Consider the following 55,191-nt stretch of genomic DNA (forward strand, 5'->3'; position numbering starts at 1 on the left):
AGGCCGTCCATAACGGTGAGCTCAACGAGGAGATCGACATTCCGCTGACGGCGGCCGCGCTGGTCGGGATGGTGCTGGTCGCGGCGCTGGACTGGCAGGCGTTCCAGCGGGAGCGGTCGATCGACGACGTGCATTCGGCGCTGTCGCGGCTGCTGCACGGCCGGGTGAGCGGCCGCTAGCGGCCCCGTCCGGAGCCCCGCACAAGCGGCCCGGAGGAGCGAACAAAAAGCGCCGGTCCGGCGAAGCTCGATCCCCCCGAGCTTCGCCGGACCGGCGTTCTTTCGTGTCCCCCCGTGTTCCCCCGGCGGTCCCCCGACCCCCGTGGTACACCCCCGTTCCGTCAGGGGAGCCGCGCCGCTCCGCCGCCCCGTGTCGGCGGTATCGGCGCTGCGCCCCTTCCGTGGTCTCCACTCTTCCGTCTGCGCAGGTGAGAGCCCATCCGCGAATCTACTCATCTCCTGTACTAGGTACGGATACTCAGCACTGCGTGCTCGACCCCAGTCCGGCCGGGCGGCCGTTGTCAGAGGCGGCCGATAAAGTCCCTGGCATGGCACGGATTGTGGTGATCGGCGCCGGCATGGGCGCGATGGCGACCGCTGCCCGGCTGGCCGTCGCGGGCCACCGGGTGGCGGTGTACGAGCGCGCGGCGACGTACGGCGGCGCGGTGGACCGGTTCGAGCGGGACGGCTTCTCCTTCGACACGGGGCCGGGTCTGCTGCACCTGCCCGCTGTCTACCGCGACCTGTTCGCCAAGACCGGCAAGCAGTCGCTGGAGCAGTGCGTCGAGCTGATGCCCGTGGACCCGGCGAGCCGGCACATCTTCGCGGACGGTACGGCCGTGTCCCTGCCCAATGCCTCGCGGGCCGGTGTCGCGGCGGCACTGGACGCGGCACTCGGCGACGGCGCCGGTGAGCGCTGGGGCGACTTCATGAACCGGGCCCGCGACGCCTGGGACCGGACCAGACGGCCGCTCCTCGAGGAACCGCTGCGCCAGGACTGGCAGGTGCTGGGCCGCGATCCGTACCCGTCGGTGCGCCACCGCAGGATGCTCCGGCGCGACCGGCAGGCGACCACGCTCGCGGAGATCGGCGAGTGGGAACTGGCCGAGCCCCGGCTGGCCGCCCTGCTGGACAGTTACGCCCTGTCGTACGGGCTCGATCCGCGCAGCGCGCCCGCCTCGGCCGCCGTACTGCCGTACATGGAGCAGACCTTCGGCAGCTGGTACGTGCGAGGCGGGATGCGGGAGCTGGCGCGTGCGCTGTACGAACGGTGCCTGGCGCGCAAGGTGGAGTTCACCTTCGGCGCCGAGGTGACCGGGGTTCTGGAGAAGGACGGCCGCGCGGTGGGCGTGGAACTCGCGGGCGGTGCGGTCGCCGACGCGGACTCGGTGGTCTTCGCGGCCGACCCCCGGACCCTCGAACGGATGGCGGCGGGACGTGAGGTGTGGTCCGGCGACGACGTCCGGCCGGTGCCGGAGCCGACGGCACCCGGGCGGCTCACGGTCCTGCTCGCGCTGCGCGGAGGCCGCCCCGCCGACGCAGTCCACCGGACAGTGGTCCACTCCGCCGACGCCGGCGCCGAGGCCTCAGCGGCCTTCGGCGGCACACACGCCGAGCGCCCCACCGTCACGGTGCTGCGTCCCGGCGACCCGCTGACCTGCCCCGATGACGGGCACGAAGCGGTGACGCTGACGGCCACCGTCGCTCCGCAAGGGCCTGTCGACTGGACGGACGAAGCGCTGGCCGGGCGGTACGCGGACGACGTGATGGAGGCGGCGCTGCGGGCCGTGCCCGACCTCCGGGAGCGCGTGCTGTGGCGCGAGATACGGACCCCGGCGGACACGGCTGCCGTTACCGGCACTGTGGGGGGCTGCGTACCGCCGCCGGCGCTGGCGGGAGCCGGGGGACGCTGCCTGTACCCGTCGAACAGCACCCGCCTCGCCGGTCTTCACCTGGCCGGAGGCTGGGCGCATCCCGGCGGCGGACTGGCGCACGCCGGGATGTCGGGGGCCCTTGTCACGGGGCTCATCGTCGAGGGGGACGGCTTCCGCGGCTCGCAGTAGGGGCCGCTCAGCGGGGCCCGCAGCGGCAGGGACTGTCAGTAGCGGTACTGCTCGTTGTAGCCGGTGGTGTTGTAGCCCGTGGTGTCGTAGCCGTTGGCGTCGTAGCGGTTCGCGTCGTAGCCGTTCTGGTACGGGTCCTGGACCGGCTGCTCGCCGCCGAACTGCTGCTCGCCGTCGCGCTGCTGCGGGACCCACACCCCACCGGGCGGCGTCTCATTGCCGTACTGCTGGGTGCCGTACGGCTGAGTGCCGATGTACGGGTCGGAGTACGCCGCGTACTGCTGCTGCTCGGGCGCGTAGCCGTACTGGCCCGCGTACACGTCCTGACTCGGCTGGTCGTAGCCGGTGTACGTCGTGTCGTACTCGTTGTAGCCGCCGAACGCGTTGGCCTGGGGCTGCGGTTCGGCGGCGTACGCCGCAGCGTCGTAGACGCCGTACTGGCCGGTCTCGTCGGGCAGCGGCTGAGGTGCGTACACCGGCTCCGGCGGGGCGGCCGGCTCGTACTCGACATCGGACACGTACTCCAGGTCCGAGACCTCCAGCGTCGGCTCCTGCTCGACGGCCCGCGCACCGCCCCTGCGGCGACGGCTCTCCCCCGGCTTACCGCCTATGGCCCAGCCCGTCGAGAACCCGCGGCGGAAGGACAGCGTGACGTACGTCTGGCCGATCGCGAAGGCGATGGCGCCCGCCCCGATCACGAGCACGGACGACAGCAGCACACCGAGGACCACGCCCACGAAACCGGCGAAGGCCAGCAGCCGCCAGCGGAGCCTCGCCTTGTACTGCAGCAGCACTTCGCCGAGCAGCCACAGCGCCACGACTCCGAACGCGATGTAGAGGACCGCCCAGCCCATGTACGCCCCTCTCGTACGCCGCCGCGGCCCCAGGAGGCAACAGCAGGCACAGCCGTCAGGACTGCGCGTGCTCGTGCAGTCCGAGATTCTCGTAGATCTCGAGCGTCGCCGTGGAGTTGTTCAGCGTGATGAAGTGCAGTCCGGGTACACCCTCGGACAGCAGCCTCGAGCAGAACTCCGTCGCGAACTCGATGCCAATGGAGCGTACAGCCGCCGGATCGTCCTTGACCGCGAGGATCCGCTCTTTCAGAGCTGGCGGGAACGATGCGTTGCTGAGCTGCCCGAACCTTTCGATCTGCTTCACGCTGGTCACCGGCATGACCTCGGGGATGATCGGGGTCTCGCAGCTCGCCGCCGAGACCCGGTCCCTCATCCGCAGATAATCCTCTGGGTCGAAGAACATTTGTGTGATGGCGTAATCGGCGCCCGCCCGGCACTTGTCGACGAAGTGCCTTATGTCGTCGTCCCAGTTGTCCGAGCGCGGGTGCATCTCGGGGAAGGCGGCGACGCCCACGCAGAAGTCACCCGACTCCTTGATGAGCCGGACCAGGTCCGCCGCGTACGTCACGCCCTGCGGATGCGGGATCCACTCGCCCATGGGGTCGCCGGGCGGGTCGCCGCGGACCGCGAGGATGTTCCGGATCCCGCCGTCGGCGTACTGGCCGATCATGTTGCGCAATTCGGCGATTGAGTGGTCGACGGCGGTGAGGTGCGCGACCGGCGTGAGGGTCGAGTCGTCGGCGATCTGCTGGGTGGCCTTGACGGTGCCCGCACGCGTGGAGCCGCCGGCGCCGTAGGTCACCGAGACGAAGCTGGGTGCCACCGCCTCGACCCGGCGCAGCGCGTTCCACAGGTTCCGCTCGCCCTTCTCGGTCTTGGGCGCCCAGAACTCGAAGGAATACGAAGTTTTGCCGGTCGCGAGCAGGTCACGCACGGTTCGCGCGTGATCAGTCCTGGTGGAAGCAGTGCCAAGGGCCATATCGGCAGGTTAGCCAGAGCAATGCGGAGCCCCAACAAATCCGGTGTAATTTATCCGTTTTGCCGGTTTTCCGTCCACCCCTCGGACAATCTTGGACACTCACGTGTCGCGGCCCCTGACGCGCTTCGCGAGATCGGCCGTCGCGGCCGCCGGATCGTCGGCCTCGGTGATCGCCCGTACCACCACGACCCTGCGGGCACCCGCGTCCAGCACCTCGTCGAGGTTGCCCGCGTCGATCCCGCCGATCGCGAACCACGGCCGGTCCTGGCGCAGGGCGGCGGTGTACCGGACGAGACCGAGGCCCGGGGCGTACCGGCCGGGCTTGGTGGGGGTGGGCCAGCAGGGGCCCGTGCAGAAATAGTCCACGCCGGGCTCGGCGGCTGCCGCGTCCACCTCGGACTCGGAGTGCGTCGAGCGGCCGGTCAGCACGTCGTCCCCGAGGATCGCGCGCGCGGCCGGGACGGGCAGGTCGCCCTGTCCCAGGTGCAGCACATCGGCGCGGATGGCGTGGGCGACATCGGCCCGGTCGTTCACGGCGAGCAGCTTGCCGTGCCTGCGGCAGGCGTCGGCGAAGACCTGGAGGTGCTCCAGCTCCTCGGCGGCCTCCATGCCCTTGTCGCGCAGCTGCACGATGTCCACGCCGGAGGACAGGACGGCGTCCAGGAACTCCGGGAGGTCGCCCTGGCGCTTGCGGGCGTCCGTGCACAGATACAGCCGGGCGTCGGCGAGCAGTGCGCGCTTCGTGGACGTGGGCATGGTGGCGCTCCCCCGTTGCTGGGCGGTGCACGGGCCGCCGGGGGCCCGTACACCGCATGCGGTTAAGTCGTCAGTGATCAGACGGCGAGCGCCTGTGCGCGCCGCTTCACCTCCGTGCCGCGATTCTCACTCAACGCCTGCGCGGGGGTGCCGGGCAGGGTCGGGTCGGGAGTGAAGAGCCACTCGAGCATCTCTTCGTCGGTGAAGCCGTCGTCCCTCAGGAGGGTCAGGGTCCCGGCGAGACCCTTGACCACTTTGTCGCCGTCGATGAAGGCGGCAGGCACCTGAAGCACCCGGTTCTCGCCACGGCGTACGGCGATGAGCTGGCCTTCCTTGACCAGCTGCCGGACGCGCGTCACCTCGACACCGAGCTTTTCAGCGATGTCGGGGAGGTTGAACCAGGCAGGGACGAGAGCATCGATGTTTGCGTCAATCTCGGTCACGGGACAAGCCTGCCACCTGGGACTGACAGTCGGTAGTCGGGACCCCGTCGTGTGCCGCTAAAGCGTCGCCGACTTGAGCGGAACGGACGGGTCCGCGGCCCGCTCCGGGTCCAGCGGGGCGCCCGATTCGATCAGTCTGCGGCCCTGTGCGAGGTCACGCGGACGGGCGACGGCGAGCAGCGCGACCAGCGCCCCTTCACGCAGCCAGCACACGGTCCAGGCCGCGCCGGCCGGGTCCCCGCGCCACACCAGCGTGTCGGCGGCGGCGTGATGGCCCGCGTACTGCACGAAGCGGCCGAACTGCTCGGACCAGAAGTACGGGACGGGGTCGTAGTCCTGCGGTGTCTCGCCGACGATGTTCGCCGCGACCGTACGGGGGCCCTGGAGCGCGTTGTCCCAGTGGTGCACGAGCAGGCGTTCGCCGTAGCGGTGCGAGGGGAAGGAGGCGCAGTCCCCGACGGCGTACACATCGGGGAGCGAGGTGCGCAGGCGGCTGTCGGCGGTGACGGAACCGTCGGGTCCGAGCTCGATGCCGGAGCCTGCGAGCCAGTCCGTCGCGGGCCTGGCGCCGATGCCGACGACCACCGCGCCGGCCGCGAGCCGCCGCCCGTCGGCGAGGACGACCGTGCCGGGCTCGATCTTCGCGACGCGCGCCCCGGTCAGCAGCCCGGCGCCGCTCTCGGCGTACCAGTCGGCCATCGGGACGGCGACCTCGGCCGGCATGGTGCCCGCCAGCGGCCGGTCGGCGGCCTCCACGACGGTCACGGCGCAGCCCGCCTCGCGGGCGGCCGTGGCGAACTCCGCGCCGATCCAGCCGGCCCCGACGACCACGATGTCGTGCTTCTCGTCGAGTACGGGCCGCAGCCGCGCGGCGTCGTCGAGCGTGCGCAGCAGATGGACGCCGGGGACGCCTTCGCTGCCGGGCAGGGTGATGGGCTGCGCTCCGGTCGCGACGACCAGTACGTCGTACGGAACGGGGCCCGAGGGCGTGTCGATCTCGTGCGCCAGGGGGCGTACGCCCATGACTTCGCGCCCCAGCTGGAGCTCGATCCCGAGCGCTTCGAAGTCCACGTCGAAGGCCGACCCCTCGGCCTTGCCGAGCAGCACCGCCTTGGAAAGTGGCGGTCTGTCGTACGGCTGGTGCGGTTCGGCGCCGATCAGTGTGACGGGGCCGGTCCAGCCCTGCTCGCGCAGTGCCACAGCGGTCTGTACGCCGGCCATTCCCGCGCCGACGATGACGACGCGCTGCTCTGTCTGCCTCTGCTCGCTCACCCGATCACTGTAGGGCGGCTTGTCGGGCCGCCCCGAGGGCCGCGAGGGGAGATCTCTGACACACCGTCACAGAGGCAGTGGTGTCACAGAGGCAGCTGTTCGACAACGCTCGTCCCGCTGCCCTCCTGGGACTCCCACTCCCAGGTCTCTTCCAGTCGCACCCGCCCGTCGGAGAGGACTGTGACGGTGGACCGGCAGTGCCCGGAGGAGGTCGTGCCGTCCTGCTTCAGCTGTACGTACCGGAAGTCCAGCGCGTCGCCCTCGCGCGTACCGACGAGGTGGCCGCGTACGACGTCGCCGCCCGCGTAATCGGCCCAGATCCGGCCGTTCTCCTCGTGGTACGAGAAGCGGGTCCGGGTGCCGACCTGCCCCGGCGCCTGGTCGGCGACCGGCGAGAGGACGAGTCCGTCGAGCGAGGGGACCGAGCGGGCCACAGGAGTTGCTCCCTTACTGCGCGTTGGGGACGGGCGTTAGGGTGGCCACCGTACTGCTGGCTTCCGAGGGCTACCCCGGGACCCCCAGCAGGCGAAGACAACCGCGGGAGCCCGGGCGGACCGGGCTGAGAGGGAGGCTGGGCGGCCTCCGACCGTACGAACCTGATCCGGGTCATGCCGGCGAAGGGAGGGGCTGGACGCCTATGCATTCACGTAATTCTTCGGATTCTCCGGAGGCGGTGCCGCACGCGCGGTCGGACGCACGGTCGGACGTACTGGTCGTCGGAGGCGGGATCATCGGTCTCGTGACGGCCTGGCGGGCGGCGCAGCGCGGGCTGCGCATCGCTGTCGCCGATCCGGATCCGGGCGGCGGGGCCGCTCAGGTCGCGGCCGGGATGCTCGCCGCCGTCACCGAACTGCACTACGGCGAGGAAACACTCCTCGGCCTGAACCTTGCCTCCGCCGGACGCTATCCGGCGTTCGCCGCCGAGCTGGAGGCGGCCAGTGGGCAGGACATCGGATACCGCGCGTGCGGCACGCTCGCGGTCGCTCTGGACTCCGACGACCGCGCCCACCTGCGCGAACTCCACGCCCTGCAGCGCCGCTCGGGGCTGGAATCCGAGTGGCTCACGGGGCGCGAGTGCCGACGCCTGGAGCCGATGCTCGCGCCGGGCGTGCGCGGGGGTCTGCGGGTCGACGGTGACCACCAGGTCGATCCGAGGCGGCTGGCCTCGGCGCTGGTGACGGCGTGCGAGCGAGCCGGCGTGGTTTTCCACCGCACCTGGGTGGAGCGGCTCTGTGTCGTACGGAACCGGGCCACCGGCGCCGTACTGGCGGACGGGACGGAGGTCTCCGTCGGCCAGGTGGTGCTGGCGGCGGGCAGTCTCAGCGGCAGGCTCGCGGGCGTACCGGACGACGTCCTGCCGCCCGTACGTCCCGTGAAGGGACAGGTGCTGCGGCTGTCCGTACCGCGGGCGTACGCGCCCTTCCTGAGCCGCACAGTGCGGGCCGTCGTGCGCGGCAGCCACGTCTACCTCGTGCCGCGCGAGAACGGCGAGCTGGTCGTCGGCGCGACGAGCGAGGAGCTCGGCTGGGACACGACCGTCACGGCGGGCGGGGTGTACGAGCTGCTGCGCGACGCGCACGAGCTGGTGCCGGGACTCACCGAGCTGCCCCTGGTGGAGACCCGTGCGGGGCTGCGGCCGGGTTCGCCGGACAATGCGCCGCTGCTGGGGCCGACCGCGCTGGAGGGGCTGCATCTGGCGACCGGGCACTACCGCAACGGGGTGCTGCTGACGCCGGTCACGGGGGATGCGATGGCGGCCGTGCTGGCCACGGGGGAGCTTCCCGAAGAGGCCCGTGCGTTCAGTCCGCGCCGTTTCGCGCCCGGAGGCGTGGCCGCAGCCGCGCCTGGATCCGTGCCCGTACCCGCATCCGTAGCGACACCGCAGGAGCAGCCCGTATGACCATCTCCGTGAACGGCGAGAGCCGCGAGGTCGGCGCCGGTACGACGCTGGACGCTCTTGTCGCGACCCTCACCCGTGCCTCTTCCGGCGTGGCCGCCGCAGTCAACGAGACCGTCGTACCGCGCGGACAGTGGGCCGCCACCACGCTCGGCGACGGCGACCGTATCGAAGTCCTCACCGCAGTCCAGGGAGGCTGAATCATGGCCGACGATCTGCTCACCATCGGCGACACCACGTTCTCGTCCCGGCTGATCATGGGCACGGGCGGGGCGCCGAGTCTCGACGTGCTGGAGCGCTCACTGGTCGTTTCGGGGACGGAGCTGACGACCGTCGCGATGCGGCGGCTCGATCCGACGGTCCAGGGATCGGTGCTGTCCCTCCTCGACAAACTGGGCATCCGTGTCCTGCCGAACACGGCAGGGTGCTTCACGGCCGGAGAGGCGGTGCTTACGGCGCGGCTGGCGCGGGAGGCGCTCGGCACCGACTGGATCAAGCTGGAGGTCATCGCCGACGAGAGGACGCTGCTGCCCGATCCGATCGAGCTGCTCGATGCGGCGGAGGCTCTGGTGGACGACGGCTTCACGGTCCTTCCGTACACGAACGACGATCCGGTGCTCGCGCGGAAGCTGGAGGACGTCGGGTGCGCGGCGATCATGCCGCTGGGTTCGCCGATCGGGTCGGGGCTCGGCATCCGCAACCCGCACAATTTCCAGCTGATCATGGAGCGGGCGAAGGTCCCTGTGATCCTCGACGCGGGGGCCGGGACCGCGTCCGACGCAGCGCTGGCGATGGAGCTGGGGTGCGCGGCGGTGATGCTCGCGTCGGCGGTCACGCGGGCGCAGGAGCCGGTGCTGATGGCGGAGGCGATGCGGCACGGCGTGGAGGCGGGGCGACTGGCGTACCGGGCGGGGCGGATTCCGCGCCGCCATTACGCGGAGGCGTCGTCGCCGGGGGCGGGGCGCGCGGCCCTGGATCCGGAGCGCCCGGCGTTCTGACCGCGCGAGGAGCCCGCGTTCCGACCGAGGGGCCCCGACGTTCCGACCGCGCGGGTGACCGGGGTTCCGACCGCGCGGGGGGCCCGACGTTCCGACCGCGCGGCTGACCGGCGTTCCGACCGCGGGGGGAATCGAAGGCCCCCCGCGCGTGCCGTGCGTCACAGGTCGGCTTCAGTACCGCTGCGGGCGCGGGACGGGCGCCAGCGGTGTCCGTGGCGGCTCGTAGACTCCCCTGCGTGGATACGACCCTTCAGGACCCTCTCGTCGGGCACGTGCTCGACGGCCGCTACCGCGTCGATGCGCGCATCGCCGTCGGCGGCATGGCCACGGTCTACCGGGCCGTCGACACCCGGCTCGACCGGGTTCTCGCCCTCAAGGTGATGCACCCGACCCTCGCCGCCGACGCCTCCTTCGTGGACCGGTTCATCCGGGAGGCCAAGTCGGTCGCGAGGCTCGCGCACCCGAATGTGGTCGGGGTGTTCGACCAGGGCACGGACGGTGCCTATGTGTACCTCGCGATGGAGTACGTCGCCGGGTGCACCCTGCGCGACGTACTGCGCGAGCGCGGCGCTCTGCAGCCCCGTGCCGCACTCGACATCCTGGAGCCGGTACTGGCCGCGCTCGGGGCAGCTCACCGCGCCGGGTTCGTCCACCGGGACATGAAGCCGGAAAACGTCCTGATAGGGGACGACGGACGGGTCAAGGTCGCCGACTTCGGGCTCGTACGTGCCGTGGACACCGTCACCAGTACCACCGGCTCCGTCCTCGGCACCGTCTCGTATCTCGCGCCCGAGCAGATCGAGCACGGCACCGCCGACACCCGGGCGGACGTCTACGCCTGCGGTGTCGTGTTGTACGAAATGCTCACCGGCAGCAAGCCGCACGCCGGCAGCACCCCCGCCCAGGTGCTCTACCAGCACCTCCACGAGGACGTGCCCGCCCCCTCCGCCGCCGTCCCCGGGCTGGCGGCCGAGCTGGACGAGCTGGTCGCCGCCGCCGCCGCGCGCAACCCGGAGATCCGTCCGTACGACGCCGTGGCGCTCCTCTCGCAGGCCCGGGAGGCGCGCTCCGCGCTCAGCGACGAACAGCTCGACATCGTGCCGCCACAGGCCCGGCCGGAGGCCGAGGGGCAGGGCGGGGCCGAGGACCGTACGAGCGTCATTCCCCGCGCCCTCAGGACGCCTGTGCCAGTGCCCGCCGACGGCAACGGCGGCGAGCCTCTCAACCGCACCAGCAGGCTCCAGATGCCCGCGCCGGACGCGCCGCCCCAGGCCGCGCCGCGCGGGCGCACTGTGGCGCCCAGGCGCGGGGTGCTCGCGATCGTCACCGCGCTGCTGCTGGTCCTCGGCGTCGGTGCGGGAGTCTGGTACATCAACTCGGGGCAGTTCACCCGCGTGCCCTCCCTCCTCGGCCAGACGGAGAAGGAGGCCGGGAAGCGGCTGTCCGCGGCCGGGCTCGACGTCAAGAAGGTCGAGCGGAAGTTCAGCGAGGCGTACGAGCGGGGCACTGTCATGGACAGCGACCCGAAGTCCCGGGCGCGCATCCGCGACAACGGTTCCGTGACGCTGGTTGTGTCACGCGGCCCGGAGATCGTGGAGGTCCCCGACGTCGGGCGCCTGCCGCTCGACAAGGCCGCGCGGGAGATCGAGAAGGCCGGTCTGGCCCCCGGCATCATCACCCAGGCATTCAGCGAGGACGTCCCGCAGGGCTCCGTCATCAGTACGGACCCGGGCGCCGGCACCAAGCGGCAGCCGGACTCCGCGATCGCCATGGTCGTCAGCAAGGGCTCGCCCATCGAGGTGCCCGACGTGACCGGCGAGAGCGTGGAGGACGCCGCCTCGGAGCTCGAAGACCTCGGATTCGACGTAAAGGTCGCGTCCGGGCGGGTCTCTTCCCAGGAGGAGGCCGGGTCCGTCGCGAAGCAGTCCGCCGCCGAGGGCGACCGGCTCGCCGAGGGCGACACCATCACGCTGACGGTGTCCAAGGGGCCGCGCATGATTCCCGTGCCCGATGTGGTCGGTGAGAACGTCGACGACGCGAGGAGCACGCTGGAGGACGCGGGCTTCGAGGTCGACGTGGACCGCCCGTTCCTGTCCTTCAGCGACGAGATCGCGAGTCAGTCGGTCGAGGGCGGCGAAAGCGCTCCCGAGGGCAGCACGGTCACCATCAAGACAAAGGGTCTGTAAGCCCGCCCAACAGGACGCCCCGGGGCCGGTCGGTGGCACCGTCCGGCCCTGGCATCCTGTTGGGACGATGAGCAACGCACCTTTCCCCTCCCGAAACCCCGTCGGCGGCCATGTGCCCGTGGCTGGCGGCCTCGCCACGACCGGTCTCGCGTACGCCCGTGAGATCGGCGCCGAAACCGTGCAGGTCTTCGCCGCCAACCCGCGCGGCTGGGCGACGCCCACCGGAAATCCGGCCCAGGACGAGCTGTTCCGCGCGGCCTGCGCCGCCGAGCGGATCCCTGCGTATGTCCACGCGCCCTACCTGATCAACTTCGGCTCGCACACCGAGGCGACCGTGGAGAAGTCCGTCGAGTCGCTGCGGCACTCACTGCGCCGCGGCCGCGAGATCGGCGCGCTGGGCGTGGTGGTGCACACCGGCTCGGCGACCGGAGGCCGCCCGCGCTCCGAAGCGCTCGCGCAGGTACGCACCCACCTGCTGCCGCTCCTGGACGAGCTGACCCACGACGACGACCCGTTCCTGCTGCTGGAATCGACAGCCGGCCAGGGCGCCTCCCTCTGCTCGCGCACCTGGGACTTCGGCCCGTACTTCGAAGCGCTCGACGCGCACCCCAAGCTGGGCGTCTGCCTCGACACCTGCCACATCTACGCGGCGGGGCACGACCTCGCGGGGCCCGGCGGGATGAAGCAGACCCTCGACCTGCTGGTGGACACGGTCGGCGAGGGCAGGCTCAAGCTGATCCACGCCAATGACTCCAAGGACGTGGTCGGCGCCCACAAGGACCGCCACGAGAACATCGGCTCCGGCCACATCGGCGAGGAGCCGTTCCGCGAGCTGTTCTCGCATCCGGCGACCGAGGGCGTACCGCTGACGATCGAGACGCCAGGCGGCAAAGAAGGGCATGCGGCCGACGTGGCGCGGCTCAAGGAGCTGCGCGACTTCTGACCCAGCCCAAAAGCCATTGAGGAATACCCCTGGGGGGTATACGGTTTCTGCTATCGGCAGGAACCGCTACCTGACATGGGGAGCCACGCGATGGACCACGAAACACACACGCACACCACGCACCACGCGGACCACGAGCACCTCCCGCATGAGGAACATGGGGGCCACGAAGGGCACGGAGCAGCCCATCACGGCAGCCACGGCAAGGTCAGCTGGCGCATGGCCGCCCAGGCCACGCTCCACTGCCTCACCGGCTGCGCCATCGGCGAGGTCCTGGGCATGGTGATCGGCACCGCGCTCGGCTGGGGCAACATGGAGACGATGATCCTGGCGATCATCCTGGCCTTCTTCTTCGGTTACGCCCTGACCCTGCGCGGCATCCTCAAGGCCGGCGTCGGCTTCAGGACAGCGATCCGGGTTGCCCTCGCCGCCGACACGCTCTCCATCGCCGTGATGGAGCTGATCGACAACGGCGTGCTCGCCCTGTGGCCGGGAGCGATGGACGCGCACCTGTCCGACGCGATGTTCTGGGGCGTACTCACCTTCGCCCTCGCGGCCGCCTTCGTGATCACCACGCCGGTGAACAAGTGGATGATCGGCCGGGGCAAGGGCCACGCGGTGGTCCACCAGTACCACCACTGATCCGGCACCGATCCGGCAGGCAGACGCAGGCAGGCAGGCGCTAGAGCTCCGGGCCGTCCCCCGGCTCCTCCTGATAGGAGTAGCGCTGCTCACGCCAGGGGTCGCCGACGTTGTGATAGCCGCGCTCCTCCCAGAAGCCGCGGCGGTCTGCCGTCATGTACTCGACGCCGCGGACCCACTTGGGCCCCTTCCAGGCGTACAGATGCGGCACTACCAGGCGCACCGGGAAACCGTGCTCGGCGGTGAGCAGCTCGCCGCCCTTGTGCGTGGCGAAAACCGTACGTTCCGAGGTGAAGTCCGCGAGCCGCAGATTCGCGCTGAAGCCGTACTCGGCCCAGACCATGACGTGAGTGACGTTGGGCGCGGGCGGCGCGAGTTCGACGAGCGTACGGGCGAGCACCCCACCCCATTCGGCCCCAAGCATGCTGAACTTTGTCACGCAGTGCAGATCGGCCACGACCGTGGAGAACGGCAGGGCCGAAAACTCCTCGTGATTCCAGCAGCGCTTTTCACCGTCGGCCGTCGCGCCGAAAATCCTGAACTCCCAGCGGTCCGGCTTGAACTTGGGCACAGGACCATAGTGGGTAACCGGCCAGCCGCGCTGGAGACGCTGCCCCGGCGGAAGCTCGGGCTGCTCTGATTCGCGACGTTCCCGGCTTTCCGGCTGACCCATGCCTCCATGGTGACAGACGGCGAAGGGTGGTCATGACCAGGTCTGACCCTATTCGGGGCAACTCCTAATAAGCCTGCACTTACTGGACGCCTCTCACCCGCGGTGCAAAGATGCGCGAAACCTGCCCAGTTCCACGCCTGGAAGGAGCCTCTGCGATGCAGGGCGACCCCGAGGTCCTCGAATTTCTCAACGAGCAGCTGACCGCCGAGCTGACTGCCATCAACCAGTACTTCCTGCACGCCAAAATGCAGGACAACTTCGGCTGGACGAAGCTCGCGAAATACACCCGGGCCGAGTCCTTCGACGAGATGCGGCACGCGGAGACACTGACCGACCGGATCCTCTTCCTGGAAGGCCTGCCGAACTACCAGCGGCTCTTCCACGTACGAGTCGGCCAGACCGTCACCGAGATGTTCAAGGCCGACCGGGAGGTCGAGGTCGAGGCGATCGACCGCCTCAAGCGCGGCATCGATGTCATGCGGAACAAGGGCGACATCACGTCGGCGAACATCTTCGAGGACATCCTCAAGGACGAGGAGCACCACATCGACTATCTCGACACCCAGCTGGACCTGGTCGAGAAGCTCGGTGAGTCGCTCTACATCGCCCAGCTGATCGAGCAGCCGAGCAGCTGATCAGGCGGTCAGGCGGGCAGCCGGTCAGGCGGTCAGGCGGTCAGGCAGCTTCCGACAGGGTGGCCCCGACCATCGGTGACTCGGCCGGAGCGTTCTCGGCCAGCGCCGACTCGCCCTGTTCGATCAGCGCGCGGCGCGGGCACGTACCGCGCCCGAGGAGCCCCTGGATCGTACGTACGCACGAGCCGCAGTCCGTCCCCGCCTTGCTGACAGACGCTATCTGGCGGGGCGTGCAGGCACCGGCGTCCGCATGCTCCTTGATCTGCTTGTCGGTCACGCCGAAGCAGGAGCAGACGAACATGCGGTACACCTCCTGACAGGGGCGAGGGTGGATTCTCGGTAAGGTCAACCTAACCTTACCCGCCACTTCCCGCTCGCAAAAGCCCCGGGTACGACCGTGGGGCGCGGATCACATTCGATCCGCGCCCCACAGTCATTTCCTGCCGTACTGGTGATCTTTACTGGTCGCGGTACATCTCGGCGACCAGGAACGCCAGGTCCAGCGACTGGCTCCGGTTGAGCCGCGGGTCGCAGGCCGTCTCGTAGCGCTGGTGCAGGTCGTCGACGAAGATCTCGTCGCCGCCGCCAACGCACTCCGTGACGTCGTCACCGGTCAGCTCGACGTGGATGCCGCCCGGGTGCGTTCCCAAGCCCTTGTGCACCTCGAAGAAGCCCTTGACCTCGTCCAGTACGTCGTCGAAGCGACGCGTCTTGTGGCCGGAGGCTGCCTCGAAGGTGTTGCCGTGCATCGGGTCGGTCACCCACACCACGGTGGAACCGGACGCGGAGACCTTCTCGACGAGCTCGGGAAGCTTGTCGCGGACCTTGTCGGCGCCCATGCGGACGACGAACGTCAGCCGGCCGGGCTCACGGTCCGGGTCGAGCTTGTCGATGTACTGCAGGGCCTCGTCGACCGTGGTCGTGGGGCCGAGCTTCACACCGATCGGGTTGCGGATCTTCGAGGCGAACTCGATGTGCGCACCGTCGAGCTGGCGGGTGCGCTCACCGACCCAGAGCATGTGGCCCGACACGTCGTACAGATGGCCCGTACGCGAGTCGACCCGGGTCAGGGCGGTCTCGTAGTCCATGAGCAGCGCCTCGTGGGAGGCGTAGAACTCGACCGTGCGGAACTCCGCGGGGTCGGTCCCCGCTGCCTTCATGAAGTTCAGCGCGTTGTCGATCTCGCGGGCGAGCTGCTCGTAACGCTGCCCGGACGGGGACGACTTCACGAAGTCCTGGTTCCAGGCGTGCACCTGGCGCAGGTCGGCGTAACCGCCGGTGGTGAAGGCGCGGACCAGGTTCAGCGTCGATGCGGACGCGTTGTACATCCGCTTCAGGCGCTCGGGGTCCGGGATCCGGGACGCCTCGTTGAACTCGAAGCCGTTGACGGAGTCGCCGCGGTAGGTCGGCAGGGTCACGCCGTCGCGGGTCTCGGTCGGCTTGGAGCGCGGCTTGGAGTACTGACCGGCGATCCGGCCCACCTTGACGACGGGCACGGAGGCGGCGTACGTCAGTACCGCGCCCATCTGGAGGAGCGTCTTGAGCTTGTTACGGATGTGGTCGGCGGATACGCCGTCGAAGGCCTCGGCACAGTCGCCGCCCTGCAGCAGGAACGCCTCGCCCTTGGCGACGGCTCCCAGTCGGGCGCGCAGCTGGTCGCACTCGCCCGCGAAGACGAGCGGCGGATACGACTCGAGGTCCGCGATCACATCGCGCAGAGCCTCGGCATCGGGGTACTCAGGCTGCTGCGCCGCGGGAAGGTCTCGCCAGGTGTTGCCACCGTTAAGGGTGGTCTTAGCGTTCACGGTCACCCCACCAACATTACGGGGTCAGGCCGGTAGTCCATCCCCTGGCTCAACAAGTGAGACAGCCCTGTTCCGCGCACCCGCGCTCGGCGCCGCCAGCGCCAGCCCGCGATGGGCCCGGCGCAGCATGGTGCGGGCCATGAAGGGATGCACCCGCTCGACCGCTCCCCAGTAGAGCCGCCCGCGCAGGCTGCCGGTCTTCACGACCGTGCTGAGGACGATGTGGCCGGCCTCCTCGTCGACGAGGATCGAGGCCCGGGCGAGCAGGCCCGCCGTGTCCACCCTGAGCAGCAACTCGCCGCCGTCCTGCGCGATTACGGGAAAGGAATCGCGCAGGATCCCCGTCCAGGCGCGCGGATCGCGCGGCATGCCCGGCAACAGGTCCATCTGCCAGGCGTCCTGGAAATCGGGCTGCTCCAGTGCGGTACGGATCAGCCGGGCGGTGGCCGGGATCTCGACCGCGACCGGCTTGTCCCAGTCGAGCCGGTGGAGCAGAGCGACCCAGGGCGACCAGCGGACGGGGCGTGCGACCGTGCCGGTTGCCGCCCGCTCGATGTTGTCGAAGAGCTCCTCGATCACGGTGCCGTGCACGGCTCGTACCGCCGTCAGCCAGGCGATTCTGGCGGCGCCGCGCTGGTCCTGTTCCAGCACGTGGCGCACGACGCACCGGTCCTCCCCCACGGGCTCGACGGTCAGTTCGTGGAAGCCGTTGTCCGGCGGTGAGAACGCGAAGCGGATACGGCGCCCCGGTTCGTACGCCACGACCGTGTAGCGCACCGGGCCATGGCCTCCGTCGGCGCCGACGCCGAGCGGCCGGTCGAGGCGTATCGGGGCCCAGGCGGGGGCCGGAAAGACCGGGTCGTCGTCGCTGGAGAGCCGGTCGACGAGGGCCCCGACCGCCTCGGCGGGTGCCTGGACATGACGTTCGTGGACGTTGCGGACCTTGGTCATCATGTGCCTCCATACGCTGGCGTATGGCCTACCGTACGTTACCGTATGGTCATGGTGCAACGGCAGGAGAAAGCACAGGAGAAGAAGCGGCGGCTGACCGCGCAGGACTGGGCCGATGCGGCCCTGGCCGCCATGCGCGAGGGCGGTCTCGCGGCGGTCGCGGTCGAACCGCTGGCCACCCGGCTCTCCACCACCAAGGGCAGCTTCTACTGGCACTTCCCGGGCCGCGACGCCCTCGTCGAGGCCGCGCTCGTCCGCTGGGCGGAGACGGAGACCGAGGCGGCCATCACCGAGCTCGAAACGGAGCCGGACCCGGAGAAGCGGCTGCGTCGGCTCTTCGCGGAGGCCGTCGCGTCGGCCGCGAGCGACCCGCTGGAGGTGTCGCTGCTCGCGACGGCGGACGACCCGCGGGTCGCTGCGGCGCTGCGGCGGGTGACCGACCGGCGGGTCGCGTACGTGTCACGGCTCTTCGCGGAGCTGGGTTTCCCCGAGGCGGAGGCACGGCGCAAGGGGCTGCTCGCGTACAGCGTCTACCTGGGGCACACCCAGCTGATGCATGCCGTCCCGTCGGCTCTCCCGGTGGGAGCCGAGCTGACCGGCTATCTGGAATCCGCGCTCGATTCGCTGCTGCTGCGCCCCGAGATCGGGTAGGGTGCCGGACATGTTCACGCAGACGAACCAGAACTGGTGGTGGCCCGCTCTTCCGGCGGCCCACTGACTGCGCGTACACCGATACCGCGAAGGCCGCCCCGAGGGGCGGCCTTTGGTGTTTCCCAGGGGCTGTTCCTCTCCACCCGGATCGACCGGATCTCCCCGGAAGGAACACCTCCGATGCTCATCAGCACTCTCCTCGACGACACCCGCCCCTTCGCGCTCCTGCGCAGGCGCACCCCCGGCCACGACCACGACACCGTCGAGCTGCTGATCGGGGACGTGCACGAGGCCGGGCGCCTCGCGGACATCCCGGTCGGCGACACACCGGTGCTCGCGCTGGTGCCGTTCCGGCAGATCAGGGAGCGCGGGTTCGACGTACGGGACGACGGGACGCCGCTCAGTGTGCTGGTCGCCGACGAGACGTACGTGCTGCCGCTCGACGAGGTCCTGGACCAACTGCCCGCGCACGACGTACGGGTCGACGGCGGGGCCTTCGACGTCGATGACGAGGAGTACGCCGGCATCGTGCGGCGCGTCATCGAGGACGAGATCGGGCAGGGCGAGGGCGCGAACTTCGTCATCCGGCGCACCTTCGAGGGCGACATCCCCGGCTTCGGCCGGGCCGACGCGCTCGCCCTCTTCCGGCGGCTCCTCGCCGGGGAGCGGGGCGCGTACTGGACGTTCGTCGTGCACACCGGGGAGCGCACGCTGGTCGGGGCCAGTCCCGAGGTGCATGTGCGGATGTCCGGCGGGACGGTCGTGATGAATCCGATCAGCGGGACGTACCGCTATCCGGCCGACGGGCCGAGCGCCGAGGCGCTGCTGGAGTTCCTGGGCGACCGCAAGGAGACCGAGGAGCTCTCCATGGTCGTCGACGAGGAGCTCAAGATGATGTGCACCGTCGGTGACATGGGCGGGGTCGTCGTCGGGCCCCGGCTCAAGGAGATGTCCCACCTGGCGCACACCGAGTACGAGCTCAGGGGCCGCTCTTCGCTGGATGTACGGGAGGTGCTGCGGGAGACCATGTTCGCCGCGACGGTCACGGGCTCGCCCGTGCAGAACGCCTGCCGGGTCATCGAGCGCCACGAGGTGGGCGGGCGCGGCTACTACGCGGGTGCGCTGGCCCTGATCGGGCGGGACGAAGCGGGTACGCAGACCCTGGACTCGCCCATCCTGATCCGTACGGCCGACATCTCCCCGGACGGCCGTCTGCGGGTGCCCGTCGGGGCGACGCTGGTCCGCCACTCCGACCCGCACAGCGAGGTCGCGGAGACGCACGCCAAGGCGGCGGGTGTACTGGCGGCGCTCGGTGTACGTCCCGGTCGGCCGCAGGACACGGCCGTACGCCCCGCCCTGGCGGACGATCCGCGTGTACGGGCCGCCCTCGACGCACGGCGGCTGGACCTCGCCCCCTTCTGGCTCAAGATGCAGGAACGGGGCGCCGACCTTGCCGGCCACGCGCTGGTGGTCGACGGCGAGGACACCTTCACGGCGATGCTCGCGCATGTGCTGCGGGCGTCCGGTCTTGAGGTGACGGTACGGAGGTACGACGAACCCGGGCTGCGGGAGGCGGCCCTCGGCCACGAGGGACCCGTGGTGCTGGGCCCGGGCCCCGGAAATCCGGCCGACACGGCCGACCCGAAGATGCTGGTCCTGCGGGAGCTGGCGGCGGAGCTGGTGGGCTCGCATCCGTACGGGGTGCTCGGGGTCTGCCTCGGGCATGAGCTGATCGCGGCGGAGCTGGGGCTTGCGATCGTACGGAAGGACGTGCCGTACCAGGGGGCGCAGGAGCGGATCGACCTCTTCGGGCGGGAGGAGGTCGTGGGGTACTACAACAGCTTCACCGCTCGGTGTGATGACGCCGGGGCGGCGGAGTTGGCTGCCCGTGGGGTCGAAGTCGCCCGCGACCTGGGGACGGGCGAAGTGCACGCGGTGCGGGGGCCGGGCTTTGCCGGGGTGCAGTTCCATCCGGAGTCGGTGCTGACGCTGCGCGGGGCGGCGATTGTGGGGGAGCTGGTGGGGGGCATTGTTGCTGGTGCTTCGCGGGCCGGGGCCGGGGCCTGAACTTTTCCCCAACCCCCGGGCCCCCGGACGGGCCGGCTTTTCCGGCCCGTCCGGGCTCCACTCAGCCGAAGAAGACGCCCACCTCCTCGTACAGCTTCGGGTCGACCGTCTTCAATCGGGACGTTGCCTCCCCCATCGGCACCCGCACGATGTCGGTCGCCTGGAGGGCGACCATCTTGCCGAAGTCGCCGTCCCGTACCGCCTCGATCGCGTGCAGACCGAAGCGGGTCGCCAGCCACCGGTCGAAGGCGCTCGGCGTGCCGCCGCGCTGGACGTGGCCGAGGACCGTGGTCCTCGCCTCCTTGCCCGTGCGCTTCTCGATCTCCTTGGCCAGCCACTCGCCGACGCCCGACAGACGCACGTGCCCGAAGGAGTCCAGCGTGCCGTCCTTGAGCACCATCTCGCCGTCCTTGGGCATCGCGCCCTCCGCGACGACGACGATCGGGGCGTACGACGCCTTGAAGCGGGAGGTGATCCAGCCGCAGACCTGCTCGATGTCGAAGCGCTGCTCGGGGATGAGGATGACGTTCGCGCCGCCCGCCAGCCCCGAGTGCAGGGCGATCCAGCCCGCGTGCCGGCCCATGACCTCGACGACGAGGACGCGCATGTGCGACTCGGCGGTGGTGTGGAGTCGGTCGATGGCCTCCGTCGCGATGCCGACCGCGGTGTTGAAGCCGAAGGTGTAGTCGGTGGCGGACAGGTCGTTGTCGATGGTCTTGGGTACGCCGACGCACTTTATGCCGTACTCGTCCGACAGGCGCGTGGCGACACCGAGCGTGTCCTCGCCGCCGATCACGATGAGCGAGTCGACCTCGTACTTGGCGAGGTTGTCCTTGACGCGGCGGATGCCGTTCTCCGCCTGGAGGGGGTTGGTGCGCGAGGAGCCGAGGATGGTGCCGCCGCGGGGCAGGATTCCGCGGACGGCCGGGATGTCGAGCCGTACGGTGTCGCCTTCGAGCGGCCCGCGCCACCCGTCCCTGAAGCCGGTGAAGTCGTAGCCGTACTCCTGCACGCCCTTGCGGACGACAGCGCGGATGACCGCGTTGAGACCGGGGCAGTCGCCTCCCCCGGTCAGTACTCCGACCCGCATGGAATTGTCCCTTCGCCGCATCCAGCTGTGCCGTGTGCGGCCACGCTAGCGGTGAGCCAGGTCACAGCGACACGGCGCGGAAGGTCGATCCGGGGTCGTACCGGGGTCCAACTAGGCGTCGTCGAGGCCGCGTTCGATCGCGTACCGCACGAGCTCCACGCGGTTGTGCAGCTGGAGCTTGCCCAGGGTGTTCTGCACATGGTTCTGGACGGTGCGGTGCGAGATCACCAGGCGTTCGGCGATCTGCTTGTACGAGAGCCCCTTGGCGACCAGCCGCAGCACTTCGGTCTCGCGGTCGGTGAGTTGAGGAGCCTTCGGCTCGTCGGACGCAGCGGGCGCCGGGTCGGATGCCAGTCGGCGGTACTCGCCGAGGACCAGGCCGGCCAGGCCCGGCGTGAAGACCGGCTCTCCGGCGGCCGTTCGGCGTACCGCGTCGATGAGCTCTTCAGGACTGGCCGACTTCAGCAGATAACCCGTCGCACCGGACTTCACCGCCTCCAGTACGTCGGCGTGCTCACCGCTCGCGGACAGGACGAGGACCCGCAGTGCCGGGTCGGCGCCGACGAGCTCCTTGCAGACCTGGACGCCGGGCATGGAGGGCAGGTTGAGGTCGAGGACGAGGACCTGGGGTGCGGTGGCCTGGGCGCGGCGTACCGCCTGCGGGCCGTCCCCGGCCGTGGCGACGATGTCGAAGCCGGCGGCCTCCAGGTCGCGGGCGACCGCGTCCCGCCACATCGGGTGGTCGTCGACCACCATCACCTTGATCTTCTGCTGCTCGTCGCTCATCGCGCCTGTCCTGCCTTCCCCCGTGGAACCTTCAGTTCGACTTCTGTGCCCTGCCCCGGTACCGAGATCAGCTCCGCCGTGCCGCCGATGTCCCGCAGCCGCCCGCGGATCGACAGGGCCACTCCGAGGCGCCCCTCCCCCTCGGCCTGGGCGAGCCTGCCGTCCGGAATGCCGGGACCGTCGTCCCGAACCGTCACGATCACTTCCTCCGGCCAGTCCTCGACCAGGATCCAGGCCTGGGCGTCCTCGCCGGCGTGCCTGCGGACATTGTCCAGTGCGGCACTGACAGCCGCCGCGAGCTCCATGGCCGCCGCCGGTTCCAGCAGGACCGGGGCGCCGGGCTCCGCGAAACACACCTTCGAGCCGGCGTGCGGGGCGAGCAGGGAGCGCAGGTCGCAATCACGCCCGCCGCCTTCGCGGCCTTCGCCGTCCTCGTCGTCCTCTTCGCCGTCGACCTCGACCGTACGCACCACAGCGCCCAGCGACGCGTCCTCCGAGGCACGCGTCGCCGGCACCAGGCCGGTGGAGACCAGGGTGCGCAGGGCGACTTCCTGCTCCCCGGCCATCCTCCCCAGTTCGGCGGCCTCGCCGCCGAGGGAGGCACCGCGCCGCTGCACCATGGCGAGGACCTGGAGCACGCTGTCGTGAATGTCGCGGGCCAGGCGCTCGCGCTCGCGGGTGGCGGCCTCGATCTCCAGGGCGCGGGCGAGGGTGCGTTCGGAGGCGCGGGCGACCTCGACGACGTAACCGATGGCGATGGAGGCGACCCACACCAGCAGGACGTTGTGGAAGGTGTCCCGGCTGGGCTCGCCGCGCTCGACGATGTTGGCGACGGCGACGAAGGACGAGGCGAAACCGGCCCAGCGCCAGCCGCCCTTGATGGCGAACGCGAGGACGGAGCCCGCTGTCCATATTGTCGGCAGGGTGGGGCCGTCGATCTGCTGCGCCTGGGCGTCGGCGAGCGGGGTGAGCATGATGCCGGTGAGGGCGATCGTCAGGTCGGCGACGAGGAAGCGCTTGGTGCAGCTCGCCGCGTTCGCCACCTTGGGGAGCGTGACGAGGGTCCAGACGGCCATCACCGCGAGGAAGGCGATCGCCACCCACGGGCGCTCGAACTTCTCCCGCGTGAACACGAAGAGGAGCACCGCGTAGAGCATCGTCATGATGCGGTAGCCGGTCAGCGCACGCCACAGCGGCTGCTCGACCGACATGCGTACGACGCGCTCGCGCCGGGTCTTGGCCATCATCCCCACCCCTGGACGGACGCCGTTACGCGTCTGACCGTTCCGCCGTTCCGGCCTTCGCAGCCTTTTCGGCCTCCGCCCTCTCGGCCTTGGCCGCCTTCTCCGCATCGGCTATCTGGCGCTTCGCCGCCGTCGCGTAGATGTCGACGTACTCCTGGCCGGAGAGCTTCATGATCTCGTACATGACCTCGTCGGTCACCGAGCGCAGGATGAACCGGTCGCCGTCCATGCCGTGATAGCGGCTGAAGTCGAGCGGCTTGCCGATCCTGATCCCCGGACGCATCAGCTTCGGTACGACCTTGCCGGGCGGCTGGATCTTCTCCGTGTCGATCATCGCAACCGGGATCACCGGCGCACCGGTCGCGAGCGCCACGCGCGCCAGACCGCCGGGCTTGCCCCGGTAGAGACGGCCGTCGGGCGAACGGGTGCCCTCCGGGTAGATGCCGAAGAGGCCGCCGCCCTCGATGACCTGTATGCCGGCCTTGATCGCCGCCTCACCCGCGCCGCGCGCGCCCGAACGGTCCACGGGCAGCTGGCCGACGCCCTTGAAGAAGGCCGCCGTCAGTTTCCCCTTCACGCCCGGCGAGGTGAAGTACTCGGCCTTGGCGATGAAGGTGACCTTGCGGTCGAGGACCGCGGGCAGGAAGAAGGAGTCCGAGAAGGACAGGTGATTGCTCGCGAGGATCGCCGGTCCCTCGGCGGGAATGTTCTCGAGGCCCTCCACCCAGGGTCTGAAGGCAACCTTCAGTGACCCTCCGATGGAGAACTTCATTGCGCCGTAGATCAACTCGAGTGCCTCTTCTTCCTTTGTCTGTCGAACAGACCTTAACCCGTGCGAGACCTGCGCTCTCGCTCACAAGGCCCCGGCGGACCTGGTCCGTGTCAGTCCGGTCGCGTACGGTGAAGTACATCTTGAGCACCCCCTTTTTCTCGTCGTCCGAGACTCATGAACAGGAGACCCCGGTGCCGGTCCTTCCTGGAGCCGAGCCGTTCCGCCACGAGGGCGGAGAGGTCGGCGTCCTCCTCTGTCACGGCTTCACCGGTTCCCCGCAGTCGCTGCGCCCCTGGGCAGAGCATCTGGCCGAGCGCGGACTGACCGTCTCCCTGCCGCTGCTCCCCGGGCACGGCACCCGCTGGGAAGACATGCAGGTCACGACCTGGCAGGACTGGTACGCGGAGGTCGACCGCGAGCTGCGCGTCCTCGTCGACCGGTGCAGCCAGGTCTTCGTCTTCGGCCTCTCGATGGGCGGGGCGCTCACGCTGCGCCTGGCCGCCAAGCACGGGGACGCGATCTCCGGGATCGTCGTGGTCAACCCGGCGAACAAGGTGCACGGCCTGTCGGCGTACGCACTGCCGATGGCCCGCCATCTTGTCCGTACGACAAAGGGGCTGCGCAACGACATCGCGAAGGCGGGCGAGGAGGAGGTCGGCTACGACCGGGTCCCGCTGCACGCCGCGCACTCCGTGCGGAACTTCTTCCGGATTGTCGACAGCGAGCTGCCGCAGGTCACGCAGCCGATGCTGCTCCTGCACAGCCCGCAGGACCATGTGGTGCCGGCTGCCGACTCGGCCCGGATCCTCGGCCGGGTCTCCTCCACGGACGTCACCGAGATCCTGCTGGAACAGAGCTACCACGTCGCGACGTTGGACCACGACGCGGAGCGGATCTTCGACGAGAGTTATGCGTTCATCGGCCGCCTCGCTCCGAGTGTCGGTAAGAAGGGGAGCACGACCGGTGGCTGAGCACGACGCGGAACCCGCGGGCCGCGAGGAGGAACGGGAGCCGGAGGAGACTGCGGCGGACGGTGGCAGTGGCGCTGCCGAGAAGCCTGTCGACGAGCAGGCTCTCTGGGCGGAGATCGTCGCCGGGTACGGCGAGGAGCCGCCGGACCCGCCGGGCGCGAAGCCGTTCAAGTCGGTGGAGGACCTGTCCCTGCTGGAGGGCGACCGGAACGGTGCGGGGGACGGAGACCGGCCGAAGAAGTCGCTGAAGAAGGACCCTGAGGCAGACGGGGCCGGTCAGGACGATGCCGAGCCGGACAGACCGCTCGGCAGCTCCGTCGTCTTCGCTCCCGGCGTCGGCGGTCCGCGCGACTACTCCGTGGAGGAGCCGGGCGACGACGACCTCGACGAGAGCGACGAGGGGCACTTCGTCCCGCCGGAGCCCCCGCCGCTGCCGGCCGCCGACACCACGGCCAAGTTCGCCTGGCTCGCGGTCATCGGCGGACCGCTGCTGCTGCTCGCGGCGGTGCTGTTGCAGTGGGACATGACGTGGTGGCTGACGACGCTGGGGGTCGGCGGCTTCCTCGGTGGATTCGCGACGCTGGTGGGGCGGATGGCGCACGACGACGACGAGGACGGCGGCGGGGACGACCCTGGGCGGGGCGCGGTCGTATAGCGCGCTTCGAGGTGCTGGGCGCGGCGCCTGCGGCTACTTCGCCGGAACCCGCAGCGCCGCCAGCACCGGCAGGTGGTCCGTGGCCGCCCTGACGTCCGCCTCCGGCAGGTCCAACGGGACCCCGCAGCCCAGGACTTCGATGCCCTCGGTCGCGAAGATCGCGTCGATACGCTGATGCGGACTGTCCGGCGTCGACGTGTATTCGCCGCCCCACGGCTTCACCGCCCAGCAGTCCTGAAGCTCCCCCGCCAGCCGCCGGAAAGTACGACCGTCCGGGCGGTCGTTGAGGTCGCCGCCCGCGATCGCATGCGGCACGCCCATCGCCGCGAGGCGGTCCAGCAGCATCCCGCCCTGGGCGTACCGCTCCTCGGCCTGGAGGCTCAGGTGGCAGCTCAGTACGCCGAACCTCGCGCCCCCCATCCGTACCACCGCCGTCGCGAACCCCCGCTGATGCAGCCCCGGCGTACGCGGCAGCAGTACGTCCTCCGTACGCTCCACCGTCGCCCGCAGCGAGCACAGCAGCATCGGCCCCGACGCCGGGGCCCCACCGCTCAGCATCACCAGCTCCGTCCTGGCGGCGAGCCGCGCCGCGTGCTTGCGCCAGCGGAAGAACCGCGGCGCCTCCTGTACGAGCACGAGGTCCGGCTCGCAGGCCCGGATGACGCGGGCCAGTGCGTCCTCGTCGTCGCGCATCGAGCGGATGTTGTAGCTCAGCACCCGGATCACGGCGGAACCGTCCGGCTCGGTACGGGAGTTGGGGAGCGTACTCGTCACGTCACTCGTCGCCATGCGGATCAAGATACGACGATGCCCGCCGCACCCCCAGAGGGCGCGGCGGGCGAAGGAGCACGGCTAGCCCTGGCGGGCCAGGTCCGCCGCGCCGACCAGGCCGGCCTTGCCGCCCAGCTGGGCGGCGAGAACCTGGGCGTGCGGGCGGTACTGGCCGCCCACGAGCCAGCGGCGGAACGACTTGCGGATCGGGTCGAGGACCAGCTCGCCCTCGTCCGAGACGCCGCCGCCCACGATGAACGCCGACGGGTCGAACAGCGAGGCGAGGTCGGCCAGGCCCGCGCCGGCCCAGCGGGCCAGCTCGCGGAAGGAGTCGATCGCCACCGGGCAGCCCTGCCGGGCGGCGTCGCTGATGTGCTTGCCTTCGATGCCCTCAGGGGTGCCGTCGCCGAGGCCCAGCAGGATCGTGGCGTTCTCGGGCGTCGCGTTGGCGCGCTGCCTGGCGTACCGCACGAGGGCGCGTCCTGATGCGTACTGCTCCCAGCAGCCCTGGCTGCCGCAGCCGCACAGCAGGCCGTCGGGCACGACCCGGATGTGGCCGAACTCGGCGGCCACGCCGAAGCGTCCGCGGCGCAGCTTGTTGCCGATGATGATGCCGCCGCCGAGGCCGGTGCCGAGGGTGATGCAGATGACGTCCTCGTGGCCCTGGCCCGCACCGAACCTGTACTCGCCCCAGGCCGCCGCGTTCGCGTCGTTCTCGACGACGACCGGCAGGCCGACGCGCTGCTCGACCTTGTCCTTGAGCGGTTCGTGCCGCCACTTGATGTTCGGGGCGAAGAGGACGGTCGCACGCTTGTCGTCGACGTAACCGGCCGCACCGATGCCGACCGCCTCGATGTCGTGGCCCTTGCCGGCCTCGGAAACGGCCGCGCAGATCGCGTCGACGATGCCTTCGGCGGTCGGCGGCGTGGACACCTTGTGCGTGTCGAGAATGGTGCCCTCTTCGTCGACCACGCCTGCCGCGATCTTCGTGCCGCCGATGTCGACGCCGATGGTGAGTCCCATGTGTCCCTCAGTTTTCGGTCGAGCCCCGCTAAGGCCCAACCGTACCCGAGGCGCAGCTCAGTCCAGGTCGATGTGCTCGCCGGCCGAGGGGCCCTCGGGGCCGTCGTCGCCGTCGTCCTTACGGCCTCCGGGGCGCCCGGGCCCGGAGGCTTCGCGGGTCCAGCGGCGCTCCTGGCCCTCGACCGCGGAGCGGTAGGCGGCGAGCAGTTCGTTGCCGGCCGCGGCGAGGTGGTCGAACACCTCCGGGTTGCGTTCGATGACCGGCTCGACGGCGGACTTCGCCTGGTTGATGAGCTGGCTGACCGTGCCCTGCGCGGCCATGCCGGGCAGCGACGACTGGAGCGACGAGACCTTGTCGGCGACCGCGTCGACGAGCTTGCGCAGCTCCTCCGCGGCCGAGCCGGGAGGCGCCCCCTGCCTGCTTCGGCGGCGGGCTTTCTCGGCGGCGAGGTCCTCGGCACATGCCTTCGCCCAGGCATCGGCGTCGGTGGCCTCGGCGGACTCGGGCCGAGGGCCCTCGGTGGCATCGCTCATGGCGGACACTCCTGCGGCAGGGAGGCGGTTCCTACGGTACGTACGCCTCGTACGACCGACGTTACCCGAACGGCGGTACGGCATTCACTGGAGTCCGCGTCCGGCCGGGGGTCCGGGGGTTGTCCCCGGGAGACACAGCCTGGAGTCCGCCTCACGAAGGAGGTTCGGTCAGCGGTCCGACCTGCTTGTCCGGCCGGGGGGCAGGGACTTGTCGGGGCTGTCCCCGGGAGACGCAGTCTGGCGTCGCTGCCACAGCTGGGGGTCGGGCGTGAATCGGACGCGCAGGACGCCGTCGGTGAGGCCCGCGCCGGAGACGGTGCAGCGGCGCAGGGCCGAGGGGAGGGTCAGGATGCGGCGGAACGGGCCCGCGTCGAGTACCAGTTCGTCACCCCTGCGGACGAGGCCGAGCTCTTCCTTGACGGCGCCCGGCAGGGGCAGGTGCCAGACGAGGACGCCGTCGTCCGCGATCCGGTCCTCCACGGGCCACGGGTCACGGGCGGGCCCGGCTTCCTCGACCGCCAGGTCATTGCCGTCGAAGTCCTCGGACGACGCGGACAGGGCGGACAGGGCTGCCAGGTCGTCCAAGCCGCGCGGGTCCCGGCCCAGGTGGCGGACCTCGCGCAGCGTCGCCGCGGGCTGCCACTCGCCGGCCCACTCGGCCAGGCACTTCTGCTGCTGCGCGGCCAGCGTCGCGAGCCAGGTGTCCGGGGTGTCCTGCGGCAGCACCCGGTTCGCGGCGACGGTGTCGACGCTCAGGCCGAAGAGGGCCAGGCCGGTACGGGCGGTGCGCAGCGCGTCGGCTCCGGCGGGCCCCGGCTCGGCGACCAGTCGCACGGTCGTCGCGCTGTCGTCCAGCAGGGCCTGTACGGCGGCCAGTTCCGCGTCCCAGCGGGCAGCCGTCTCGTACAGCCACTGTGCGGGCATCGGCACCCCGGCGAGCTGGGCGAGCATGGGGCGCAGTGCGCGGGCCGCCTGGCGTTCGGGCGGGAGCAGGCGACGCAGGTAGCGGCGCAGCTGTTCGGGGAGGGCGAGCGCGGCGAGGGTGTCGGGCAGCGGCGGCAGGTCGACGACCACGACGTCGTACGTCTGTGCCGCCTCGGGGCCCGCGCAGGCCCGCAGGGCGCGCAGCAGCGCGAACTGCTCGCTGCCGGGGAGCTCGGTCAGTTCCTCGCCGTCCAGCCGGTTCGCGCCGAGCAGGTCGAGCACGGATCCAGCGCGGTCCTGCAGGGACAGCAGCTCCCTGCGGAAGTGGGCGCCGGAGTCGATCCTCGCGGCCCACAGGCCGGACGCGGCCTCGACCGGCGCCGAGCCGGGGCCGGAGCCCGAGCCACTGCCGGTGGTTATGCCGAGCGCGGCGCCCAGCGTGTCCCCCCGGTCGGTGGAGAGCGCGAGGACGCGGTGCCCCCGCCGCGCGGCCGCGAGGGCGGTCGCGGCGGCGACGGTGGTGCGGCCCGCGCCGCCGGGGCCGGTGACGAGGACCGTACGCATCAGGGCATCAGGCCTTCGGCTTGCTCTCGACGCGCTTCTTCAGACCGGCCAGGGCCCGGTCGATGATGACCTTCTCGGCCTTGCGCTTGATCATGCCGAGCATGGGGATCTTGACGTCGACGGTCAGCTGGTACGTGACCTCGGTGCGGTCGCCGTCGCCGAGCGGGGCGAGGCTGTACGAGCCGTCGAGGGCGCGCAGCATCTGGGACTTGACCAGCGTCCAGCTGACCTCGTTGTCACCGCTCCAGGTGTACGCGAGGGTGTGGTCGTCCTTGATGGCGCCGGCGTCCAGCAGCAGGCGTACCTGCTCGGCACGGCCCTTGGCGTCGGAGGCCAGTACCTCGGCCTCCTTCACCTCGCCGGTCCACTCGGGGTAGCGGGCGAAGTCGGCAATCACGCCCATCACGTCGGCCGGTGCCGCCTCGATCGTGATGCTCGAGCTGGTGTGTTCCGCCATCGCTGTGGCTCCTCCAGTGCGGTTCCGGTCAGGGGGCAGGTACTCAGGGGGCACTGTCCGCGTGAAGGCTACCGCGACCGGTCGGGCCGCCGATCACCACTCCAGGGTCCAGGGGCGGCCGGTGGAGGCGAAGTGCCCGACATTCACGCACTCCGTCGCGCCGACGCGCATGCGGCGGGCCAGCGGCTGGTGGACGTGGCCGAAGAGGGCGTAGCGGGGGCGGGTGCGGTGGATCGCGTCGAGGAGGGCCCGGCTGCCGCGTTCGAACCTGCGCGCCACGGTGTCGTACACGAGCTCGGGGACCTCGGGCGGGATGTGCGAGCACAGCACGTCCACCTCGCCCAGGGCCTCGACCTTGGCGGCGTACTCCGCGTCGTCGATCTCGTACGGCGTACGCATCGGGGTCCTGAGGCCGCCGCCGACGAAGCCGAAGACGCGGCCGCCGATCTCGACGCGCTCGCCGTCGAGGACGGTGGTGCCGGGGCCCGCGAAGTCCCGCCACAGGGTCGGCATGTCGACATTGCCGTACGTCGCGTACGTCGGCGTGGGGAAGGCGGCGAACAGTTCGGCGTACTGCTTGCGCACCGCCGCCTCCGTGGCGGCCGCCCTGTCGACGCCCGCCCACAGCCTGCGGCCCAGCTCGCGGGCCTCCTCGAAGCGGCGGGCGGTGCGCAGCTCGACGATCAGATCGGCGTTCTCGACGCCGAAGAGGTCGGGGAAGATGCCGCGCGAGTGGTCGGCGTAGTCGAGGAAGAGAACCAGGTCGCCGAGACAGATCAGCGCGTCCGCGCCGTCACCCGCCCTGGCCAGGTCCTTCGCGTTCCCGTGTACGTCGCTGACCACATGCACTCGCATGGCGATCACCCTAGGGCGCCGCGTGCGCGGCGGGTAGAGGGGGCCGGACCTGCGGTTACTTTCGAGTCGATGCAAGGGTGGACTACTGTGCGCGGAGCACCGCCATGGCATGTGACGCAGCGAACATCTGGCCAGACCCCCCTATCCGGAACCGAGTACTGGTGGGTAACGTCCGGGCAGTCCAAACGTGCTCACCCCACTGAGCACCTGCCCGGTCTTGGACCGCAGCCGACGCGCACATCGACGTGGCGCCGGCGCCCGATGAGGAGCAGCAGTCTTGCGCGAGTTCAGCCTTCCGGCCCTGTACGAGGTCCCCACGGACGGCAACCTGACGGATCTCATCCGCCGCAATGCCACGCAGCACCCTGATGTGGCGGTCATGAGCCGCAAGGTCGGGGGTGTCTGGACGGATGTCACCGCCACCGAGTTCCTCGCCGAGGTCCGTGCCGCCGCCAGAGGCCTGATCGCCGCCGGCGTGCAGCCGGGCGACCGCGTCGCCCTGATGTCCCGTACCCGTTACGAGTGGGTGCAGATGGACTTCGCGATCTGGAGCGCCGGCGCGGTGACTGTGCCGGTGTACGAGACAAGCTCCGCCGAACAGGTCCAGTGGATCCTGGGCGACTCCGGCGCCGTCGCCGTGATCGTCGAGAGCGGGGCGCACGCCGATGCGGTCGCGTCCGTACGGGACGGGCTGCCCGCCCTCCAGTACGTCTGGCAGATCGAGAAGGGCGCGGTCGCCGAGCTGGCCGAGACCGGCGCCGAGGTGTCGGAGGAGACGCTCGACGAGCGCAGCGCGAGCGCCAAGGCCGACGACCCGGCGACGATCGTCTACACCTCGGGGACCACCGGCCGGCCCAAGGGCTGCGTGCTGTCCCACCGCAACTTCTTCGCGGAGTGCGGCAATCTGGTGGAGCGGCTCAAACCGCTGTTCCGCACCGGCGAGGATTCGGTGCTGCTGTTCCTGCCGGCGGCGCATGTCTTCGGGCGGATGACCGAGTTGGCGGCCGTACTGGCGCCGATCAGGCTCGGCTGCGTACCGGACATCAAGAACCTCACCGATGAGCTCGCCTCCTTCCGGCCGACGCTGGTCCTCGGCGTGCCGCGCGTCTTCGAGAAGGTGTACAACTCGGCGCGCGCCAAGGCGCAGGCGGACGGCAAGGGCAAGATCTTCGACAAGGCGGCGGACACGGCCATCGCGTACGGCCGCGCCATGGCCACGCCCGGCGGCCCTTCCCTGGGCCTCAAGCTCAAGCACAAGGTCTTCGACAAGCTGGTGTACAGCAAGCTGCGCGCCGTGCTCGGCGGACGCTGCAAGTTCGCGATCTCCGGCGGCGCCCCCCTGGGCGACCGGCTGGGCAACTTCTACAGCGGCATCGGCTTCACGGTGCTTGAGGGGTACGGCCTCACCGAGTCGTGCGCGGCCACCGCGTTCAACCCGTGGGACCGGCAGAAGATCGGCACGGTCGGTCAGCCGCTGCCGGGTTCCGTGGTGCGGATCGCGGACGACGGCGAGGTCCTGGTCCACGGCGAGCATGTCTTCAGCGGGTACTGGAACAACCAGGCGGCGACGGCCGAGGCGCTGGCCGACGGCTGGTTCCACACCGGTGACATAGGCACGCTCGACGAGGACGGCTACCTCGCGATCACCGGCCGCAAGAAGGAGATCATCGTCACGGCGGGCGGCAAGAACGTCGCCCCCGCGGTGATCGAGGACCGCATCCGGGCGCACGCACTGGTCGCGGAGTGCATGGTGGTCGGCGACGGGCGGCCGTTCGTCGGCGCGCTGGTCACCCTCGACGAGGAGTTCCTGGCCCGCTGGGCGGCGGAGAACGGCAAGCCGGCCGGGTCGACCGCCGCGTCGCTGCGCGAGGACGCGGATCTCCTCGCGGTCATCCAGCAGGCGGTGAACGACGGCAACGCGGCGGTGTCCAAGGCGGAGTCGGTGCGGAAATTCCGCGTGCTGCCGAGCCAGTTCACCGAAGAGGCCGGGCACATCACGCCGTCGCTGAAGCTCAAGCGCAACGTCGTCGCGAAGGACTTCGCCGACGAGATCGAAGCGATCTACCGGGGCTGATACGGACTGACATCGGTGGAGCCCGGAAGACGGGCTCCACCGGTGACGTACAGAAGATTCAGAGAAGCGCCTTCAGCTTCTCCGCGAGCAGGTCCCAGCGCCACTTCTCCTCGACCCAGTCCCGCCCGCGCTCCCCCATCCGCCGCCGCAGCTCCGGATCCTGGAGCAGCGTGACGATCCGGTCCGCCGACTCGTCGGCAGCGACTGCCGCAGGCCCACCGCGCACCACCCACCCCGTCTCCCCGTCCAGTACGGCGTCGGGCGCCCCGCCCGAGTCACCCGCCACGACGGGCAGCCCGGTCGCCGACGCCTCCAGGTAGACGATGCCGAGCCCCTCGACGTCGAGCCCGCCCCGGCGCGTACGGCACGGCATGGCGAAGACGTCACCGGCACCGAAGTGGGCCGGCAGCTCCTCCCACGGCACAGGACCGGTGAAACGTACGGAGTCCGTGACGCGGGTCTCGGCGGCCAGCTTCTTCAGTTCCTTGGCGTACGGGCCGCCGCCCACTATCAGCAGCACCGCGTCCGGCACCTCGCGCAGTATCCGGGGCATCGCCAGGATCAGCGTGTCCTGGCCCTTGCGCGGTACCAGACGGGACACGCACACGACCACGGGCCGGTCGGGCAGCCCGAGCCGCTCACGGACGGCGTCGCCGCCCGAGGCGGGGTGGAAGGTCTTCTCGTTGACGCCGGGCGGCAGTTGGACCATGCGCGCGGCGGCTTCGGGCGTGAGCGCGGCGGCTATCCGTGAGCGCGTGTACTCACCGAGATAGGTGATCGTGTCCGTACCCTCGCCGATCCTGCGGAGCAGCTGACGGGCGGCGGGCAGCTGGGCCCAGCCCGCCTCGTGACCGTGCGTGGTGGCGACGATCCGCGTCGCGCCCGCCTTGCGCAGTGCCGGGGCCATCAGCCCGAGCGGCGCCGCCGCCCCGAACCACACGGACGTACAGCCGTGCTCGCGCAGCAGCCCGGCCGCGCGCCGCGTGACGCGCGGGGTCGGCAGCAGCATCGTCGTCGGGTCGCGTACGACGGTGAACGGCTGCTCGGCGTCGAACGCGGCCGTGGCGGCGGCACCCTCGGCGCCCCGCTTCCACGTGGAGGCGTAGACGACGAGCTGCTCGGGGTCCAGGCGGAGCGCCATGTTGTGCAGAAATGCCTGGATGCCGCCGGGACGGGGCGGAAAGTCATTGGTCACGATCAGGGTCTTGTGCATCGCCGCCGACAGTACCGAACGGCCCCGCTTCTTGGCTCTGGCGCATCCCCGCCCGGCATCATGTCTCCCGCACCCCTGCGCGAAACGGACGAGGTGGTCATGGCGGGCACTGGCGAAGCCGGCGGTACAAGGCGCCCTGTCGCGCTGTGGGTTGTCACCCGGACCGTGCTGCTGCTGTGTGTCTTCAAGGTGTTCACCGTGCCGGGTCCCGACGTCACGAGCGACGTCTCGGTGATCTATCAGGGCTGGTACGAGGTGCTCCGGACCGGCACCTTCCCGCTGGACGACATCACCTGGCAGTACCCGCCCGCCGCCGCCCTCGCGCTCCTCTCCCCCGCCCTGCTGCCCTTCCTCGGCTACACGTCGGCCTTCTTCGTGCTGGCCTTCCTCGCGGACACCGTCGTCATGGGTCTGCTGCTGTACGCCGGACGACGCCCCGGCAAGCGGCTCGCGGGGGCGTGGGTGTGGGTGGCGGGGGTGCCGCTGCTCGGCCCGACGGCGTACGCCAGGTACGACGTGATGGTCACGGCGGTCGCCGTCGCGGCCCTGCTGGCCGGGGCCCGCAGGCCGCGCGTGCTGGGGGCGCTGGCGGCCTTCGGGGCGCTCCTGAAGGTGTGGCCGCTGCTGCTGCTCGTCGGGGCGCCACGCGGGCGCAGGGCGCGGTCCGCGGGCATGGCGGCAGCCGCGGGGCTCGCGGGCCTGATGGTGCTGTTCTGCGCCACGATGCCGGGGGCGCTGGCCTTCCTGACCTTCCAACGCGAGCGGGGCACGGAGATCGAGTCGCTCGGCGCGCTCGTCTTCCATGCCGCCCGGCACTTCGGCTGGCGGGGGCAGGTGCTGCTCAACTACGGCTCCGTGGAGTTCCTCGGCCCGTACGTCCCGGTGGTCAGCACGGCTGCGATGGCGCTGACGGCGCTGGCTTTCGGCTGGCTGCTGCTGTGGCGGGTCAGGGCGGTCGAGTTCGCGGCGTCGACGCCGTGCGATGCGGCTTTCGCCGCGCTCCTGCTGTTCACGACCACCAGCCGGGTGATCAGCCCGCAGTACATGCTGTGGCTGGTCGGCCTTGCCGCCGTATGTCTGGTCTTCCGGGGCAGCCGGATGGGCGCTCCGGCGCGGCTGGTGCTCGCCGCGACCGGTGTCACCTTCCTGGAGTTCCCGATCTGGTTCTCGCACGTGGTGAGCAGTGACTGGCTGGGGGTGCTGCTGCTGACCGTACGCAATGGGCTGCTGGTCGCCGCGACGCTGATGGCCTGCCGCCGACTGTGGCAGCAGACGGTCTCGGGTCCGCGTGCCCGGGCGCAGCGGCCGCTCCCGGCGCAGCGTGCGGCGGACACGGAGCGGGAGCTGCTGGCGTCGTAGGGGGGGTGGGCGCGGGTGCGGGCGCGGGTGCCGGTGCGGGTGCCTGCGGCCGCTGTTCCCCTACCCGCCCCTTCCCGAACTGGGGCTCCGCCCCAGACCCCGCTCCTCAAACGCCGGAGAGGCTGAAAATGCCCGGGGTCTGGGGGCTTGCCCCACGCGGCGGAGCCGTAAATGTCACACCCGGGAAGGAGCAGCGTGGGGAAAGAAGCTCCGCCGGCCGGTCACACCCAAGCCGTCTCAGGCGAGCCGCTCCCCCAAGTACTCCCGCCACCCCACCGTAAAGTCCTCCAGCGTCGTGCCCAGCTCCGACCGCATCGCCTTCTCGACCGCGCCCTCGCGCTGCCGCTCCGCGCCCACCGCCCGGTAGAACGCGGTCAGTTTCTCCTCGCCCCACCGCTCCGCGATCAGCTCGCAGGCCAGCCAGCCGCTCTCGTACGCCCGCCCGAGACCCTCCGCGTCCCCGCCGAAGCCGAAGTCCTTGTCGGCCGGAAGCGCGGCGTCGGCGGGCACCTCTCCCGCGTGTACCGCGCGGCGCAGTTCGGGGGCGGCCTGGGCCGCGGTACGGCCGGTGTCGCGGTACGCCACCCAGTCCGCGAAGCCCTCCGAGAGCCACATCGGGGTGGCGGCGGACGTGTGGGCGCGGGTGGCGACGTGGGTGGACTCGTGGGTGAGGACGAGTCGGCGGCCGAAGTCGCCGAGGACTGCGTACGCCTCGGGGTTGACGATCACCCGGTCCGCGGGCGCCCGGCCCGAGCCCACCGACTCCCCCGTGGTGACGGCGGCGATACCCCGGTACGCGGCCGCCGGAGCGCCCAGAAGCGACCCCATCGCGTCGACCGAGGAAGGCACCAGGACGACCAGGCGCCTGGCCCACCCTTCCGGCCATGCACGGTCGACCGCGGGCACAGCGCGGTCGGCAGTGTCCGCTATGGCGCGCAGCCGGCCCGCGTCCTGGCCGGTGCCGAGGACCAGGCTGTGTGTGCCGCGTACGACGGTGACCTTGCCCTGCTCCCAGAGCTGACGCGCACTGCCCGCGGCCGTACGGTCGGCCGCGACGTACCAGCGCCCGTCCCGCTCGGCCAGCTCCACTTCCGTGGCGGCCTTCACTGGCGCCCCGTCGTACCCCTCGAACCGGTAGCGCAGCTCGACCTGGGCGGTGACCCGGCCGGCGCCCGTACGGTCGAGGCCGGTCAGCCGGTACTCCCAGGAGCGCAGCGGCACGTCGGCGAGGTTCCGGAACTCACGGCGCTCCGCCGCGCGCAGCGTGCCCGCCCGGGGGTCGAGGACGTCCAGGTAGGCGGCCTCGTCGCGGTCGACGACGGCGGCGGCTCTGCGGTCCAGGGCCCGCTGGATGTCCCGGGCGGCGACGTCCGCGGGCTGCCCGGGAGCGGAGCACGCAGGAGCGACAAGGAGAGCGGCGACGACGGGCCCTGCCCACCGTCTCCGCCGTGTTCCGCACCGCCGACCTGCCACCCGGCGATCGTACGGTCCACGGGCGCGGACCCGTCAGACCCGGGTCACCGACGAGATGGGCATCATGCCGACGGGGTCGTAGCGCACCGGAGCGCCGGGGTACGGCGCGTGCACCACCTGGCCGTTGCCCATGTACATCCCGATGTGGCTGGCATCGTCCCGGTAGGCCACGAGGTCACCGGGCTGCGCCTGATCGAGCGGGACCTGCTGTCCGGCGTAGCGCTGTGCCTGCGAGGTGCGCGGCAGGGCGACGCCCGCCTGCGCGTACGACCACTGGGTGAGCCCCGAACAGTCGAAGCCGTACGGGCCGTTGGCGCCCCAGATGTACGGCTTTCCGACGGCCTGCTGAGCGGCCAGCACGGCGGCTCCGGCGCGCGCGGAGGCAGGCGCTCCGCCCGGCATGGGCAGCGTCTCGCTGCGGCCCGCACCGGAGCGGGAGGACCGGTCGTACTCCTCGCGCTCGTCGGACGGCAGCGAATTGAGCAGCTGCCGCGCCTCGGCGAGCTTGCGCTCCACGGTGCGCTTGTGGCGGGCGACGGTGGCCCGGCTGCGCTCCAGCTCGGTGAGCTTGCGCGAGGCCTCGGAGCGATGCTGCGCCAGCTTGCGCTGCGCGGCCCTGAGTTCGTGCAGATCGCTCGCCTGGCGGGCGCTGATGCGGTCGAGGGCCGCGGCCTTGTCGAGGTAGCTGTCGGGGTCCTCGGACAGCAGCAGGGCGAGCGCCGGGTCGATCCCGCCCGACCGGTACTGGGCGCCCGCGACCGAACCGAGCGCTCCGCGCATCTGATTGATGCGCTCCTGGCCCCGGGCGGCCACGTCCTGGGCATGGTCGACCTCCGCGCGCAGCTCGTCCGCGCGCTCGTCGGCCTTGTTGAACCGCTCGGTCGCCTGCTCCGCCTGCTCGTACAGCCGGTCGACCCTGGCCTGGGTGGCCGTTTGGGTGTCCTGAGGATCGGCGCTCGCCGGGGAAGCGACGAACGCCGCCGCCGTTGCCGCAGCCGCTGACAGAACCGTGACCCGGGCGCTCTGCGTGAGGCCGGACGGTGAGGGACGCCGATGGGTCACCACAGGAAGCCGCACTCCCTTCCACTGCGTGCAGCCCCCTGCCGCCCTGGGCGGGCGGACCATGGACCGGGGAGCTGCGCGAGCAGACAGTAGCCGCGCGAACACACCCCGGCCAAAGACCTCGCGGGGCACAGACAGGGCGCAAACAGCGACGCCCCGCCGGAGAAGCAGGTCACCGGCGGGGCGGACAGTCAGCGGGAGCTGCCGGAATTCGCCCGAATGGGCGGTGTCGGCAGCGTCCCCAAGAAAGGCGTTTGTCAGATACGCACACCGAACTGGAAGGTGCCCATGTAGTCCATCGACTCGTAGCGCACGTTGGTGCCGGGCTTCGGGGCGTGCAGAATCTGGTTGTTTCCGGCGTAAAGGCCCACATGCGCCAGGTTGTTGAAGAACACCAGGTCGCCCGGCTTGAGCTGGCTCTTGCTGTAGAGCTTCTGGCCGTCGTTGTGCTGGGTGTACGTGGTCCGGGTGATCGAGACACCGGCCTGCGCGTACGCCCACTGGGTCAGCCCCGAGCAGTCGTAGGAGTTGGGCCCGGTCGCGCCGGAGACGTACGGCTTGCCTATTTGGGTGGCCGCTGCGCTGAGCGCGGCACTGCCGCGCTGGGAGGCCGCCACCTCGTTGCCGAGGCTGACCCGCTCGCTTGCCGCGCGGCTGGCGCGCTGCTCCTTCTCCCGCATCTCTTCACGCTCGGCGGCGGTCAGCGAGTTCAGGAGTCGCTGCGCCTCGGCGAGCTTGCCCTGGAACTTCTTCTTCTTCTCGCCCAGTTCCTTGCGTACGTCTTCGAGGTCGTCGAGCTTGTCCGTCGCCTCGGCGCGCTGCTGGGCAAGGGTGCGCTGCTTCGCCTGGATCTTCTGGAGCGACTCGGCCTGCTTGGCGCTCAGCTGGTCGATCGCGCCGGCCTTGTCCAGGTAGTTGTCCGGATCGGCGGAGAGGAAGAGCTGCACGGAGGGGTCGATGCCACCGGTGCGGTACTGGGCGCTGGCCACCGAACCGAGCTCGCCGCGCAGGTCGTTGAGGTCCTCCTGGCCGCGGGCGACCTTGTCCTGGAGGTTGTCGACCTCTTCCTTGAGCTTGTCCTGCCGCTCCTTGGACTGGTTGTACTTCTCCGTGGCCGCCTCGGCCTCGTGGTAGAGCTTGTCGACCTTCGCCTTGACCTCGCTCTTGGTCGGCTTGGGGTCGGCCTGAGCGGTCTGGGACGTGAGCGCGACGGCTGCGGCTGCGGTCGCGGTGAGCACAGTCACACGAGTGCGGCTCGGCTGCTTGGGACGACGGTGGGACGCCACGAAGGCGAGCTCCTTCTTCCTCGAGCCGCCTACCGGGCTAGTGGGGGGATGTGATCCCCGGCTCCACGATTCGGTTCCCCCGCGGAACTGGACCGAACTGCATGGACTCGGCGGTACCTTCGCTGCCACCCCGGATGGGCGATCAACCGTGCGAAGGTTCGAGGCCAGACCTTAGTGACCTTCTTGTGATCAGTTCAAATCCCCACAGGGAAAATCTTAAACCCAGGTCACAATCTTTACTTTCATCACACGTGCAGTAACGGCAACTTGACGGTACGTTCCGTGAATTCGGGCATTAGGCCCACGAGTTACTAGACGCGCGAAAGCCGCTTCAGCAACAAGGCGGACGCAACCGGCCTCGCCCCCGCCTTCGCGACCCCGTCGGCCACCTCACGGTCGGTCGACGCCACCACCACGGGCCGCCCGGGCGGCTCCGCCCGCACGAGCTGCCTGATGAGCTCGTCCGCGGTCACCCCCGGCTTGCTGAACAGCACCCGGACTCCGCGCGGCGGCGCGAGCAGCACGGGCGCCACCAGCTCCGCCCCGTCGAAGACACAGGTCACCTCGGCGCCCGACTGCGCCGCGAGCATCGAAAGGCCGCCGAGCAGGCGCAGCCGCTGCTTGTCCAGCGGCATCTGCGGATAGCCGGTCTTGGTGACGTTGTAGCCGTCCACGACCAGGTGCGCCTGCGGCAGCGCGAGCAGCTGGTCGAGCAGTGCGGGGTCGGTCTCGGAGAGCGCCCTGGCCGCGATGTCCTTGGGTGTCATACGGCCCGGCTCGACGGCGTCCACCATGTCGGCGGGGTGCAGCGACGCGGGCGGCAGCGCCAGTTCGCGGCGCAGACCCTGGGCGGCCTCCAGCACCGTGTCGAGCAGCAGCCGTACCCGCATGTCCTCGATGCTGCGGCCCTCGCGCACGGCCCTGCGGCTCGCCTCCAGGCCCGCCTCCACCTCGGCGAGGCGGGCCTTCAGGCGCCGTGTCTCGCTCTCGGAGGCGGTGACCTGGGCGGCGACCTCGGCTTTGAAGGTCTCGGCCTCGGCGTTCGCACGGCGCAGGGCCGCCTCGCCGCGCTTCACATCGCTCACCGCGCTGCGCAGCTTGCGCTGGAGTACGTCGGCCTCCTTGCGGGCCGCTTCCAGTTCCGTACGGAGCCGCTCGGTCTCGCTCTTGGTGTGCTCGCGCGCGTGCGCGAGCTCTTCGCGCAGCCGTTCCAGCTCCCGCTGGGCGGCCTCGTCGGCGCGCTCGGCGTCCGCCCGCAGCGCCTCTTCGCCCGCGGCGGCCACCAGCTTGACCCAGCCGACGGGACGCAGCACGTACGCCGCCGCCGCCACGTCGACGGGATCGGCGGCGGCGGGCGGCGAACCCGACTCCAGCGCCGTCGCCAGCTCGGGCTGCGCCTCGCGCAGCCGCTCGCCGATGCGCTGGCGGAACAGCGGGTCGCCCTCCAGGGCAGCGGCCATCGCGTTGCCCGCGAACTTGGCACGCCTGGTCGGGGTGAACCGGGCGTACTGCCTCAGCTGGGAGGGCAGTTCGGCGACGGTGAGCCCGCCGAACGCGTCCGAGACCAGCGCGACGACCTTGCGCCGTACACCTTCGGGCAGCGGGCGGTCGAGCACCTCGGCGGCGTCACCGGCCGAATCGGCCGGTTCAGCGCCGCTTGCATGCTCCACAATCCGTCACCCCACTACCCTTTCGGGCCGGTCCTGTCAGGAGCCGGCGCCCGGCCTGTCCACCAGTTCGATCTGGTCCACCGCGTTGCACCAGCGGCAGCGCACTGACTCGATGGTCTCACTGACCACCTCGCGTTCTTCGACCTTGGACTCTCCGGCCAGGTCGAGATGTACGTACTCGATCACCTTGGACGACCGGGTCACGTCGAAACGCGTGAGATTGCCGCACAGGGCGCAGCGCCACCGGGTCTCGGCAGTCGGCAGGGGAACCGTCGTCATCGTGCCGTCCTTATTTCAGCGTGCCTACTGCCCGTAACCCTACGGCCTCACGGGTACCCACGTGGCGGGGAGCCGGCCCGTGGGATCCGGCGAGGCGGTCTGTCCACCTGGGTCCCGTTACGACATGCTCTGGTCATGATCGGTTGGCGGGAAGCGGCCCGGGGCCCCGTGGTGACGTACGGCGCGATCGGCGTGTGCTGCCTGATCTTCGTCCTCGGCCCGCTCTCCGGCCTCAATCCGGAGTACGGCACGGGCGACATCCTCCTCGCGGCGCAGAGCGCGCACTTCGAGCGCTGGGGTGTGATCCCGAGCGAGCTGCTGAGCGGCTCGGCCGCCGCCCTGGTCACCCCGGCCACCGCCCTGTTCGTCCATGGCAGCTGGCTCCATCTGCTGGGCAACATGCTGTTCCTGTACGTCTTCGGGGCGATGGCGGAGGAACGGATGGGCCGCGTCCGGTTCGCCCTGTTCTATCTGAGCTGCGGCTACCTCGCCCTGCTCTTCTACGCCGTCGCCCATGCCACGTCCGACCAGACGCTGGTGGGGGCCTCCGGCGCGATCGCCGCGGTGCTCGGGGCTTTCCTCTATCTCTTCCCCAGGGCGCGCGTCACCAGCCTGTTCCCGTTCCTCTTCTTTCTGCCGCTGCGCTTCCCCGCCTGGATCGTTCTGATCTTCTGGTTCGTACTCCAGTGGCTGGCGGCGCAGAGCGCGGGCTCGGGCCCCGGCGTGGCCTATCTGGCACACGTGGCGGGCTTCTGCGCGGGCTTCCTCTTCGCCTGGGGGTGTTACCGGCGTACGGATAGAGTGAGGGTCCCAGCGCCGGCCACCGAGGGAGAAAGCCAACCGTGATCACCGCGATCGTGCTCATCAAGACCAGCGTGGACCGGATCCCCGAGATCGCGGAGTCCATCGCGGCGCTCGACAGCGTCAGCGAGGTCTTCTCGGTCACCGGTACGTACGACCTGATCGCCATGGTGCGTGTGGCCAAGCACGACGACCTGGCCGACGTCATCCCCGGCCGGATCAGCAAGATCCCCGGCGTCGAGGGCACCGACACGCACGTGGCCTTCCGTACGTACTCGCAGCACGACCTGGAAGCGGCCTTCGCGATCGGCCTCGACGCCTAGCGATGTCCGGCGGTCAGACCGCCGGGACGCAACGGCCTTCCTCGGTGCGGTAGTTCCACTTCGCACCGTCCTGGACGAGCTCCTTGACGGCGCGGACGAACCGCTCCACGTGCTCGTCGGGCGTACCGGCGCCGAAGCTGACGCGGATGGCGTTCAGGGACCTCTCACCCGGCTCGGCCTCCGGTGCACCGCACTCGCCCGGGTCCTGCGGGTCGCTGCCGAGCAGGGTGCGGACCAGCGGGTGCGCGCAGAAGAGTCCGTCCCGTACGCCGATTCCGTACTCGGCGGACAGGGCGGCCGCGAAGTGCGAGCTGTTCCAGCCCTCGACCACGAACGAGATGACACCGACGCGCGGGGCCTCGTCTCCGAAGAGTGACAGCACCTTGACCGCGTCCACATCGGCGAGGCCGTCGAGGACCTTCGTCACGAGCTGCTGCTCGCGTGCGACCAGCGAGTCGAAACCGGCCTCGGCGAGCGCCTTGCAGGCGGACGCGATCGAGTAGACACCGATGACATTGGGCGAACCGGCCTCGTGGCGGGCGGCCGTGGTGTGCCAGTCGACGTCCACACCGCCGTCGTCGCGGCGGGCGACCTTGCGCGACGCGCCCCCGCCCGCGAGGTACGGCTCGGCGCTCTGCAGCCAGTCGGCGCGGCCCGCGAGCACGCCCGAGCCGAACGGCGCGTACAGCTTGTGCCCGGAGAAGGCGACCCAGTCGACGTCCAGCTCCGCGATGTCCAGCGGGTGGTGCGGCGCGAGCTGCGCGGCGTCCAGCACGATCCGGGCGCCGTGGGCGTGCGCGGCGGCGGCGAGCTCCTTGACCGGCCACAGCTCACCGGTGACGTTGGAGGCACCCGTGACACACACGAGGGCAGGGCCGTAGCCCCCTTCAATCGTCACAGTGCGGTCGGCCAGCGCGCGCTCCAGGGTCTCGACGGCCTGGGCCGGAGTCCGGGGCGCATTCAGGTAGTTGACCTTCGCGTCGCGCCAGGGCAGCAGGGATGCGTGGTGCTCGGTCTCGAAGACGAAGACCTGGCAGTCGTCGGGCAGTGCGGCGGCCAGCAGGTTGAGCGAGTCGGTGGTGGACCGCGTAAAGACGACCTGGTCGCTCCCGCGGCAGCCGAGGAACTCGGCGACGGTGGCGCGGCTGTTCTCGAAGAGGTCGGTCGACAGCTGCGAGAGGTACCCGGCGCCGCGGTGCACGCTGCCGTAGTACGGGGCGTACGCCGCCACGTCGTCCCACACCCGCTGGAGAGCCGGGGCGCTGGCCGCGTAGTCGAGGGCGGCGTAGGTGACCTCGCCACCGGTGACGAGCGGCACGAGAACATCTCGCCCAAGCACCTCCAGAGCCCCCGAAATGTCACGGCAAAGGGTCTGGTCGGGGGCAGCGGTGGAGACAGACATGGCGAACTCCTGTGAGGTACGCGAACTCACTGCGCCGGCAGATACGCGGCAGCGCAGGAGAAAAGTGAAATGGGTGTGCGGAGAAGGGCCGTTGAGCCCTATCGCATTCGCTTGCTCACAAGAGGCTCCCTGAGAACCAGGACCCCAAGGCTTCGAGGGGTCCGCGCTTGCCGCAGACCTTTCTGTCTGCGACCTGGTCTTCACCCGGGGCACCCCGCCACGGACGGAGGGTTGCCGGACAGCAAGCCGGGGCCAAAACGCTGTCACTCATGACCTGCCAAGCATCCTGCCACACGATCAAGAAGACGCAAGCCGTAGTCCAGCGTTTGAGATAAACGGGGCTGGGCTACGGCTTGCGTCGGACAACTGCGCTCACTTGTTGCTGGCGGCGACCCATCGTTCGAGCACCCTGCGCGCCGCACCCGAGTCGATCGACTCCGCCGCCCTGACGATCCCCGCCGCGAGCTGGTCGTTCAGGGACGCGTCGGCCGGGTCCAGGGCGACGAGCGCCGCCGCCGTGTTGAGCAGCACCGCCTCCCGTACCGGCCCGGTCTCACCGGCGAGGAGCCGTCGCGCGACATCCGCGTTGTACGACGCGTCCGCTCCGCGCAGCGCCTCGACCGGCACGATCTCCAGGCCCACGTCACGCGGGTCGAAGGCCTCTTCCCGGACCGTCCCGTCCCGTACGATCCACACTCGCGAGGTCGCGGTCGTGGTCAGCTCGTCGAGCCCGTCGTCGCCGCGGAAAACCAGCGACGAATTCCCCCGTTCGGCGAGGACACCCGCCACGATGGGGGCCATCCGGGCGTCGGCGACACCGACCGCCTGCGCCTTGACCTGGGCCGGGTTCGTCAGCGGGCCGAGGATGTTGAACGTCGTCTGCGCGCCCAGCTCCTTGCGGGCCTTCGCGGCGTACCGCAGGGCGGGGTGGAACTTCACCGCGAAGCAGAAGGTGATGCCCGCTTCCTCCGCGACCTCGGCGACACGCTGCGGCGTCAGCTCCAGGTTGACGCCCAGCTTCTCCAGGACGTCGGAGGCGCCGCTCGCCGACGAGGCGGCGCGGTTGCCGTGCTTGACGACCTTGGCGCCGGTGCCGGCGACGACGATCGCCGACATGGTCGAGATGTTGACCGTCTTGGCCAGGTCGCCGCCCGTACCCACGATGTCGACCGTACGGCCGGGCACCTCAATGGTGTTGGCGTGCGCGTACATCGCCCGTACGAGACCGGACACCTCGTCGACCGTCTCGCCCTTGGCGCGCAGCGCGACCGCGAAGCCGGCGATCTGGGCGTCGGTCGCCTCGCCGCTCATGATGCGGTGCATGGCCCAGGCGGTGTCGTCCGCCGACAGGTTCTCGCCGCGCAGCAGGGGATTCAGCACACCCGGCCAGGAGCCGGCCGCCACGCTGTCGCCGCCAACCGGGGTCACAACGTTCATGGTCCGCTCCAGGGTCCACAGCCGATAAGGATGCCTCCTACCCTATCCAGCCCCGGGGACAGCGAAGAGCCCCGTCCGACGAATGGACGGGGCTCCTGCTGTGGCGACCTGTTCAGGTCGGAGACTCGGACGATCAGTGCTGGCCGTGGCCGCTGGTGATCTCCTTGTACTCCTCGGTGGTCGGCTTCGGGACCTGGTTCCCCTCGCCGAAGTAGCCCTTGCTGAGCTTGGCCCTGAGCTTCTCGCCGCGCGTCACCTTGCGCTCGACACCGTTCTCGTCGACCAGCGGGCCGATCTCGTGCGGCTCGTACTGCTCGTGGGCGGTGAGCTTGTGCAGATCGCTCTGGCCGAGCGGCTCGTGGACCTCTACGAACTCACCGTGCGGCAGGCGCTTGATGATGCCGGACTCACGTCCGTGCAGCACCTTGTCCTTGTCGCGGCGCTGGAGGCCGAGGCAGATCCGCTTGGTGACGATGAAGGCGAGAACCGGTCCGACGAAGTAGCTGATCCGGACGAACCAGGTGATCGCGTTGATCGACAGGTTGAAGTGCGTGGCGAAGATGTCGTTTCCACCACCGAGCAGCATGATCACGTACCCGGTGATCCAGGCGACGCCCAGCCCCGTCCTGGTCGGCGCGTTGCGCGGCCGGTCCAGGATGTGGTGCTCCCGCTTGTCGCCGGTGACCCAGGCCTCGATGAACGGGTAGGCCGCCAGCACGGCGAGAACCAGGCCGAAGAGCATCAGCGGGATGAACACGCCCAGGGCGAGCGTGTGGCCCCAGAAGTTGATCTCCCAGCCGGGCATCACACGGATCAGGCCCTCGGCGAAGCCCATGTACCAGTCGGGCTGGGCGCCGGTGGACACCTGGTCCGGACGGTACGGACCGAGCGCCCACACCGGGTTGATCGTGAACGCCGCCGAGATGATCGCGATGACACCGAAGACCAGGAAGAAGAACCCTCCGGCCTTGGCCATGTAGACCGGCAGCAGCGGCATGCCGACGACGTTCTTGTTCGTACGGCCCGGACCCGCGAACTGCGTGTGCTTGTGGAAGAACACCAGGATGAGGTGCGCCACCACGAGCCCGAGCATGATGCCGGGCAGCAGCAGGATGTGGATGGAGTAGAACCGGGCCACCATGTCGTGGCCGGGGAACTCCCCGCCGAACAGGAACATCGAGATGTACGTGCCGACAATCGGCGTCGCCAGGATCGCGCCCTGCGTGAAGCGGACACCGGTGCCGGAGAGCAGGTCGTCCGGGAGCGAGTAGCCGGTGAAACCGGTGAACATGCCCAGGACGAACAGCAGGAAGCCGAACAGCCAGTTGATCTCACGCGGCTTGCGGAACGCGCCCGTGAAGAACACGCGCATCATGTGCACGAACATCGCGGCGAGGAAGATCAGCGCGGCCCAGTGGTGGATCTGCCGGATGAGCAGACCACCGCGGACGTCGAAGCTGATGTCCAGCGTCGAGGCGTACGCCTCGGTCATCCGGATGCCCTGCATGGGCACGTACGAGCCGTGGTACTCGATCTCGTTCATGCTCGGGTGGAAGAACAGCGTCAGATACACACCCGTGAGGATGATGATGATGAAGCTGTAGAGCGCGATCTCACCCAGCATGAAGGACCAGTGGTCCGGGAAGATCTTGCGCATGTTGGCCTTGGCCAGGCCGTAGATGCCCAGTCGGCCGTCCGCCCAGTCGGCGACCCGCTCACCTGCGGATGCCTTGCGCTTTTCGTCGGTCACGGTGCTCATCCGCGCTCCCAGAAACTAGGACCGACGGGCTCTTCGAAGCCGTTGAGCGCTTCGAGGAATCCCTCGTCATTCACGCCGATCCGCAGCTGCGGAAGGGCGTGACCGGCCGGGCCGAAGATGACGCGGGCACCGTCGGAGAGGTCAAAAGTGGACTGGTGGCACGGGCAGAGCACGTGATGCGTCTGCTGCTCGTACAGGCTGATCGGGCAGCCGACGTGGGTGCAGATCTTCGAGAACGCCACGATGCCCTGGTGGGACCACTCGAGCTCGCGCTTGTCCTTGATGTCCGCCGGCTGAATCCGGACGATCATCAGGGCGGCCTTGGCGATCTCGTTGTTGAACTCGTGGTTGTCCTCTTCCAGGCCTTCCGGCATGGCGAAGGTCAGCGAACCGACGGCAACGTCCTCGGGACGCAGCGGCTCCATCGTGTTCTGGTTGATCAGCAGCTTGCCCTTGGCCCACAGCGTCTTGCGGAGCTTGTCCTCGGGCAGCGGACCAAGTTCACGGAGCAGCACCACACCGGAGAGCGGCACCATGGCCAGCGCGCCGAACATCGTGGTGCGGATCAGCTTGCGCCGGCCGATGACCGACTCCTCGGCGCCGGCCTTGAAGTCGGCCATGACCTTGGCCCTGACCTCGGGCTCGGCCTCGATCGGGTGACGGTCGTCGGCGACCTCGACGTCGGACATCAGGGTGCGGGCCCAGTGGACCGCACCCGCGCCGATGCAGAAGAGCGCGACACCGAGAGTCAGACCCAGCGAGAGGTTGAGCGCGCTGACGTGGCCGAGCGGCCAGACGTACACGATCTTGTCCACCGGGAAGGCCACGAAGGAGGCGATGAAGCCGATCGTGGACAGCATGGACAGTGTGAACAGGAGTGCCACCGTGCGCTCGGAACGCTTGGCGGCCCGCTCGTCGATGTCCTGGATGCGCGGCTTGTGGGCCGGCAGCCCCGGGTCGGCGAACGGATCGTCCGCCACTTCCCCCGCTCTCAACTTCGTTCGAGCGGGGGCACCCCCACCCGCGGTGTGCGCGGTGCCCTGCTCGCTCGGCAGGTTCTCTTCTGGAATCTCTTGGCTACTCATGACTTCTTGGCCTTAGCGGTGTGGGCCGCGACCCAGACGGCGACAGCGATGCAGGAGCCCAGACCGAAGATCCAGCCGAACAGGCCCTCGCTGACGGGGCCGAGGCCACCCAGCGCAAAGCCACCGGGAGTCGCGGTCTCTTCGCCGTTCACGGTCTGGATGTACGAGATGATGTCCTTCTTTTCCTTCTCCGGCAGGATCGTGTCGGGGAAGGACGGCATGTTCTGCGGGCCGGTCTGCATGGCCTCGTAGAGATGCTTCGGGTCCACGCCTTCGAGGCTCGGGGCGTACTTGCCGCTTGTCAGGGCACCGCCCTCACCCGTGAAGTTGTGGCACTGGGCGCAGTTGGTACGGAACAGGTCGCCACCCTTGGCGATGTTCGCACCCTCGGTGTTGTACTGCTCCTCGGTCGGCGTGATCGGGCCGGGGCCGAGCGAAGCGACGTACGCGGCAAGCTGGTCGATCTGGGCCTGCGTGTAGATCTTCTTCTTCTTCGGCACCTGGGCGCCGGGCTGCTGCGCCGGCATACGGCCGGTGCCGACCTGGAAGTCCACTGCGGCCGAGCCGACGCCCACGAGGGGCGGACCGTCGGAACCACCCTGACCGCCGGTGCCGTGGCAGCTGGAGCAGCCGACGGCGTAGAGCTTCTTGCCCTCCTCGATGGCGAGGGACTGGGCGGTTTCATCGGCCTGCGCCTTGCCCGCGGGCGCGAACGCGGCGTACAGCCCCCCAGTGGCCGCCAGCGCGAGGAGTAGGACGACGACCGCCGCCAGCGGATGGCGTCGTCGTGCGGAGAGCTTTTTCACGGATTACCCCGGTGTCAGGATCTTCTGCGTCGATGCTTGCTGGATGTAAGTCGGGTGCGGACCCGAGTTACTTGATCATGTAGATCGTGGCGAAGAGGCCAATCCAGACGACATCGACGAAGTGCCAGTAGTAGGACACGACGATGGCGGCGGTTGCCTGCTCATGGGTGAATCTCTTGGCCGCGTATGTGCGGCCGAGGACCAGCAGGAAGGCGATGAGTCCGCCCGTCACATGCAGTCCGTGGAAGCCGGTGGTCAGGTAGAACACCGAGCCGTACGGGTCGGACGAGAGCGAGAGGCCCTCGTGCTTGACCAGCTCGGTGTACTCGAAGACCTGGCCTCCGATGAAGATCGCACCCATCACGAACGTGAGAATGAACCACGCTCGGAGCTTCTTCACATCGCCCTTCTCCGCGGCGAAGACGCCGAGCTGGCAGGTGAGGGAAGAGAGCACCAGGATCGTGGTGTTCGTCGCCGAGAACGGGAAGTTCAGCGTTGACGCCATTTCCTCCCAGTGGTCGGGTCCCGTCACCGATCGCAGGGTGAAGTACATCGCGAAGAGGGCCGCGAAGAACATCAGCTCGGAACTCAGCCAGATGATGGTTCCGACGCTGGTGAGGTTCGGTCGATTGACCGACGGGTGCGCGTGCCCGGTATCTACTGTCGTTGCTGTCGCCACGACCGACATTATGTCGGTCGCTTATCCCGCCCTCACTCCCGGGGGTGCCATTCGGCGCGTCAGTGCTCCGTGTGCTGCTCGAACGGCCCATCGAAGCCCTGTCCGAACCCCTGCTGACAGGCTGTCGGACGGAGTAGCATCCGCGCATCGGTTCCGGATCCCATGCCCGCGACGTATCGGAGGAACAATGCAGTCGACCGCCAGGGTCCTGGTGTACAGCGACAACGCGAACACCCGCGAACAGGTGCGGCTGGCAGCGGGTCGCAGGCCTGCCGCGGACCTGCCGCCGGTCGAGTACGTCGAGTGCGCGACGCTGCCCGCCGTCCTCACGACGCTGGGCGGGGGCGGCATCGACGTCTGCGTGCTGGACGGCGAGGCCGTACCCGCGGGCGGCATGGGCGTCTGCCGGCAGATCAAGGACGAGATCTACGACTGCCCGCCCGTGCTGCTGCTGATCGGCCGCCCCCAGGACGCCTGGCTGGCCACCTGGAGCCGCGCGGAGAGCGCCGTGACCCTCCCGATCGACCCCGTGGAGTTCGCGGAGGCCCTGGCCTCGCTGCTGCGCGGCAGGCTCGCCATAGACGCATGACACCAGCGAAGCCCCGTCAGACCTCCGGCCGCAGCCGCGCCGCGGCCGGAGGTCTGGTGGGGCTGCGGCCGTCCGGGGTGCCGGCCGTCATCAGGGCGCTGCCCCTGCGCCACTTGTTCCAGGGCAGGTTCCAGTCGCCGAAGCCGTTGCCGAAGGGGGCCATCGTCTCTCCCTCGCTGTTGACGACCCTGACGATGTCGCCCTGGCGGACGGTGTCGTAGAACCACTCGGCGTTGCTCGTGCTCATGCCGGTGCAGCCGTGGCTGACGTTCGCGGCTCCCTGCGAGCCGACCGACCAGGGTGCGGCATGGACGTACTCGCCGCTCAGGGTGACGCGCGTCGCGTAGTAGACGGGCAGGTCGTACGAGTCCGCCGAGCCCGCCGGGATGCCGATGCTCGTACCGCGCATTCGTACGAAGTACTCCTTGCCCAGCACGACCTTGACGCCGTTGCGGGTGGAGAAGCCGGGCTTGCCCGTGGTGACCGGAATGGTGTTGATCACCTTGCCGTTGCGCTTCACCGTCATCTGGTGCGAGCCGGCGTCCGTGATGGCCTCGATCCGGTCGCCGGTCCTGATCTCCAAGGGCTTCGCCGGGCCTCCGTAGAGCTTGTGGGCGACCTTGATGCCGTCGAGGTTGCTGCGCACCCTGATGGAGGCGTTGGCGGGCCAGAAGTCCTTGGGGCGGAAGTGCAGCGTCTTGCTGTCCACCCAGTGCCAGGAGCCCTCCACCGCGGGACGTGAACTGACCTTCAGTCCCCGTTCGACGACCGCTCGTGCCGCAGCGCCCTTGACGGGGGTGTTCAGCTTGGCGGTTACGGGCTGGCCGACGCCGTACTTGCCCGGCTCGGGGCCGAAGGTGACCTTCAAGCCCCGCTTGGCCGGGGCGGTTTCGAAGGTGAGCATGCGCAGTCCGGGTGCGCCGTCCTTGTCCTCGGTGCTGACCTTGACCGTATAGCGCGCTCCTGCGGCCAGCGCGGCGATGCTGTGCCACCAGGCGCCGTCGGCAGAGAGTTCGCCCGGCAGGTAGCGCCCTGCGGCATCGGCGGCCGTCACATCCGTGATCCGGCCGTCCTTGCTCCTGGCGATGATCTCCAGAGGCTTGTCCGGGTTCACCTTGGCCGTGCCCGCAACCCCGTTGAAGGTGATCTGGCTCGCCGCGTCGTACGGCTTCGCCGAGAGCGGATGACCGTCCGGCCCGCCACTGCACGCGGTGGCTCCTGCCGTGACGGACACGACCAGCAGGGAGCAGCTCGTTACCGTCAGGAATCGAGGTGAGTAGCTCATGATCACACGTTATGAACATTCGTCCGATCCAGCGCGCTCAGTGACTGCAAAAGAGGGACCCGGCCGACCTGACATGCAGGTGGACCGGGCCCCTCTGGGTACTGCGAATGCCGCTGTGGTGCTTGCGTACTACTGGTTCTGGTTCTCACCGCGGTAGTACTCGAAGACCCAGCCGAAGAGACCGACCAGGATCAGCGGCATGGAGAAGTACAGCAGCCACCAGCCGAGCGCGACCGCCAGGAAGGAGAGCGCGCCGCCGATGCCGAGCGAGAGCGGCTGCCAGCTGTGCGGCGAGAAGAATCCCACCTCACCGGCCTCGTCCGCCACATCGGCCTCGGTGTTGTCCTGAGCCATGACGTCGGCACGCTTGGCCGTGAAGGCCAGGTAGAAGCCGATCATGATGCTCAGGCCGAAGGCGAGCACAAGTGCCGTGGTTCCGGCGGGCTCCTTCGACCACACGCCATAGGTGATCGCCATGGCGAGGATGAAGACGCTCAGCCAGATGAACATCTTGCCTTGGATCTTCACTTGCCGGCCTCCTTCTCACCAGCGAGAACGCCGGCACCCGCGCCGACTTGCTCAAGCTGGTCGAGCGCGGCGATCTCCGGGTGGTGCAGGTCGAACGCCGGGGATTCGGAACGGATCCTCGGCAGGGTGAGGAAGTTGTGCCGCGGGGGCGGGCAGGACGTCGCCCACTCCAGCGAACGGCCGTAGCCCCAGGGGTCGTCGACCTCGATCTTCTTGCCGTACTTGGCGGTCTTCCACACGTTGTAGAAGAACGGCAGGACCGACAGGCCCAGCAGGAACGAGCTGATCGTGGAGATGGTGTTCAGCGCGGTGAACCCGTCGGCCGCAAGGTAGTCCGCGTAACGACGCGGCATGCCCTCGGCACCCAGCCAGTGCTGCACCAGGAACGTGCCGTGGAAGCCGATGAACAGCGTCCAGAACGTGATCTTGCCGAGCCGCTCGTCCAGCATCTTGCCCGTGAACTTCGGCCACCAGAAGTGGAATCCGGCGAACATCGCGAAGACCACGGTGCCGAAGACGACGTAGTGGAAGTGCGCGACGACGAAGTACGAGTCGGAGACGTGGAAGTCCATCGGGGGCGAAGCCAGGATGACGCCGGTCAGACCACCGAAGGCGAAGGTGATCAGGAAGCCGACGGTCCAGAGCATCGGTGTCTCGAAGGACAGCGAGCCCTTCCACATGGTGCCGATCCAGTTGAAGAACTTCACACCGGTCGGTACCGCGATCAGGAAGGTCATGAACGAGAAGAACGGCAACAGCACGCCGCCCGTGACGTACATGTGGTGCGCCCACACCGTGACCGAGAGGCCGGCGATCGCGATCGTCGCGCCGATCAGACCGATGTAACCGAACATCGGCTTGCGGCTGAAGACCGGGATCACCTCGGAGACGATGCCGAAGAACGGCAACGCGATGATGTAGACCTCTGGATGGCCGAAGAACCAGAAGAGGTGCTGCCACAGAATCGCTCCGCCGTTGGCCGAGTCGAAGATGTGCGCACCGAACTTGCGGTCCGCCTCCAGCGCGAAGAGCGCCGCGGCCAGCACCGGGAAGGCGAGAAGGACCAGTACACCGGTCAGCAGCACGTTCCAGGTGAAGATCGGCATCCGGAACATCGTCATGCCGGGTGCGCGCATGCAGATGATCGTGGTGATGAAGTTGACCGAGCCGAGGATCGTGCCGAAGCCGGAGAAGGCCAGACCCATGATCCACATGTCGGCGCCGACGCCCGGCGAGCGGACCGCGTCCGACAGCGGGGAGTAGGCGAACCAGCCGAAGTCGGCCGCACCCTGCGGGGTGAGGAAGCCGGCCACCGCGATGAGCGAGCCGAAGAGGTACAGCCAGTACGCGAACATGTTCAGCCGCGGGAACGCCACGTCGGGCGCGCCGATCTGCAGCGGCATGATCCAGTTCGCGAATCCGGCGAACAGCGGCGTCGCGAACATCAGCAGCATGATCGTGCCGTGCATCGTGAACGCCTGGTTGAACTGCTCGTTCGACATAATCTGCGTGCCGGGACGGGCGAGTTCGGCGCGCATGAAGAGCGCCATCACACCGCCGATGCAGAAGAACACGAACGACGTGATCAGGTAGAGCGAGCCGATGGTCTTGTGGTCAGTGGTGGTCAGCCACTTCACCACCACATTTCCCGGCTCCTTGCGCCGTACCGGCAGCTCGTCCTCGTACGAGTCGTCTGCTGCCGCGGCACCCTGGGGTTGATTGAGGATGCTCACAGTTTGTTCGTCTCCGCATTCCTGGCCGGGTCGGTCTGCTCGATACCGGCCGGGATGTAGCCGGTCTGGCCCTTCTCCGCCAGCTCCTTGAGGTGCTGCTGGTAACGCTCCGGGGAGACGACCTTCACGTTGAAGAGCATCCGGGAGTGGTCGACACCGCAGAGCTCGGCGCACTTGCCCATGAAGGTGCCCTCACGCGTGGGGGTCACCTCGAAGACGTTGGTGTGGCCGGGGATGACGTCCTGCTTCATCAGGAACGGCACCACCCAGAAGGAGTGGATGACGTCGCGCGAACTCAGAACGAAGCGGACCTTCTCGCCCTTCGGCAGCCACAGGGTCGGACCCGGGTTGCCGTTCTGCGGGTTCCGCTCGCCCGGAGTACCGACCGCGTAGACGCCTTCGGCCCCTTCGGGGAACTGCTTGGTGTACTTGTCCGGAAGGACGCTGAGCTCCTTGGCGAGCTTCGCGCCCGTGGCGGCGTTGCCGTCCACGTTCTCCACGTAGTTGAAGCCCCAGCTCCACTGGAAGCCGACCACGTTGACGGTGTGGGCCGGCTTGTCATCGAGCGCGAGGAGCTTCGACTCGTCGCGCGCGGTGAAGTAGAAGAGGACCGAGACGATGATGAGCGGGACCACGGTGTACAGCGCCTCGATGGGCATGTTGTACCGGGTCTGCGGAGGTACCTCGACCTTGGTGCGGCTACGCCGGTGGAAGATGACACTCCACAGGATCAGGCCCCAGACCAGGACGCCCGTGACGAGCGCTGCCGCCCACGAGCCCTGCCAGAGGGAGAGAATCCTGGGAGCCTCTTCGGTAACCGGGGTAGGCATCCCGAGGCGGGGGAAGTCCTCCCATGTGTACGAGCAACCAGAGGCGGTCGCCAGGACCACGCCCGCGGTCAGCACCTGGAGCAGCTTCCGCCGCATCGGGCGCCGCGACGAGCGGTCGGAGCCGTTGGGACTCACGTAGCGCCTTCCCGAGAGTCTCGCCCGCGCGGTCGGTTGCGGCCGTCACGCTGGTCGGTCGCCGGCCCTGACGCGGGCAGGGGTTTGGATGTTTATGCGGACCAAACCCTACTGGACGCTATTTGGGGTCGCGCGGGGAGGGTGCCCAACGCGCCGTGCCGCTCCCCGAACGAATGGAATCTTGGTGGAATAGGCGCCTCCGCCCGCCTTCTGACGGCCCTTCCCCTGGGGAACGCGAGGATGCGGGGAGGGCGGCGGGAGGCTGTGGTGCGGGCGGCGGGAGGCTGTGGTGCGGGCGGCGCGAGGCTGTGGTCGGGCGGCGGGGGCTGCCGGGCCGATGGCTCGGCGGATGCCCGGGCGGATGCGGGGAGCCCGGTTCGCCGGTGCGGGGTTAGCGTGGCGATGTGCCCTACTTCGACGCCGCTTCCTCCGCCCCGCTCCACCCCGTCGCCCGGCAGGCCCTGCTGGCCTCGCTCGACGAGGGGTGGGCCGACCCTGCCCGCCTCTACCGCGAGGGGCGGCGTGCCCGGATGCTGCTGGACGCGGCGCGGGAAACCGTGGCCGATGCGGTGGGCTGCCGCCCCGACGAGCTGGTCTTCACCTCTTCGGGCACGCGCGCGGTGCACTCCGGGATCTCCGGAGCCCTCGCCGCGCGACGACGTGTCGGGCGCCACCTGGTCGTATCCGCCGTCGAGCACTCCTCGGTGCTGCACTCGGCGGCCGCCCATGAGAAACAGGGCGGTACGTCGACCGAGGTCGAGGTCGACCGGGCGGGCCGCGTGGCCCCCGGGGCGTACGCCCGTGCCCTGCGCGACGACACCGCGCTCGCCTGTCTCCAGTCCGCCAACCACGAGGTCGGTACGGAGCAGCCCGTGGCCGAAATCGCACAGGAGTGCCGGGCGGTGGGTGTGCCGCTTCTGGTG

55 protein-coding genes and 2 riboswitches (2 of these 57 running past the window's edge) are annotated in these 55,191 nt (G+C 69.8%); of the genes, 19 read left to right on the top strand and 36 right to left on the bottom strand.

The window, feature by feature from the left end:
* Window positions 1–179, top strand: the final stretch of a protein-coding gene (locus tag PXH83_RS05795; RefSeq protein ID WP_274557440.1) for a TetR/AcrR family transcriptional regulator. The gene continues 430 nt to the left of window position 1, outside the view; the window shows 179 of its 609 coding nt (coding positions 431–609); the start codon falls outside the window, past its left edge; it ends in the stop codon at window positions 177–179.
* Between the two features lie 368 nt (window positions 180–547).
* Complete coding sequence (locus PXH83_RS05800; RefSeq protein WP_274557442.1) at window positions 548–2,062, top strand: phytoene desaturase family protein; 1,515 nt, start codon at window positions 548–550, stop codon at window positions 2,060–2,062.
* A gap of 35 nt (window positions 2,063–2,097) precedes the next feature.
* On the opposite strand, the gene PXH83_RS05805 is transcribed toward PXH83_RS05800, so the two are convergent.
* From PXH83_RS05805 to PXH83_RS05830, 6 genes are all read right to left on the bottom strand, one after another.
* On the bottom strand, window positions 2,098–2,916 hold the full coding sequence (locus PXH83_RS05805) for a hypothetical protein (RefSeq protein WP_274557444.1): 819 nt from the start codon (window positions 2,914–2,916) through the stop codon (window positions 2,098–2,100).
* 55 nt (window positions 2,917–2,971) lie between these two features.
* Window positions 2,972–3,895: a methylenetetrahydrofolate reductase [NAD(P)H] gene (metF, locus tag PXH83_RS05810; protein WP_274557446.1), complete on the bottom strand. Its 924-nt coding sequence runs from the start codon at window positions 3,893–3,895 to the stop codon at window positions 2,972–2,974.
* A 99-nt stretch (window positions 3,896–3,994) separates the two neighbouring features.
* Entirely contained in the window at window positions 3,995–4,651 is a 657-nt protein-coding gene (gene thiE / locus PXH83_RS05815; RefSeq protein WP_274557449.1) for a thiamine phosphate synthase, read from the bottom strand.
* A gap of 77 nt (window positions 4,652–4,728) precedes the next feature.
* On the bottom strand, window positions 4,729–5,094 hold the full coding sequence (locus PXH83_RS05820) for an Rv2175c family DNA-binding protein (protein WP_214915003.1): 366 nt from the start codon (window positions 5,092–5,094) through the stop codon (window positions 4,729–4,731).
* Window positions 5,095–5,151: 57 nt separating this feature from the next.
* A complete protein-coding gene (locus PXH83_RS05825) occupies window positions 5,152–6,366 on the bottom strand; it encodes an NAD(P)/FAD-dependent oxidoreductase (RefSeq protein WP_274557453.1) in 1,215 nt (404 codons plus the stop codon).
* 83 nt (window positions 6,367–6,449) lie between these two features.
* Window positions 6,450–6,800: an avidin-fold protein gene (locus tag PXH83_RS05830; RefSeq protein ID WP_274557455.1), complete on the bottom strand. Its 351-nt coding sequence runs from the start codon at window positions 6,798–6,800 to the stop codon at window positions 6,450–6,452.
* Between the two features lie 93 nt (window positions 6,801–6,893).
* Window positions 6,894–7,008, top strand: a riboswitch (TPP riboswitch).
* Between PXH83_RS05830 and thiO the strand changes: the two genes are divergently transcribed.
* The 6 genes from thiO (at window position 7,004) to PXH83_RS05860 (ending at window position 13,032) form a co-directional block, all read left to right on the top strand.
* On the top strand, window positions 7,004–8,266 hold the full coding sequence (gene thiO, locus PXH83_RS05835) for a glycine oxidase ThiO (RefSeq protein WP_274557457.1): 1,263 nt from the start codon (window positions 7,004–7,006) through the stop codon (window positions 8,264–8,266). (Overlaps the previous riboswitch by 5 nt.)
* On the top strand, window positions 8,263–8,463 hold the full coding sequence (gene thiS / locus PXH83_RS05840; protein WP_274557461.1) for a sulfur carrier protein ThiS: 201 nt from the start codon (window positions 8,263–8,265) through the stop codon (window positions 8,461–8,463). Before thiO ends, thiS begins: the two co-directional genes overlap by 4 nt.
* Window positions 8,464–8,466: 3 nt before the next feature.
* Entirely contained in the window at window positions 8,467–9,261 is a 795-nt protein-coding gene (locus PXH83_RS05845; protein ID WP_214915014.1) for a thiazole synthase, read from the top strand.
* A gap of 236 nt (window positions 9,262–9,497) precedes the next feature.
* On the top strand, window positions 9,498–11,447 hold the full coding sequence (gene pknB / locus PXH83_RS05850; protein ID WP_274557465.1) for a Stk1 family PASTA domain-containing Ser/Thr kinase: 1,950 nt from the start codon (window positions 9,498–9,500) through the stop codon (window positions 11,445–11,447).
* 67 nt (window positions 11,448–11,514) lie between these two features.
* Window positions 11,515–12,390: a deoxyribonuclease IV gene (locus PXH83_RS05855; RefSeq protein ID WP_274557467.1), complete on the top strand. Its 876-nt coding sequence runs from the start codon at window positions 11,515–11,517 to the stop codon at window positions 12,388–12,390.
* Between the two features lie 90 nt (window positions 12,391–12,480).
* Complete coding sequence (locus PXH83_RS05860; protein ID WP_274557469.1) at window positions 12,481–13,032, top strand: DUF4396 domain-containing protein; 552 nt, start codon at window positions 12,481–12,483, stop codon at window positions 13,030–13,032.
* A gap of 40 nt (window positions 13,033–13,072) precedes the next feature.
* On the opposite strand, the gene PXH83_RS05865 is transcribed toward PXH83_RS05860, so the two are convergent.
* Complete coding sequence (locus PXH83_RS05865; protein WP_214915025.1) at window positions 13,073–13,705, bottom strand: sulfite oxidase-like oxidoreductase; 633 nt, start codon at window positions 13,703–13,705, stop codon at window positions 13,073–13,075.
* Between the two features lie 155 nt (window positions 13,706–13,860).
* Here PXH83_RS05865 and bfr point away from each other — a divergent pair, with 155 nt between their 5' ends.
* The gene (gene bfr / locus PXH83_RS05870; protein ID WP_274557473.1) at window positions 13,861–14,340 is read left to right on the top strand and encodes a bacterioferritin; all 480 of its coding nucleotides are present in this window, start codon (window positions 13,861–13,863) and stop codon (window positions 14,338–14,340) included.
* A gap of 40 nt (window positions 14,341–14,380) precedes the next feature.
* Here the strand turns inward: bfr and PXH83_RS05875 are convergent, their stop codons facing one another.
* From PXH83_RS05875 to PXH83_RS05885, 3 genes are all read right to left on the bottom strand, one after another.
* Complete coding sequence (locus PXH83_RS05875) at window positions 14,381–14,641, bottom strand: (2Fe-2S)-binding protein (RefSeq protein WP_274557475.1); 261 nt, start codon at window positions 14,639–14,641, stop codon at window positions 14,381–14,383.
* A 157-nt stretch (window positions 14,642–14,798) separates the two neighbouring features.
* Entirely contained in the window at window positions 14,799–16,151 is a 1,353-nt protein-coding gene (locus tag PXH83_RS05880; RefSeq protein WP_274557477.1) for a class II 3-deoxy-7-phosphoheptulonate synthase, read from the bottom strand.
* Window positions 16,152–16,169: 18 nt separating this feature from the next.
* Window positions 16,170–17,099, bottom strand: a complete 930-nt coding sequence (locus PXH83_RS05885; protein ID WP_420803117.1) for a DUF2867 domain-containing protein — start codon at window positions 17,097–17,099, stop codon at window positions 16,170–16,172.
* A 42-nt stretch (window positions 17,100–17,141) separates the two neighbouring features.
* Here PXH83_RS05885 and PXH83_RS05890 point away from each other — a divergent pair, with 42 nt between their 5' ends.
* Together PXH83_RS05890 and PXH83_RS05895 are read left to right on the top strand one after the other, a co-directional pair.
* Window positions 17,142–17,747, top strand: coding sequence for a TetR/AcrR family transcriptional regulator (locus PXH83_RS05890; protein WP_274557479.1), 606 nt, complete (start codon window positions 17,142–17,144; stop codon window positions 17,745–17,747).
* A 180-nt stretch (window positions 17,748–17,927) separates the two neighbouring features.
* The gene (locus PXH83_RS05895) at window positions 17,928–19,814 is read left to right on the top strand and encodes an anthranilate synthase family protein (RefSeq protein WP_274557481.1); all 1,887 of its coding nucleotides are present in this window, start codon (window positions 17,928–17,930) and stop codon (window positions 19,812–19,814) included.
* A 61-nt stretch (window positions 19,815–19,875) separates the two neighbouring features.
* On the opposite strand, the gene PXH83_RS05900 is transcribed toward PXH83_RS05895, so the two are convergent.
* The 4 genes from PXH83_RS05900 to PXH83_RS05915 all read right to left on the bottom strand — a co-directional run bounded on the left by PXH83_RS05900 (window position 19,876) and on the right by PXH83_RS05915 (window position 23,706).
* A complete protein-coding gene (locus tag PXH83_RS05900) occupies window positions 19,876–20,904 on the bottom strand; it encodes a 6-phosphofructokinase (RefSeq protein WP_274557483.1) in 1,029 nt (342 codons plus the stop codon).
* Between the two features lie 111 nt (window positions 20,905–21,015).
* A complete protein-coding gene (locus tag PXH83_RS05905) occupies window positions 21,016–21,690 on the bottom strand; it encodes a response regulator (protein WP_274557486.1) in 675 nt (224 codons plus the stop codon).
* Window positions 21,687–22,937: a MacS family sensor histidine kinase gene (gene macS, locus PXH83_RS05910; RefSeq protein WP_420803118.1), complete on the bottom strand. Its 1,251-nt coding sequence runs from the start codon at window positions 22,935–22,937 to the stop codon at window positions 21,687–21,689. Before macS ends, PXH83_RS05905 begins: the two co-directional genes overlap by 4 nt.
* A gap of 22 nt (window positions 22,938–22,959) precedes the next feature.
* Window positions 22,960–23,706, bottom strand: a complete 747-nt coding sequence (locus PXH83_RS05915; protein ID WP_274562689.1) for a lysophospholipid acyltransferase family protein — start codon at window positions 23,704–23,706, stop codon at window positions 22,960–22,962.
* A 191-nt stretch (window positions 23,707–23,897) separates the two neighbouring features.
* On the opposite strand from PXH83_RS05915, the gene PXH83_RS05920 reads away from it, so the two are divergent.
* Both PXH83_RS05920 and PXH83_RS05925 read left to right on the top strand, forming a co-directional pair.
* Window positions 23,898–24,677 carry an alpha/beta hydrolase gene (locus tag PXH83_RS05920; protein ID WP_274557488.1) on the top strand — a complete coding sequence of 260 codons (780 nt, stop codon included), beginning with the start codon at window positions 23,898–23,900 and terminating at the stop codon, window positions 24,675–24,677.
* A complete protein-coding gene (locus tag PXH83_RS05925) occupies window positions 24,670–25,332 on the top strand; it encodes a hypothetical protein (protein WP_274557491.1) in 663 nt (220 codons plus the stop codon). The genes PXH83_RS05920 and PXH83_RS05925 overlap by 8 nt, the downstream gene beginning before the upstream one ends.
* A gap of 33 nt (window positions 25,333–25,365) precedes the next feature.
* Here the strand turns inward: PXH83_RS05925 and PXH83_RS05930 are convergent, their stop codons facing one another.
* The 6 genes from PXH83_RS05930 to PXH83_RS05955 all read right to left on the bottom strand — a co-directional run bounded on the left by PXH83_RS05930 (window position 25,366) and on the right by PXH83_RS05955 (window position 30,448).
* Window positions 25,366–26,121: an endonuclease/exonuclease/phosphatase family protein gene (locus tag PXH83_RS05930; protein WP_274557493.1), complete on the bottom strand. Its 756-nt coding sequence runs from the start codon at window positions 26,119–26,121 to the stop codon at window positions 25,366–25,368.
* Window positions 26,122–26,184: 63 nt separating this feature from the next.
* The gene (locus PXH83_RS05935; RefSeq protein WP_274557495.1) at window positions 26,185–27,126 is read right to left on the bottom strand and encodes an ROK family glucokinase; all 942 of its coding nucleotides are present in this window, start codon (window positions 27,124–27,126) and stop codon (window positions 26,185–26,187) included.
* A 57-nt stretch (window positions 27,127–27,183) separates the two neighbouring features.
* Complete coding sequence (locus PXH83_RS05940) at window positions 27,184–27,660, bottom strand: DUF5304 domain-containing protein (protein ID WP_274557497.1); 477 nt, start codon at window positions 27,658–27,660, stop codon at window positions 27,184–27,186.
* Window positions 27,661–27,828: 168 nt separating this feature from the next.
* Complete coding sequence (locus PXH83_RS05945; RefSeq protein ID WP_274557500.1) at window positions 27,829–29,148, bottom strand: ArsA family ATPase; 1,320 nt, start codon at window positions 29,146–29,148, stop codon at window positions 27,829–27,831.
* 7 nt (window positions 29,149–29,155) lie between these two features.
* Window positions 29,156–29,605, bottom strand: coding sequence for an SRPBCC family protein (locus PXH83_RS05950; RefSeq protein ID WP_274557502.1), 450 nt, complete (start codon window positions 29,603–29,605; stop codon window positions 29,156–29,158).
* Between the two features lie 93 nt (window positions 29,606–29,698).
* Window positions 29,699–30,448 (bottom strand): metallophosphoesterase family protein, encoded by a 750-nt coding sequence (locus PXH83_RS05955; RefSeq protein WP_214915685.1) that lies wholly within the window; start codon window positions 30,446–30,448, stop codon window positions 29,699–29,701.
* A gap of 289 nt (window positions 30,449–30,737) precedes the next feature.
* Here PXH83_RS05955 and PXH83_RS05960 point away from each other — a divergent pair, with 289 nt between their 5' ends.
* Window positions 30,738–32,534, top strand: a complete 1,797-nt coding sequence (locus tag PXH83_RS05960) for an AMP-dependent synthetase/ligase (protein ID WP_274557505.1) — start codon at window positions 30,738–30,740, stop codon at window positions 32,532–32,534.
* Window positions 32,535–32,592: 58 nt separating this feature from the next.
* On the opposite strand, the gene PXH83_RS05965 is transcribed toward PXH83_RS05960, so the two are convergent.
* Window positions 32,593–33,747, bottom strand: coding sequence for a glycosyltransferase family 4 protein (locus PXH83_RS05965; protein ID WP_274557507.1), 1,155 nt, complete (start codon window positions 33,745–33,747; stop codon window positions 32,593–32,595).
* Window positions 33,748–33,846: 99 nt separating this feature from the next.
* Between PXH83_RS05965 and PXH83_RS05970 the strand changes: the two genes are divergently transcribed.
* Entirely contained in the window at window positions 33,847–35,106 is a 1,260-nt protein-coding gene (locus PXH83_RS05970; RefSeq protein WP_274562692.1) for a glycosyltransferase 87 family protein, read from the top strand.
* Window positions 35,107–35,343: 237 nt separating this feature from the next.
* Here PXH83_RS05970 and PXH83_RS05975 read toward each other — a convergent pair whose 3' ends face one another.
* From PXH83_RS05975 to PXH83_RS05995, 5 genes are all read right to left on the bottom strand, one after another.
* A complete protein-coding gene (locus PXH83_RS05975) occupies window positions 35,344–36,579 on the bottom strand; it encodes a hypothetical protein (protein WP_274557510.1) in 1,236 nt (411 codons plus the stop codon).
* Window positions 36,580–36,612: 33 nt separating this feature from the next.
* A complete protein-coding gene (locus PXH83_RS05980; RefSeq protein ID WP_274557512.1) occupies window positions 36,613–37,644 on the bottom strand; it encodes a C40 family peptidase in 1,032 nt (343 codons plus the stop codon).
* Window positions 37,645–37,898: 254 nt separating this feature from the next.
* Entirely contained in the window at window positions 37,899–38,927 is a 1,029-nt protein-coding gene (locus PXH83_RS05985) for a C40 family peptidase (RefSeq protein WP_274557514.1), read from the bottom strand.
* 311 nt (window positions 38,928–39,238) lie between these two features.
* Window positions 39,239–40,597 carry an NYN domain-containing protein gene (locus PXH83_RS05990; protein ID WP_420803119.1) on the bottom strand — a complete coding sequence of 453 codons (1,359 nt, stop codon included), beginning with the start codon at window positions 40,595–40,597 and terminating at the stop codon, window positions 39,239–39,241.
* Window positions 40,598–40,633: 36 nt separating this feature from the next.
* Window positions 40,634–40,876, bottom strand: a complete 243-nt coding sequence (locus tag PXH83_RS05995; RefSeq protein WP_028811405.1) for a hypothetical protein — start codon at window positions 40,874–40,876, stop codon at window positions 40,634–40,636.
* Between the two features lie 135 nt (window positions 40,877–41,011).
* Between PXH83_RS05995 and PXH83_RS06000 the strand changes: the two genes are divergently transcribed.
* Together PXH83_RS06000 and PXH83_RS06005 are read left to right on the top strand one after the other, a co-directional pair.
* Entirely contained in the window at window positions 41,012–41,722 is a 711-nt protein-coding gene (locus PXH83_RS06000; protein WP_274557519.1) for a rhomboid family intramembrane serine protease, read from the top strand.
* The gene (locus tag PXH83_RS06005) at window positions 41,719–42,000 is read left to right on the top strand and encodes an Lrp/AsnC family transcriptional regulator (protein WP_005318592.1); all 282 of its coding nucleotides are present in this window, start codon (window positions 41,719–41,721) and stop codon (window positions 41,998–42,000) included. Before PXH83_RS06000 ends, PXH83_RS06005 begins: the two co-directional genes overlap by 4 nt.
* Before the next feature lie 13 nt (window positions 42,001–42,013).
* Here PXH83_RS06005 and PXH83_RS06010 read toward each other — a convergent pair whose 3' ends face one another.
* From PXH83_RS06010 to ctaE, 6 genes are all read right to left on the bottom strand, one after another.
* The gene (locus PXH83_RS06010) at window positions 42,014–43,402 is read right to left on the bottom strand and encodes an aminotransferase class V-fold PLP-dependent enzyme (protein WP_274557535.1); all 1,389 of its coding nucleotides are present in this window, start codon (window positions 43,400–43,402) and stop codon (window positions 42,014–42,016) included.
* 158 nt (window positions 43,403–43,560) lie between these two features.
* Window positions 43,561–43,677, bottom strand: a riboswitch (SAM riboswitch).
* Between the two features lie 97 nt (window positions 43,678–43,774).
* A complete protein-coding gene (trpD, locus tag PXH83_RS06015; protein WP_214915107.1) occupies window positions 43,775–44,839 on the bottom strand; it encodes an anthranilate phosphoribosyltransferase in 1,065 nt (354 codons plus the stop codon).
* Window positions 44,840–44,972: 133 nt separating this feature from the next.
* The gene (gene qcrB / locus PXH83_RS06020) at window positions 44,973–46,598 is read right to left on the bottom strand and encodes a cytochrome bc1 complex cytochrome b subunit (protein WP_274557539.1); all 1,626 of its coding nucleotides are present in this window, start codon (window positions 46,596–46,598) and stop codon (window positions 44,973–44,975) included.
* Window positions 46,595–47,683, bottom strand: coding sequence for a cytochrome bc1 complex Rieske iron-sulfur subunit (gene qcrA / locus PXH83_RS06025; protein ID WP_274557541.1), 1,089 nt, complete (start codon window positions 47,681–47,683; stop codon window positions 46,595–46,597). The genes qcrB and qcrA overlap by 4 nt, the downstream gene beginning before the upstream one ends.
* A complete protein-coding gene (qcrC, locus tag PXH83_RS06030) occupies window positions 47,680–48,489 on the bottom strand; it encodes a cytochrome bc1 complex diheme cytochrome c subunit (RefSeq protein WP_274557544.1) in 810 nt (269 codons plus the stop codon). The genes qcrA and qcrC overlap by 4 nt, the downstream gene beginning before the upstream one ends.
* Before the next feature lie 67 nt (window positions 48,490–48,556).
* On the bottom strand, window positions 48,557–49,177 hold the full coding sequence (ctaE, locus tag PXH83_RS06035; RefSeq protein WP_274557547.1) for an aa3-type cytochrome oxidase subunit III: 621 nt from the start codon (window positions 49,175–49,177) through the stop codon (window positions 48,557–48,559).
* Window positions 49,178–49,355: 178 nt separating this feature from the next.
* Here ctaE and PXH83_RS06040 point away from each other — a divergent pair, with 178 nt between their 5' ends.
* Window positions 49,356–49,757 (top strand): hypothetical protein, encoded by a 402-nt coding sequence (locus PXH83_RS06040; RefSeq protein ID WP_274557549.1) that lies wholly within the window; start codon window positions 49,356–49,358, stop codon window positions 49,755–49,757.
* A 16-nt stretch (window positions 49,758–49,773) separates the two neighbouring features.
* Here the strand turns inward: PXH83_RS06040 and PXH83_RS06045 are convergent, their stop codons facing one another.
* From PXH83_RS06045 to ctaC, 4 genes are all read right to left on the bottom strand, one after another.
* Window positions 49,774–51,042 (bottom strand): L,D-transpeptidase, encoded by a 1,269-nt coding sequence (locus tag PXH83_RS06045; protein WP_274557552.1) that lies wholly within the window; start codon window positions 51,040–51,042, stop codon window positions 49,774–49,776.
* A 129-nt stretch (window positions 51,043–51,171) separates the two neighbouring features.
* On the bottom strand, window positions 51,172–51,570 hold the full coding sequence (locus tag PXH83_RS06050) for a cytochrome c oxidase subunit 4 (RefSeq protein WP_274557554.1): 399 nt from the start codon (window positions 51,568–51,570) through the stop codon (window positions 51,172–51,174).
* Window positions 51,567–53,303 (bottom strand): aa3-type cytochrome oxidase subunit I, encoded by a 1,737-nt coding sequence (gene ctaD / locus PXH83_RS06055; RefSeq protein ID WP_274557556.1) that lies wholly within the window; start codon window positions 53,301–53,303, stop codon window positions 51,567–51,569. The genes PXH83_RS06050 and ctaD overlap by 4 nt, the downstream gene beginning before the upstream one ends.
* The gene (gene ctaC / locus PXH83_RS06060) at window positions 53,300–54,268 is read right to left on the bottom strand and encodes an aa3-type cytochrome oxidase subunit II (RefSeq protein ID WP_274557559.1); all 969 of its coding nucleotides are present in this window, start codon (window positions 54,266–54,268) and stop codon (window positions 53,300–53,302) included. Before ctaC ends, ctaD begins: the two co-directional genes overlap by 4 nt.
* 404 nt (window positions 54,269–54,672) lie before the next feature.
* Between ctaC and PXH83_RS06065 the strand changes: the two genes are divergently transcribed.
* Window positions 54,673–55,191 carry the start of a cysteine desulfurase/sulfurtransferase TusA family protein gene (locus PXH83_RS06065; protein ID WP_274557561.1) on the top strand. 864 nt of this gene lie beyond the right edge of the window, so the window shows 519 of its 1,383 coding nt (coding positions 1–519); it begins with the start codon at window positions 54,673–54,675; the stop codon falls past the right edge of the window.

Source organism: Streptomyces spiramyceticus (genome assembly GCF_028807635.1).
GTDB lineage: Bacteria > Actinomycetota > Actinomycetes > Streptomycetales > Streptomycetaceae > Streptomyces > Streptomyces spiramyceticus.

What these genes read in the sequence shown, in the direction of transcription:
- PXH83_RS05895 (WP_274557481.1), top strand. Translation starts at nt 17,928, where the DNA reads ATGCTCATCAGCACTCTCCTCGACGACACCCGCCCCTTCGCGCTCCTG.
- PXH83_RS05905 (WP_274557486.1), bottom strand. Translation starts at nt 21,690, where the DNA reads ATGAGCGACGAGCAGCAGAAGATCAAGGTGATGGTGGTCGACGACCAC.
- qcrB (WP_274557539.1), bottom strand. Translation starts at nt 46,598, where the DNA reads ATGAGCACCGTGACCGACGAAAAGCGCAAGGCATCCGCAGGTGAGCGG.
- PXH83_RS05800 (WP_274557442.1), top strand. Translation starts at nt 548, where the DNA reads ATGGCACGGATTGTGGTGATCGGCGCCGGCATGGGCGCGATGGCGACC.
- PXH83_RS05860 (WP_274557469.1), top strand. Translation starts at nt 12,481, where the DNA reads ATGGACCACGAAACACACACGCACACCACGCACCACGCGGACCACGAG.
- PXH83_RS05965 (WP_274557507.1), bottom strand. Translation starts at nt 33,747, where the DNA reads ATGCACAAGACCCTGATCGTGACCAATGACTTTCCGCCCCGTCCCGGC.
- PXH83_RS05885 (WP_420803117.1), bottom strand. Translation starts at nt 17,099, where the DNA reads ATGATGACCAAGGTCCGCAACGTCCACGAACGTCATGTCCAGGCACCC.
- bfr (WP_274557473.1), top strand. Translation starts at nt 13,861, where the DNA reads ATGCAGGGCGACCCCGAGGTCCTCGAATTTCTCAACGAGCAGCTGACC.
- thiS (WP_274557461.1), top strand. Translation starts at nt 8,263, where the DNA reads ATGACCATCTCCGTGAACGGCGAGAGCCGCGAGGTCGGCGCCGGTACG.
- PXH83_RS06040 (WP_274557549.1), top strand. Translation starts at nt 49,356, where the DNA reads ATGCAGTCGACCGCCAGGGTCCTGGTGTACAGCGACAACGCGAACACC.
- macS (WP_420803118.1), bottom strand. Translation starts at nt 22,937, where the DNA reads ATGATGGCCAAGACCCGGCGCGAGCGCGTCGTACGCATGTCGGTCGAG.
- PXH83_RS05995 (WP_028811405.1), bottom strand. Translation starts at nt 40,876, where the DNA reads ATGACGACGGTTCCCCTGCCGACTGCCGAGACCCGGTGGCGCTGCGCC.
- PXH83_RS05900 (WP_274557483.1), bottom strand. Translation starts at nt 20,904, where the DNA reads ATGCGGGTCGGAGTACTGACCGGGGGAGGCGACTGCCCCGGTCTCAAC.
- PXH83_RS05890 (WP_274557479.1), top strand. Translation starts at nt 17,142, where the DNA reads ATGGTCATGGTGCAACGGCAGGAGAAAGCACAGGAGAAGAAGCGGCGG.
- thiE (WP_274557449.1), bottom strand. Translation starts at nt 4,651, where the DNA reads ATGCCCACGTCCACGAAGCGCGCACTGCTCGCCGACGCCCGGCTGTAT.
- PXH83_RS05950 (WP_274557502.1), bottom strand. Translation starts at nt 29,605, where the DNA reads ATGGCGGAACACACCAGCTCGAGCATCACGATCGAGGCGGCACCGGCC.
- qcrA (WP_274557541.1), bottom strand. Translation starts at nt 47,683, where the DNA reads ATGAGTAGCCAAGAGATTCCAGAAGAGAACCTGCCGAGCGAGCAGGGC.
- PXH83_RS05855 (WP_274557467.1), top strand. Translation starts at nt 11,515, where the DNA reads ATGAGCAACGCACCTTTCCCCTCCCGAAACCCCGTCGGCGGCCATGTG.
- PXH83_RS05970 (WP_274562692.1), top strand. Translation starts at nt 33,847, where the DNA reads ATGGCGGGCACTGGCGAAGCCGGCGGTACAAGGCGCCCTGTCGCGCTG.
- PXH83_RS05875 (WP_274557475.1), bottom strand. Translation starts at nt 14,641, where the DNA reads ATGTTCGTCTGCTCCTGCTTCGGCGTGACCGACAAGCAGATCAAGGAG.
- PXH83_RS06010 (WP_274557535.1), bottom strand. Translation starts at nt 43,402, where the DNA reads ATGTCTGTCTCCACCGCTGCCCCCGACCAGACCCTTTGCCGTGACATT.
- ctaE (WP_274557547.1), bottom strand. Translation starts at nt 49,177, where the DNA reads ATGTCGGTCGTGGCGACAGCAACGACAGTAGATACCGGGCACGCGCAC.
- PXH83_RS05845 (WP_214915014.1), top strand. Translation starts at nt 8,467, where the DNA reads ATGGCCGACGATCTGCTCACCATCGGCGACACCACGTTCTCGTCCCGG.
- PXH83_RS06045 (WP_274557552.1), bottom strand. Translation starts at nt 51,042, where the DNA reads ATGAGCTACTCACCTCGATTCCTGACGGTAACGAGCTGCTCCCTGCTG.
- PXH83_RS05935 (WP_274557495.1), bottom strand. Translation starts at nt 27,126, where the DNA reads ATGGGACTCACCATCGGCGTCGACATCGGCGGCACGAAGATCGCGGCA.
- trpD (WP_214915107.1), bottom strand. Translation starts at nt 44,839, where the DNA reads ATGAACGTTGTGACCCCGGTTGGCGGCGACAGCGTGGCGGCCGGCTCC.
- PXH83_RS06000 (WP_274557519.1), top strand. Translation starts at nt 41,012, where the DNA reads ATGATCGGTTGGCGGGAAGCGGCCCGGGGCCCCGTGGTGACGTACGGC.
- PXH83_RS05940 (WP_274557497.1), bottom strand. Translation starts at nt 27,660, where the DNA reads ATGAGCGATGCCACCGAGGGCCCTCGGCCCGAGTCCGCCGAGGCCACC.
- PXH83_RS05930 (WP_274557493.1), bottom strand. Translation starts at nt 26,121, where the DNA reads ATGGCGACGAGTGACGTGACGAGTACGCTCCCCAACTCCCGTACCGAG.
- PXH83_RS05805 (WP_274557444.1), bottom strand. Translation starts at nt 2,916, where the DNA reads ATGGGCTGGGCGGTCCTCTACATCGCGTTCGGAGTCGTGGCGCTGTGG.
- PXH83_RS05915 (WP_274562689.1), bottom strand. Translation starts at nt 23,706, where the DNA reads ATGAAGTTCTCCATCGGAGGGTCACTGAAGGTTGCCTTCAGACCCTGG.
- PXH83_RS05945 (WP_274557500.1), bottom strand. Translation starts at nt 29,148, where the DNA reads ATGCGTACGGTCCTCGTCACCGGCCCCGGCGGCGCGGGCCGCACCACC.
- PXH83_RS05865 (WP_214915025.1), bottom strand. Translation starts at nt 13,705, where the DNA reads ATGGGTCAGCCGGAAAGCCGGGAACGTCGCGAATCAGAGCAGCCCGAG.
- metF (WP_274557446.1), bottom strand. Translation starts at nt 3,895, where the DNA reads ATGGCCCTTGGCACTGCTTCCACCAGGACTGATCACGCGCGAACCGTG.
- thiO (WP_274557457.1), top strand. Translation starts at nt 7,004, where the DNA reads ATGCATTCACGTAATTCTTCGGATTCTCCGGAGGCGGTGCCGCACGCG.